This window comes from Microbacterium sp. CFBP 8801 (assembly GCF_014839455.1).
Lineage (GTDB): Bacteria > Actinomycetota > Actinomycetes > Actinomycetales > Microbacteriaceae > Microbacterium.
This window is the reverse complement of sequence record NZ_JACYNU010000001.1, coordinates 453,976-510,392: the sequence shown is the minus strand read 5'-3', so window position 1 is coordinate 510,392 and position 56,417 is coordinate 453,976. Positions and strand designations below refer to the sequence as shown.

49 protein-coding genes and 4 tRNA genes (2 of these 53 only partly in view) are annotated in these 56,417 nt (G+C 69.6%); 22 read left to right on the top strand and 31 right to left on the bottom strand.

Annotation, left to right across the window (positions count from 1 at the left end):
• Window positions 1–464, bottom strand: the start of a protein-coding gene (gene thrS, locus IFR11_RS02435) for a threonine--tRNA ligase (protein ID WP_191915095.1). Its footprint begins 1,522 nt before the window's first position; only the first 464 of its 1,986 coding nucleotides appear in the window; the start codon lies at window positions 462–464; its stop codon lies beyond the left edge, outside the window.
• 82 nt (window positions 465–546) lie between these two features.
• On the opposite strand from thrS, the gene IFR11_RS02430 reads away from it, so the two are divergent.
• The gene (locus IFR11_RS02430; RefSeq protein WP_191915094.1) at window positions 547–1,698 is read left to right on the top strand and encodes an SLC13 family permease; all 1,152 of its coding nucleotides are present in this window, start codon (window positions 547–549) and stop codon (window positions 1,696–1,698) included.
• Between the two features lie 3 nt (window positions 1,699–1,701).
• On the opposite strand, the gene IFR11_RS02425 is transcribed toward IFR11_RS02430, so the two are convergent.
• From IFR11_RS02425 to IFR11_RS02415, 3 genes are all read right to left on the bottom strand, one after another.
• Window positions 1,702–2,094 (bottom strand): TIGR03618 family F420-dependent PPOX class oxidoreductase, encoded by a 393-nt coding sequence (locus IFR11_RS02425; protein WP_055837276.1) that lies wholly within the window; start codon window positions 2,092–2,094, stop codon window positions 1,702–1,704.
• A gap of 39 nt (window positions 2,095–2,133) precedes the next feature.
• Entirely contained in the window at window positions 2,134–2,517 is a 384-nt protein-coding gene (locus tag IFR11_RS02420; RefSeq protein WP_055940258.1) for a DUF7882 family protein, read from the bottom strand.
• Between the two features lie 198 nt (window positions 2,518–2,715).
• Complete coding sequence (locus tag IFR11_RS02415; RefSeq protein WP_070409789.1) at window positions 2,716–3,123, bottom strand: PPOX class F420-dependent oxidoreductase; 408 nt, start codon at window positions 3,121–3,123, stop codon at window positions 2,716–2,718.
• Window positions 3,124–3,273: 150 nt separating this feature from the next.
• Between IFR11_RS02415 and IFR11_RS02410 the strand changes: the two genes are divergently transcribed.
• Entirely contained in the window at window positions 3,274–3,456 is a 183-nt protein-coding gene (locus IFR11_RS02410) for a hypothetical protein (RefSeq protein ID WP_156458880.1), read from the top strand.
• Window positions 3,457–3,879: 423 nt separating this feature from the next.
• Window positions 3,880–4,089, top strand: coding sequence for a hypothetical protein (locus IFR11_RS02405; protein ID WP_055940262.1), 210 nt, complete (start codon window positions 3,880–3,882; stop codon window positions 4,087–4,089).
• Window positions 4,090–4,239: 150 nt separating this feature from the next.
• Here the strand turns inward: IFR11_RS02405 and IFR11_RS02400 are convergent.
• From IFR11_RS02400 to IFR11_RS02390, 3 genes are all read right to left on the bottom strand, one after another.
• Window positions 4,240–4,311, bottom strand: a tRNA-Val gene (locus tag IFR11_RS02400).
• A 26-nt stretch (window positions 4,312–4,337) separates the two neighbouring features.
• Window positions 4,338–4,408, bottom strand: a tRNA-Cys gene (locus IFR11_RS02395).
• 65 nt (window positions 4,409–4,473) lie between these two features.
• Window positions 4,474–4,545, bottom strand: a tRNA-Gly gene (locus IFR11_RS02390).
• Window positions 4,546–4,708: 163 nt separating this feature from the next.
• On the opposite strand from IFR11_RS02390, the gene IFR11_RS02385 reads away from it, so the two are divergent.
• Window positions 4,709–4,781: transfer RNA gene (locus IFR11_RS02385), tRNA-Val, on the top strand.
• A gap of 177 nt (window positions 4,782–4,958) precedes the next feature.
• Here the strand turns inward: IFR11_RS02385 and IFR11_RS02380 are convergent.
• The 3 genes from IFR11_RS02380 to zapE all read right to left on the bottom strand — a co-directional run bounded on the left by IFR11_RS02380 (window position 4,959) and on the right by zapE (window position 8,052).
• Window positions 4,959–5,501 carry a type II toxin-antitoxin system PemK/MazF family toxin gene (locus IFR11_RS02380; protein WP_191915093.1) on the bottom strand — a complete coding sequence of 181 codons (543 nt, stop codon included), beginning with the start codon at window positions 5,499–5,501 and terminating at the stop codon, window positions 4,959–4,961.
• A gap of 72 nt (window positions 5,502–5,573) precedes the next feature.
• Entirely contained in the window at window positions 5,574–6,848 is a 1,275-nt protein-coding gene (locus tag IFR11_RS02375) for an ammonium transporter (protein WP_055837263.1), read from the bottom strand.
• 166 nt (window positions 6,849–7,014) lie between these two features.
• Complete coding sequence (gene zapE / locus IFR11_RS02370; protein WP_191915092.1) at window positions 7,015–8,052, bottom strand: cell division protein ZapE; 1,038 nt, start codon at window positions 8,050–8,052, stop codon at window positions 7,015–7,017.
• A gap of 120 nt (window positions 8,053–8,172) precedes the next feature.
• On the opposite strand from zapE, the gene IFR11_RS02365 reads away from it, so the two are divergent.
• On the top strand, window positions 8,173–9,075 hold the full coding sequence (locus IFR11_RS02365) for a sulfurtransferase (RefSeq protein ID WP_055837257.1): 903 nt from the start codon (window positions 8,173–8,175) through the stop codon (window positions 9,073–9,075).
• Between the two features lie 34 nt (window positions 9,076–9,109).
• On the top strand, window positions 9,110–9,550 hold the full coding sequence (locus IFR11_RS02360; RefSeq protein WP_181015961.1) for a SufE family protein: 441 nt from the start codon (window positions 9,110–9,112) through the stop codon (window positions 9,548–9,550).
• A gap of 42 nt (window positions 9,551–9,592) precedes the next feature.
• On the opposite strand, the gene IFR11_RS02355 is transcribed toward IFR11_RS02360, so the two are convergent.
• Entirely contained in the window at window positions 9,593–10,810 is a 1,218-nt protein-coding gene (locus tag IFR11_RS02355) for an alpha/beta hydrolase family protein (RefSeq protein ID WP_191915091.1), read from the bottom strand.
• A 25-nt stretch (window positions 10,811–10,835) separates the two neighbouring features.
• Here IFR11_RS02355 and IFR11_RS02350 point away from each other — a divergent pair, with 25 nt between their 5' ends.
• The 4 genes from IFR11_RS02350 to IFR11_RS02335 all read left to right on the top strand — a co-directional run bounded on the left by IFR11_RS02350 (window position 10,836) and on the right by IFR11_RS02335 (window position 16,031).
• Entirely contained in the window at window positions 10,836–11,426 is a 591-nt protein-coding gene (locus IFR11_RS02350) for a DUF3000 domain-containing protein (RefSeq protein WP_055837908.1), read from the top strand.
• Window positions 11,419–12,615 (top strand): HRDC domain-containing protein, encoded by a 1,197-nt coding sequence (locus IFR11_RS02345; RefSeq protein WP_191915090.1) that lies wholly within the window; start codon window positions 11,419–11,421, stop codon window positions 12,613–12,615. The genes IFR11_RS02350 and IFR11_RS02345 overlap by 8 nt, the downstream gene beginning before the upstream one ends.
• A 72-nt stretch (window positions 12,616–12,687) precedes the next feature.
• The gene (locus IFR11_RS02340) at window positions 12,688–13,896 is read left to right on the top strand and encodes an acetyl-CoA C-acyltransferase (RefSeq protein WP_191915089.1); all 1,209 of its coding nucleotides are present in this window, start codon (window positions 12,688–12,690) and stop codon (window positions 13,894–13,896) included.
• On the top strand, window positions 13,893–16,031 hold the full coding sequence (locus tag IFR11_RS02335) for a 3-hydroxyacyl-CoA dehydrogenase NAD-binding domain-containing protein (protein ID WP_191915088.1): 2,139 nt from the start codon (window positions 13,893–13,895) through the stop codon (window positions 16,029–16,031). The genes IFR11_RS02340 and IFR11_RS02335 overlap by 4 nt, the downstream gene beginning before the upstream one ends.
• A 176-nt stretch (window positions 16,032–16,207) precedes the next feature.
• Here the strand turns inward: IFR11_RS02335 and dxs are convergent, their stop codons facing one another.
• The 5 genes from dxs to dut form a co-directional block, all read right to left on the bottom strand.
• Complete coding sequence (dxs, locus tag IFR11_RS02330; RefSeq protein WP_191915087.1) at window positions 16,208–18,154, bottom strand: 1-deoxy-D-xylulose-5-phosphate synthase; 1,947 nt, start codon at window positions 18,152–18,154, stop codon at window positions 16,208–16,210.
• A gap of 166 nt (window positions 18,155–18,320) precedes the next feature.
• Window positions 18,321–21,161, bottom strand: a complete 2,841-nt coding sequence (acnA, locus tag IFR11_RS02325) for an aconitate hydratase AcnA (RefSeq protein ID WP_342030234.1) — start codon at window positions 21,159–21,161, stop codon at window positions 18,321–18,323.
• A gap of 133 nt (window positions 21,162–21,294) precedes the next feature.
• Window positions 21,295–22,050 carry a DUF3159 domain-containing protein gene (locus IFR11_RS02320; RefSeq protein ID WP_055837234.1) on the bottom strand — a complete coding sequence of 252 codons (756 nt, stop codon included), beginning with the start codon at window positions 22,048–22,050 and terminating at the stop codon, window positions 21,295–21,297.
• Entirely contained in the window at window positions 22,047–22,670 is a 624-nt protein-coding gene (locus IFR11_RS02315; protein WP_055940281.1) for a DUF3710 domain-containing protein, read from the bottom strand. The genes IFR11_RS02320 and IFR11_RS02315 overlap by 4 nt, the downstream gene beginning before the upstream one ends.
• Window positions 22,667–23,122 carry a dUTP diphosphatase gene (gene dut / locus IFR11_RS02310; protein WP_191915085.1) on the bottom strand — a complete coding sequence of 152 codons (456 nt, stop codon included), beginning with the start codon at window positions 23,120–23,122 and terminating at the stop codon, window positions 22,667–22,669. Before dut ends, IFR11_RS02315 begins: the two co-directional genes overlap by 4 nt.
• A 12-nt stretch (window positions 23,123–23,134) precedes the next feature.
• On the opposite strand from dut, the gene IFR11_RS02305 reads away from it, so the two are divergent.
• Window positions 23,135–23,626, top strand: coding sequence for a DUF3093 domain-containing protein (locus IFR11_RS02305; RefSeq protein ID WP_055837225.1), 492 nt, complete (start codon window positions 23,135–23,137; stop codon window positions 23,624–23,626).
• Here IFR11_RS02305 and IFR11_RS02300 read toward each other — a convergent pair.
• The gene (locus IFR11_RS02300; protein ID WP_055837222.1) at window positions 23,601–23,894 is read right to left on the bottom strand and encodes a DUF4193 domain-containing protein; all 294 of its coding nucleotides are present in this window, start codon (window positions 23,892–23,894) and stop codon (window positions 23,601–23,603) included. The genes IFR11_RS02305 and IFR11_RS02300 overlap by 26 nt on opposite strands.
• Window positions 23,895–24,116: 222 nt before the next feature.
• On the opposite strand from IFR11_RS02300, the gene sepH reads away from it, so the two are divergent.
• Complete coding sequence (gene sepH / locus IFR11_RS02295) at window positions 24,117–25,154, top strand: septation protein SepH (protein WP_191915084.1); 1,038 nt, start codon at window positions 24,117–24,119, stop codon at window positions 25,152–25,154.
• A 70-nt stretch (window positions 25,155–25,224) separates the two neighbouring features.
• Here the strand turns inward: sepH and IFR11_RS02290 are convergent, their stop codons facing one another.
• Window positions 25,225–26,352: an alkaline phosphatase family protein gene (locus tag IFR11_RS02290; RefSeq protein WP_191915083.1), complete on the bottom strand. Its 1,128-nt coding sequence runs from the start codon at window positions 26,350–26,352 to the stop codon at window positions 25,225–25,227.
• A 70-nt stretch (window positions 26,353–26,422) separates the two neighbouring features.
• Here IFR11_RS02290 and IFR11_RS02285 point away from each other — a divergent pair, with 70 nt between their 5' ends.
• Window positions 26,423–28,882, top strand: coding sequence for a DNA gyrase/topoisomerase IV subunit A (locus IFR11_RS02285; protein ID WP_191915082.1), 2,460 nt, complete (start codon window positions 26,423–26,425; stop codon window positions 28,880–28,882).
• Window positions 28,883–28,957: 75 nt separating this feature from the next.
• Here the strand turns inward: IFR11_RS02285 and IFR11_RS02280 are convergent, their stop codons facing one another.
• Complete coding sequence (locus IFR11_RS02280; RefSeq protein WP_191915165.1) at window positions 28,958–31,030, bottom strand: DNA gyrase subunit B; 2,073 nt, start codon at window positions 31,028–31,030, stop codon at window positions 28,958–28,960.
• 161 nt (window positions 31,031–31,191) lie between these two features.
• On the opposite strand from IFR11_RS02280, the gene IFR11_RS02275 reads away from it, so the two are divergent.
• Complete coding sequence (locus tag IFR11_RS02275; protein WP_055837203.1) at window positions 31,192–31,413, top strand: DUF7455 domain-containing protein; 222 nt, start codon at window positions 31,192–31,194, stop codon at window positions 31,411–31,413.
• A 90-nt stretch (window positions 31,414–31,503) separates the two neighbouring features.
• On the opposite strand, the gene IFR11_RS02270 is transcribed toward IFR11_RS02275, so the two are convergent.
• Together IFR11_RS02270 and IFR11_RS02265 are read right to left on the bottom strand one after the other, a co-directional pair.
• Entirely contained in the window at window positions 31,504–32,547 is a 1,044-nt protein-coding gene (locus IFR11_RS02270; RefSeq protein ID WP_055940288.1) for an alanine racemase, read from the bottom strand.
• Window positions 32,544–33,194 carry an alanine racemase C-terminal domain-containing protein gene (locus tag IFR11_RS02265; RefSeq protein WP_191915081.1) on the bottom strand — a complete coding sequence of 217 codons (651 nt, stop codon included), beginning with the start codon at window positions 33,192–33,194 and terminating at the stop codon, window positions 32,544–32,546. The genes IFR11_RS02270 and IFR11_RS02265 overlap by 4 nt, the downstream gene beginning before the upstream one ends.
• Window positions 33,195–33,239: 45 nt before the next feature.
• Here IFR11_RS02265 and IFR11_RS02260 point away from each other — a divergent pair, with 45 nt between their 5' ends.
• Window positions 33,240–34,262, top strand: a complete 1,023-nt coding sequence (locus tag IFR11_RS02260) for a sugar-transfer associated ATP-grasp domain-containing protein (RefSeq protein WP_191915080.1) — start codon at window positions 33,240–33,242, stop codon at window positions 34,260–34,262.
• A 137-nt stretch (window positions 34,263–34,399) separates the two neighbouring features.
• Here IFR11_RS02260 and IFR11_RS02255 read toward each other — a convergent pair whose 3' ends face one another.
• The 3 genes from IFR11_RS02255 to IFR11_RS02245 all read right to left on the bottom strand — a co-directional run bounded on the left by IFR11_RS02255 (window position 34,400) and on the right by IFR11_RS02245 (window position 37,669).
• Window positions 34,400–35,098 carry a coenzyme F420-0:L-glutamate ligase gene (locus tag IFR11_RS02255; RefSeq protein ID WP_055837189.1) on the bottom strand — a complete coding sequence of 233 codons (699 nt, stop codon included), beginning with the start codon at window positions 35,096–35,098 and terminating at the stop codon, window positions 34,400–34,402.
• Window positions 35,095–36,423 (bottom strand): RNA polymerase sigma factor, encoded by a 1,329-nt coding sequence (locus IFR11_RS02250; protein WP_055940294.1) that lies wholly within the window; start codon window positions 36,421–36,423, stop codon window positions 35,095–35,097. Before IFR11_RS02250 ends, IFR11_RS02255 begins: the two co-directional genes overlap by 4 nt.
• Before the next feature lie 319 nt (window positions 36,424–36,742).
• Entirely contained in the window at window positions 36,743–37,669 is a 927-nt protein-coding gene (locus IFR11_RS02245) for a PAC2 family protein (protein WP_191915079.1), read from the bottom strand.
• Window positions 37,670–37,755: 86 nt separating this feature from the next.
• On the opposite strand from IFR11_RS02245, the gene IFR11_RS02240 reads away from it, so the two are divergent.
• From IFR11_RS02240 to sucB, 3 genes are read left to right on the top strand one after another with little or no spacing between them, the layout of a single operon-like run.
• Window positions 37,756–39,222: a leucyl aminopeptidase gene (locus tag IFR11_RS02240; RefSeq protein WP_070407972.1), complete on the top strand. Its 1,467-nt coding sequence runs from the start codon at window positions 37,756–37,758 to the stop codon at window positions 39,220–39,222.
• Window positions 39,219–40,592, top strand: a complete 1,374-nt coding sequence (gene lpdA / locus IFR11_RS02235; protein WP_191915078.1) for a dihydrolipoyl dehydrogenase — start codon at window positions 39,219–39,221, stop codon at window positions 40,590–40,592. The genes IFR11_RS02240 and lpdA overlap by 4 nt, the downstream gene beginning before the upstream one ends.
• Before the next feature lie 54 nt (window positions 40,593–40,646).
• Window positions 40,647–42,368, top strand: a complete 1,722-nt coding sequence (gene sucB, locus IFR11_RS02230) for a 2-oxoglutarate dehydrogenase, E2 component, dihydrolipoamide succinyltransferase (protein ID WP_191915077.1) — start codon at window positions 40,647–40,649, stop codon at window positions 42,366–42,368.
• 17 nt (window positions 42,369–42,385) lie between these two features.
• On the opposite strand, the gene IFR11_RS02225 is transcribed toward sucB, so the two are convergent.
• A complete protein-coding gene (locus tag IFR11_RS02225) occupies window positions 42,386–43,390 on the bottom strand; it encodes a hypothetical protein (RefSeq protein WP_191915076.1) in 1,005 nt (334 codons plus the stop codon).
• A 122-nt stretch (window positions 43,391–43,512) separates the two neighbouring features.
• On the opposite strand from IFR11_RS02225, the gene IFR11_RS02220 reads away from it, so the two are divergent.
• The gene (locus IFR11_RS02220) at window positions 43,513–44,223 is read left to right on the top strand and encodes a DUF4191 domain-containing protein (protein ID WP_055837167.1); all 711 of its coding nucleotides are present in this window, start codon (window positions 43,513–43,515) and stop codon (window positions 44,221–44,223) included.
• Between the two features lie 44 nt (window positions 44,224–44,267).
• Here IFR11_RS02220 and IFR11_RS02215 read toward each other — a convergent pair whose 3' ends face one another.
• Window positions 44,268–44,726 (bottom strand): RDD family protein, encoded by a 459-nt coding sequence (locus IFR11_RS02215; protein ID WP_055837162.1) that lies wholly within the window; start codon window positions 44,724–44,726, stop codon window positions 44,268–44,270.
• A 101-nt stretch (window positions 44,727–44,827) separates the two neighbouring features.
• Between IFR11_RS02215 and glnA (IFR11_RS02210) the strand changes: the two genes are divergently transcribed.
• Window positions 44,828–46,252, top strand: coding sequence for a type I glutamate--ammonia ligase (gene glnA, locus IFR11_RS02210; protein ID WP_055837159.1), 1,425 nt, complete (start codon window positions 44,828–44,830; stop codon window positions 46,250–46,252).
• 93 nt (window positions 46,253–46,345) lie between these two features.
• Here the strand turns inward: glnA (IFR11_RS02210) and IFR11_RS02205 are convergent, their stop codons facing one another.
• Both IFR11_RS02205 and IFR11_RS02200 read right to left on the bottom strand, forming a co-directional pair.
• Window positions 46,346–47,248, bottom strand: coding sequence for a hypothetical protein (locus tag IFR11_RS02205; protein WP_206755287.1), 903 nt, complete (start codon window positions 47,246–47,248; stop codon window positions 46,346–46,348).
• A 145-nt stretch (window positions 47,249–47,393) separates the two neighbouring features.
• A complete protein-coding gene (locus IFR11_RS02200) occupies window positions 47,394–47,786 on the bottom strand; it encodes a hypothetical protein (RefSeq protein WP_055837153.1) in 393 nt (130 codons plus the stop codon).
• Window positions 47,787–47,948: 162 nt separating this feature from the next.
• Between IFR11_RS02200 and phoA the strand changes: the two genes are divergently transcribed.
• Window positions 47,949–49,850, top strand: coding sequence for an alkaline phosphatase (gene phoA / locus IFR11_RS02195; RefSeq protein WP_191915074.1), 1,902 nt, complete (start codon window positions 47,949–47,951; stop codon window positions 49,848–49,850).
• Between the two features lie 74 nt (window positions 49,851–49,924).
• On the opposite strand, the gene IFR11_RS02190 is transcribed toward phoA, so the two are convergent.
• On the bottom strand, window positions 49,925–50,236 hold the full coding sequence (locus IFR11_RS02190; RefSeq protein WP_191915073.1) for a DUF2277 domain-containing protein: 312 nt from the start codon (window positions 50,234–50,236) through the stop codon (window positions 49,925–49,927).
• 116 nt (window positions 50,237–50,352) lie between these two features.
• Between IFR11_RS02190 and IFR11_RS02185 the strand changes: the two genes are divergently transcribed.
• Window positions 50,353–52,047, top strand: a complete 1,695-nt coding sequence (locus IFR11_RS02185; RefSeq protein WP_191915072.1) for a long-chain-fatty-acid--CoA ligase — start codon at window positions 50,353–50,355, stop codon at window positions 52,045–52,047.
• A gap of 54 nt (window positions 52,048–52,101) precedes the next feature.
• Here IFR11_RS02185 and IFR11_RS02180 read toward each other — a convergent pair whose 3' ends face one another.
• Window positions 52,102–55,092: a bifunctional [glutamine synthetase] adenylyltransferase/[glutamine synthetase]-adenylyl-L-tyrosine phosphorylase gene (locus IFR11_RS02180; RefSeq protein ID WP_191915071.1), complete on the bottom strand. Its 2,991-nt coding sequence runs from the start codon at window positions 55,090–55,092 to the stop codon at window positions 52,102–52,104.
• 11 nt (window positions 55,093–55,103) lie between these two features.
• Window positions 55,104–56,417, bottom strand: the 3' portion of a protein-coding gene (gene glnA / locus IFR11_RS02175; RefSeq protein ID WP_055837906.1) for a type I glutamate--ammonia ligase. 27 nt of this gene lie beyond the right edge of the window; the window shows 1,314 of its 1,341 coding nt (coding positions 28–1,341); its start codon lies off the right edge, out of view; it ends in the stop codon at window positions 55,104–55,106.

Sequence of the window (56,417 nt, the reverse complement as noted above, 5' to 3'; positions counted from 1 at the left end):
ACCGAGGCGCCCTCTGCGGCTTCGGCGGAACCGCCCTTGAGTCCGATGAGCTCGAGCTTGAACGGCTCGTCGGCGAGTTCGGCCCGCGCCTCGTCGTCGGTGACGACGCGGCGCACGAACCGCTGGTTCTCGCGGACGATGCGCTCCATCTCTTTCTTGACGACCTTGAGGTCCTCGGGAGTGAAGGGCTCGTCGACCTGGAAGTCGTAGTAGAAGCCGTCGGTGACCGGGGGGCCGATACCGAGGTTGGCCTGGGGCTTGACACGCTGGACCGCCTGCGCGAGCACGTGCGCGGTGGAGTGGCGCAGGATCGAGAGTCCGTCGGCGCTGTCGATCGTGACCGGCTCCACCTGGTCGTCGGCCGTCACGGTCGTGGCCAGGTCTTTCAGTTCCCCGTTGACGCGCAGAGCGACGACCGAACGGTCGGGGAAGAGGGCGAAGCCATCGGCGGGGAAATCAGTCACAGAACATCTCCTGAAGGGGTCGTTTCCAGGCTACCCGGCGGGCGTGGTCTCGACCGCACCCGACGTGCCCCATAGTGGAGCGGTGACTCTGGCCATCATCGGCGGCGTGCTGTGGATCCTCGGGATCATCGCGTTGCTCACCGGCATCTTCCCCGCCGACGACGCCCTCGCCGTCGCCGATCGCGTGTGGCCGATCCTGCTCTTCGTCGTCGCGGTCACCGTCGTCGCCGAGCTGGCGTCGAAAGCGGGCCTGTTCGACGTCGTCGCCGCGCGCCTGGCCCGGATCGCCCGGGGACGCACGGCGCTGCTGTGGGTGCTGGTCATGGCCCTCGCGACGGTGGCGACGGCCTTCCTGTCGCTCGACACCACCGCGGTGCTGCTGACGCCGGTCGTGGTCTCGATGGCGGTGGCGCGCAAGCTCGATCCGCTGCCCTTCGCGTTCGTGACCGTGGTGCTGGCCAACACCGCCTCGCTGGTGCTGCCGGTGTCGAACCTCACCAACCTGCTGGCATCCGAGGCTCTCGGCGGTGGGCACGACCCGGTCGCGTTCCTCGCTCTGCTCGGACCCTCGGCGTTCATCGCCATCGCGGTGTCGGTCGTCGTGCTGACGCTGGTGTTCCTGCGTCGCCTGCCCAAGACGTACCCGGATGCCGCCTCCCCCACCGTCTCGGATCCCGTGCTGCTGCGCGTGTCGGGGGTGGTGACCCTCGCCCTGCTGCCGCTGCTCGTGATCGGTCTCGAGCCGTGGATGCCGGCCGTCGGCGCTGCCGTCGTGCTCATCGCAGTGTTCGCGTGGCGGGCGCCCCGGACTCTCGGCATCCGGCTGGTGCCGTGGTCGCTTCTCGTGTTCGCGGGCGGTCTGTTCCTGGCGGTGGGCGCGCTGGAAGCCCTGGGGATCGGGCGGATCACCTCGGTGCTCGCCGGAACGGGCGACGACCTCGTCTCGCTCTGGCAGCTCGCCGGGGTGGGGGCGCTGGCGGCGAACGGCATCAACAACCTGCCGGGCTACCTGGCGCTCGAGTCGGTCGCCGGGTCGCCCGTGCGGTTGGCGGCCCTGCTCGTGGGTGTCAACGCGGGACCGATCGTCACGCCCTGGGCGTCGCTGGCGACCCTTCTCTGGCACGACCGGTTGGTCGCAGCGGGCGTCGAGGTGCGCTGGAGCCGCTTCGTGCTCCTCGGCGCGGTGATCGCGCCGATCATCCTCGTCCTCGGCGTGCTGCCGCTGGCGTTCTGAACGTCAGCTCTCGTACGCGCGCGCCCACGACTTGCGGGGCTCGATGAACCACACCGCCAGTCCCTCGCGCATCTCATACGGTGCGCCCGTGTACAGCGTGGAGATGCGGTCGACGTACGGCAGGGCTGCGTCGCCGTCGATGCGTCCCCCCGCTTCACCGCGCACGAACGCCATCGCGTAGGCGTTGTCGGCGCCCGTCACCGAGATCGCCACGCGGGGGTCGCGGAGCAGGTTGCGGTCCTTCAGCGTGTCCACCTCGGTGAAGATCATGAGGCGATCGCCGTCGACGCCCACCCACAGCGGGACGGAGTGCGGGGACCCGTCGCGCATGAGGGTGGCGAGGTGCGCGATCGCGTCGGTTTCGAAGTAGGGCTTGGCGTCGGTCCAGTCGCTCATGCCCGTCTCAACCGTCGCCGTCGGGTGGGCTATTCCCGTTCAAGGTTTCGTGAACGCAGGATGCTGGTCGTTCGGCACCTCGCGGAAGACCATCTCATCGCGCGGAGCGCTGTCGCGCGGCGTGAACTCGTCGGGTTCGGGGATGACGTAGAGGCCGCGGCCGGAGTTGGCGTTGTGGGTCAGCGCGTGCAGCCAGGCCGAGCTCAGCTGCGGAGTGCGGCTGCCGTGATACTTGAACACCAGCGAGACGTTCGGGTGGATGTAGACCGTCGTCCGCCCGCCCCCGGTGCTGATGTCGTCCTTCCAGGTGAACGGAAAGCTTTCCCCGCGACGTACCTTGGCCATGATCACGGCCTGCAAGTGGGCGAGGAGACGGTCCTCGAAATCGACCTTGATGTTGCTGTCGTAAATGAACTTGCCCATGATGCCCTCGAGGATCGAAGCCCGGGGCCGCGCATTCCTCGGCGAGAATGTCGAACGCGGTGGCCGGGGGGTGTCGACCGGTTCTTCACCACTAACGTCTCGCGAATGCCCGGGAGTCGAAAACCCCCTTGCGTCGTCGTGCGGTTTCCGGCTAGGCCGTGACGTTGCGCGGCCTTCTCGCCGATCCGCGCTCCGTGCTCAGCGCGAGATGCGGATGATGACGCGGTCGCCGGGCTTGCGCTGGACCCGGCGCACGAGGGCTTCGAATCCGAGGATCAGCCGGTACTGCAGACGATACTTGCGGCGCAGGGCCGCGTCGGCGTGCGCGTCGTCGGTCGCGGCCGCAGCGATGCGGCCGTGCGCCTCGACCGTAATGGCATCCGGCTCCACCGCTCCCATCCGACTGCAGGGGCGCAGGGTCACCCGCTGGTCGTTGCGCAGGCGCTTCACCTTGCCCGTGTTGCGCTCGCTCGTCACGACGAGCTCGTCGCCGTCGCGGGCGACCCACACCGGAACCGCGACGAGGGCGCCGTTCTTGCGATAGGTGCCGAGGGAGACGAACGGGGATGCCGCGATCTCGCGCCAGAGGGTGTCGGGAACGGTCATGTCGCCCACGGTACTGCGCGGTCCCCGCGCACTCACCGGGGTTGCGCTCGTCGATGAGTGTTCCCGGACCGATCGCGCGCGCCCTGTGCACTTCGCGCACAGGTTATGGGAGCGCTTCCATGGCGTAGACGAACGCTCTACGGTGAGGACATGGGGAGCTATGTGGTGCCGCGCGTGGGGGCTGTCGTGGTGTCGCTGCACACCCATGAGTTCGGACTGTCGAACGACTCCGTGACCCTGCTGACGGCGGTGCGGCGCCCCGGCGGCCAATCGGTCGACACCGTCGCGCACGAACGCGTCGCGCAGTACCTGGAGAGCATCGGGGTGCTCTGATCCCGACGTCGAGCGACCGGGACGTGCAACCTCAAGGTCGGCTGAAGAGAACCTCAAGGTGGGCGCAAGTCTGCCCGCTACCCGTCCCCCACTTGGGGGACATGCCCTAGCGTCAGAACGTTCCCGCCGTCAGGCACTTCACCAGCCCCCCTTACTGGCGGCGGGAACTATTCCCCCCTCGCCCAGATCCGCCGTGCGCCCCGCGCGCCGTGTGTCATCGCGCGACACGCAGCGACGGAGCGAGAGGGGTCCGTGTCCCCCATTTGGGGGACAATCGTGTAGCCTCGTCAAGGCTCCCGCCCCGCCCCCTCGGCACCCCCCTGCCTGGGGCGGGAGTCTCCACCTCGGATTCCCGGGTGCGCCGGTGGGATATCCCCCTCCCGGCGGAGGTCGCCGTCGATGGCCCTGCCTATCGTGGGGCTCATGACGGACAAGAAGGACACTCCCCCGCAGATCGCCGGGTGGCTCTTCCTCGCGGCGATCCTCGCCTTCGCCTCGTCGTCTCTCTTCGACGGGGAGGGGCTGTGGCGGTGGAACGTGGTGGTGCTCGGTTTCGCGTTCATCATCATCGGTTGCGTGCGCCTCGGCGTCGAGCTGGGCGCCCGTCGTCGGCGCAAGCCGCCGGAGGCGTGAAACCGGCTCGAAGCGGGTCGCTCCCCCACGGCACGGTGCCGGCACTCGTCGACGGGATGCCGATCTCCGGCGAATCGCGATCGTCGAGTGCGCCGTGTCGTAACGCAAAAAACCCCCGGAAGTCCGGGGGTTTTCGACGATACTGAGCTGTGCGCGATACTGGGATCGAACCAGTGACCTCTTCCGTGTCAGGGAAGCGCGCTACCGCTGCGCCAATCGCGCCTATACAGGCTGTTCTGTTATGAGCGAGGTGGCGACGGGATTCGAACCCGTGTAAACGGCTTTGCAGGCCGGTGCCTAGCCGCTCGGCCACGCCACCGTGTGTGGTTCGACCCACGTGTCGTGATCTTCCGTCGGTTTCCCTGACGAAGACCTCTTCACTCGAGCGGATGACGAGATTCGAACTCGCGACCCTCACCTTGGCAAGGTGATGCGCTACCACTGCGCTACATCCGCATTTCGTTCCCGGGGCTTGCCCCGAGCACTCGTAAGACATTACCTGATCTGAGCGCCGGCGCAAAACGGGGCGCGCCCCGCGCGTGTCTCCTTCTGCTGCGCGGCCTATGGTTCGGAGCACTCCTCGGCATCCGGTACGATCGATGAGTCCCGTACGAGATGCGGGCGATTGGCGCAGTTGGTAGCGCGCTTCCTTCACACGGAAGAGGTCGTCGGTTCGAGTCCGGCATCGCCCACCGAAAGCCCCCGGTCCGCCGGGGGCTTCGTCGTTTCTCCGGCGATGTCGCGCATGGGCGGTGCCCGCGAGCACCGTCGGCGGTCCCCTGCGGCCACGGCCGGCGAACCGCTCCGGGTCTATCCCGTCGTGGGGTTCCTCACCTCGACGGCCCCGATGATCGGCGCCGAAGCGGGCGTCAGCCGCGCCGCCAGCCGTACCGCGTTGTCAGCGCCGCCGCGACCGTGTCGAACCGACGACGGTCTAGCGCCGCCTCGCGTCGCATGCCTGCGTCGGGCACCAGGTACACCTGCTCGATGTCGAGCCAGGAGGGCCGGCCCTGCGGGTCCCAGTCCCCCGTACCCAGCGCCAGGTACTGGCGGTCGCCGTCGTGCGGCTTGCTCGTCAGACGGACGGCGTAGGAGTGGGTGGCATCCGCGCGACCGATCACGAGGACGGGGCGGTCCTTGCCCCGACCGTCGCGTTCCTCGTAGGGCACCCACGTCCAGATGACCTCGCCACCGTCGGGGGCGTTGTCGAGTTCGGGGGCGTACGAGACCGTCAGACGCCGTGGCGGCTCGATCTCGACGGTCTGGGCGCCGGCGGGCGCAGACGACGTCGCAGCGGGCTGTGAAGGCCGTACGGGAGCGGTGCTGCGGCGATCGCCCCGCGACGTCGGCACGGTCGTCGACGGACGCAGGATGCCCAACAGGGCAGAGAGCAGGCGAGACGTGGTTCCCATACCCACACCCTAGGCACGCAGAACGGGGCGCCACCGACGAATCGGTGACGCCCCGTTCGGGGTGAGGCGGTATCAGCCGCGCACGTCCGAGAGCACGTAGCCCTCTTCACCGTGCACGACGGTGTCGATGCCGGCGATCTCGTCTTCGTTCTTCACGCGGAAGCCGATCGTCTTCTCGATCGCGAGACCGATGACGAAGGCGAGCACGAAGGAGTACACCAGCACCGCAAGGGCGGCGATCGCCTGAACGACCAGCTGGTTGAACGAGCCGCTGTAGATGAGGCCGGTGTTGTTGGCGAAGATGCCGAGGTACAGCGTTCCGATCAGACCACCGACGAGGTGGATGCCGACCACATCGAGCGAGTCGTCGAAGCCGAGCTTGAACTTCAGCTCGATCGCCAGGGCGCAGACGGCACCGGCGACAAGGCCGAGCACGATGGCCCAGACGGGCGTCAAAGCGGCACACGCCGGGGTGATGGCGACGAGACCCGCGACGGCACCCGAGGCGGCGCCGACCGAGGTGGGCTTGCCGTCCTTGATCTTCTCGACGATCAGCCAGGCGAGAAGAGCGGCGGCAGGGGCGGCGATCGTGTTGACGAAGGCCAGGGCGGCGGTGCCGTCAGCGGCGAGCTCGGAGCCCGCGTTGAAACCGAACCAGCCGAACCACAGCAGACCCGCGCCCAGCAGCACGAACGGCGGGTTGTGGGGGACGTGGGCGCCCTTCTGGAAGCCGACGCGCTTGCCGAGCACGATCGCCAGGGCGAGGGCTGCGGCACCGGCGTTGATGTGCACCGCGGTTCCACCGGCGAAGTCGATCGCCCCGACGCCGAACACGTCCTGAAGGCCCTTGGTGATCCAGCCGCCGTACGAGAACGAGCCGTCCTCGGCCAGGCCGAAGTTGAAGACCCAGCTGGCGACGGGGAAGTAGACGACCGTGGCCCAGATGCCGGCGAAGATCATCCACGCACCGAACTTGGCACGGTCGGCGATGGCGCCCGACACGAGCGCGACGGTGATGATCGCGAAGGTCGCCTGGAAGGCGACGAAGGCGAGCGGCGGGTAAGCGGCGCCCTCGGGGGTCTCGAGCACGCCCGTGAGGCCGAGTTCGTTGAAGTCGAGCATCCAGGGGAAGTTGGTGACCCCGGAGTCGGTTGCGGGGAACGCGATGGCGTATCCGTAGAGGACCCAGAGGACCCCCATCAGACCCATTGCGCCGAAGCTCATCATCATCATGCTGATGACGCTCTTGGCCTTGACGAGGCCGCCGTAGAAGAACGCGAGTCCTGGCGTCATCAGCAGCACGAGGGCGGCTGCTATCAGGATGAATGCGGTGTTGCCTTGATCCATCTCGGAGGGAACCTCTCTGCAGGGACGCAGGTGCAGCGTCGGGTCCCCTCAGTGTCGTCAGCCCGGGTTACCGTCGTCGTTCGCCTCGTGTTACCGGCGGGTTACAGCAGGCCCGCCCCGGTAAACATCACGTTTCGTCGGGCCGAGAGGCGGTGATGAGAGAGCCTCAGGAGTGCGTGAGCGCGACCAGGCGCGAGACGGCGCGCAGGTACTTCTTGCGGTAGCCGCCCCCGAGCATCTCTTCGCCGAACACCGTGTTGAGCGGCACGCCGGTGGCCCGGATGGGGATCTGCGCGTCGTACGCGCGGTCGATGAAGGCGACCAGTCTCAGCGCGGCCGACTGATCGTGCAGCACCTCGACGTCCCGCAGGCCGATGGTGTCGACACCGTCGATGAGGCGGATGAAGCGCGAGGGGTGCACGCGGGCGAGGTGGGCGACGAGGTCCGAGAACGCGTCGTCGGATGCCACTCCCCCGGCCGCCGCGGCATCGATCGCCGCACGGTAGTCGTCGTCCGACAGCACCTTGGCGGAGCCGTCGATGGCGCGCTGGCGGAAGTCGGTGCCGTCGATGCGGATCGTGCGGAAGCTGTCGGACATGGACTGGATCTCGCGCAAGAAGTCCTGGGCGGCGAACCGGCCCTCGCCCAGGGCGTTGGGCGGGGTGTTGGAGGTGGCGGCCAACCGGGTGCCGGATGCCACGAGCTCACCGAGAAGTCGCGTCATCACCATCGTGTCGCCCGGGTCGTCGAGCTCGAACTCGTCGATGCACAGCAGGTCGGATCCGCGGAACAGCTCGACGGCCTTGGCGTAGCCGAGCACGCCGACCAGGGCGGTGTACTCGATGAAGGAGCCGAAGTACTTCCGGCGCGCGGGCATGGCGTGGTAGATCGATGCGAGCAGGTGGGTCTTTCCGACGCCGAAGCCGCCGTCGACATAGACGCCGGGTTTGACGGCCGGAGCCTTCTCGGCGCGGCGGAAGAACCCGCCCTTCTTGGCCGGAGCCGACTGCTTGCCGGCGAACGCCTGCAGCAACTCCTTCGACTCCTGCTGCGACGGGTACGCGTCGTCTGCCCGGTACGACTCGAACGTCGCGCCGTCGAACTGCGGGGGCGGTACCAGGGCGTTCACCATCTCGGCACCCGTGACCGCGGGCTCGCGGTCGCCGAGGTGGATGAGGCCGGTCGTCGCGGGCGTAGAAGTCATGGTCGTCCTGTGTCCGAGTCTTACGAGAGGGGTGCTGGCCCCGACACAGCAGATCTAGGGTCGGAGGTGCGGTGTCCACCCTATGCCGCCGCATCCGACACCCCGACCGAGGAGACGCCCGTGACCGTCGAGTTCGACACCACCTCCCCCAAATTCGCCGACTACGCCGAGCCGGGCCGGCTCGTCACCGGCGATTGGCTTCAGGAACGCCTCGGTCAGCCGGGCCTGGTCGTCGTCGAATCCGATGAAGACGTGCTCCTCTACGAGGTCGGTCACATCCCGGGCGCGGTCAAGGTCGACTGGCACACCGAGCTGAACGACCCCGTCGTGCGCGACTACGTCGACGGAGAGGGCTTCGCGGAGCTGCTGAGCCGCAAGGGCATCTCGCGCGACGACACCGTCATCATCTACGGCGACAAGAACAACTGGTGGGCCGCGTACGCCCTGTGGGTGTTCTCGCTCTTCGGCCATGAAGACGTGCGCCTGCTCGACGGCGGACGCGACAAGTGGATCGGCGAGGGGCGTCCGGTCACGACCGACAAGACGGTCGTCGAGCCCACCGACTACCCCGTGGTCGAGCGCGACGACTCCCTCCTGCGCGCATACAAAGACGACGTGCTCGCGCACCTCGGCAACCCGCTCATCGATGTGCGCTCCCCCGAGGAGTACTCCGGCGAGCGCACCACCGCGCCCGCCTATCCCGAAGAGGGCGCGCTGCGCGCAGGACACATCCCGAGCGCCCAGAGCGTGCCGTGGAGCAAGGCGGTCGCCGAGGACGGCGGGTTCAAGTCGCGCGCGGAGCTGGATGCCATCTACCGCGACGGAGCCGGACTGGCCGACGGCGACAAGATCGTGGCGTACTGCCGCATCGGCGAGCGCTCGAGCCACACCTGGTTCGTGCTGAAGCACCTGCTCGGCTTCGAGGACGTGCGCAACTACGACGGATCGTGGACCGAGTGGGGCAGCGCCGTGCGCGTGCCGATCGTCGCGGGGTCGGAGCCGGGCGAGGTGCCCGCGCGCTGAGCGCGGTCGTCGCGGGCGTGGGAAGATGACGGAGATGTCCGACAACGCCCTCCCCGCCCGCCTCGCCGAGATCCGCGAGGAGTTCCTCGAGCTCGACGAGCCCGACCGGTTGCAGTTGCTGCTGGAGTTCTCGCAGGAGCTGCCGGCGGTGCCGGCCGAGTACGCCGACCACCCCGAGATGCGTGAACGCGTCGTCGAGTGCCAGTCGCCGGTGTACATCATCGTCACGGTCGACGCCGAGGATCGCGTCGCGATGCACGCGACCGCTCCCGCCGAGGCGCCGACCACGCGCGGGTTCGCGAGCATCCTGTCGCAGGGGCTCACCGGGCTGAGCGCCGACGAGATGCTGGCCGTGCCCGACGACTTCCCGCAGAGCATCGGGTTGACGCGCGCGGTGAGTCCGCTGCGCATCGCGGGGATGACGGGCATGCTCATGCGCGCGAAGCGTCAGGTGCGCGCGAAGCGCGCCGGCTGAGACCCGCCGCACGCGTGCGCTCGGCGAGGGCGCGGGAGGTGTTCAGCCCTCGGGATCGCCGACCGCGAGGCCCTGGGCGCGCACCCACGAGCGGATGGCATCCGTCCACCGCATCTCGTCGTAGTTCCACAGCTTCGTGTGGCGCGCCACCTCGAAGGTCTCCATGGTGACGAGGTCGGGCCGCGCGGCGGCCAGGGCGTGCGAGGCGTCGGCGGGGACGAACCCGTCGTCGTCGCTGTGCAGCAGGAGCACCGGATGCCGCAACTCGGCCGCCCGCGCGACTCCATCGAGGCGGTCGAGCGGAATGGGTTCGCCGCTGCCGAGCAGGGCGGCGCCCCAGGTCGACCCGATGAGGTGCTGGGCGAGGCCGAACACCGGTGCGGGCAGGCGCATCAGACGCCCCTGATAGGCGAGGACGGTGCGCCAGTCCACGACGGGCGAGTCGAGCACGAGACCGGCGATGATGTCGCCGTGCGGCGAGTCGAACGCCGCCTGCAGGGCCAGGGCTCCGCCCATCGACCAGCCCATCACGATGACGCGGCGCGCGCCGTGCGCGCGGGCGTACCCGATCGCGGCATCCAGGTCGTGCCACTCGGTCGCCCCCAGCGCGTACGTGCCGGTGGCGCTCGGCGCGGCCTCGCCGTCGTTGCGGTACGACACGACCAGGCTCGTGATGCCGAGGTCGTGGAAGACGGGGACGGCCCGCAGCGTCTCGGCGCGCGTCGTGCCGCGCCCGTGCACCTGGATGACCCACACGTCGGTGTCGGCGGGCGCCGGGAACTCCCAGGCGGGGCAGGCGCCGATCAGGGTGTCGATCGTCACGGAACGCACGGGGAGGTGCAGGTCTTCCGGCTGGTCGTAGTACCAGCCGCTGAACGCGGCCTCGGGCGCTAGGTCGCCGTCGGCGGGCACGTGCGTCAGCAGCTTGCGGGTGACGGTCGTCGCGTCGCTGCCGACGATGGACCCCACCCGCAGGTAGTCGACGCTCCCCACGGTGAAGAGGCCGTACCGGCCGGGCAATTCGGTGTCGGGGGTGCGGTCGAGGGTGATCGTCTGCGCCGCCGCGTCGACCGAGGCGATGCGCACGTTCGGAACCCGACCGGCGGGCGTGACCACGGTGCGGGCGACGCGCAGCGACACGGCGGCCAGGGCGGCAGAAGACACCCCGAGAGCGAGGGAGAGGGAGGACAGGGCGAGGCGCACACCGGCGACCGTGCGCCGCGATGCGCGCGGACGCGCGGCGCGCCTGGGAGCGTTCATCGTGGCCTCACTCTAGTCTGTGGCCGTGACTGACCAGCGCCCCGGGGACGCCGCCAGCCCCTTCGTGCGCGCGGGCGACGAGGTGCGCGCGACGATGTTCCGCGACGATCTGGTCGTGCGCGAGATCGCCTCCCCCGCGGGACTGGCGCCCTTCTCACTCGCGCTGGCCGGCGATGTGCGGCCCGAGGAGCACGCGACGGATTCGCCCTTCGGCACCGGGCGTTTCATCCTGTTGCACGACCCCGAGGAGCCCGAGCCGTGGGGTGGGGCGTGGCGCATCGTCTGCTTCGCGCAGGCACCGCTCGAGCCCGAGATCGGCATCGACCCGCTGCTCGCCGACGTCGCGTGGTCGTGGCTCATCGACGCCCTCGACTCGCGCGGCGCGGAGCGCCACTCGGAGTCGGGCACCGCTACCAAGACCCTCTCGACCGGCTTCGGCGCCCTCGCCGCGCAGGGCGAGGGGTCGCAGATCGAACTTCGCGCGTCATGGACGCCGCGCGGTCCCTTCCGCCCGCACCTCGAGGCGTGGGCGGAGCTTGTGTGCATGCTCGCCGGCCTCCCCCCGGGGTCGGAGGGTGTTGCCGTGTTCGGAGCCCGGAGGCCCACGCGTGGTTGAGTACATCGTCATCGAGGATGCCGCGGGGCTGAGCTCCGCGTGCGAGAGTCTGGCGGCGGGCACGGGTCCCGTGGCCGTCGACGTCGAACGGGCGTCGGGTTTCCGCTACTCGCAGCGGGCCTACCTGATCCAGGTGTTCCGCCGCGGCGCCGGAGTGTTCCTCTTCGACCCGTCCACCATCGACGACTTCGCGCCCCTGCAAGCGGCGATCGGCGATGCGGAGTGGGTGTTCCACGCGGCGAGCCAGGATCTCCCGTCGCTGCGGGAACGGGGTCTCGAGCCCCCGCACATCTTCGACACCGAGTTGGGCTCGCGCCTGTTGGGTCACGAGCGCGTCGGCCTCGGGGCCGTGGTGGAGCACACGCTCGGCATCACGCTGGCCAAGGCGCACTCGGCCGCCGACTGGTCGACGCGTCCGCTTCCGGCATCCTGGCTCGAGTACGCCGCTCTCGACGTCGAGCACCTGATCGACGTGCGCGACGTGCTGGTCGCCGAGCTCGAGGAGCAGCAGAAGACCGAGTTCGCCCGCCAGGAGTTCCAGGCGGTGCTCGAGCGTCTGCCCAAGCCCGCGCGTGAAGACCCGTGGCGCCGCCTCAGCGGCCTGCACTCGGTGCGCGGTCGACGATCGCTCGCCATCGCCCGCTCGCTCTGGCAGGCGCGCGAAGACTTCGCGCGGGAGCAGGACATCGCCCCCGGGCGACTCGTACCCGATCGCGCTCTGGTCGCCGCCGTGATGGCCGACCCGGCGACCAAGCAGGCCCTCGCGGGCATCAAGGAGTTCAACGGCCGAGCGAGCCGGACGCAGCTCGACCGGTGGTGGAACGCCATCGTCGCCGGGCGCGAGGCGACCGAGCTGCCCGCCGACCGGGTGCCGAGCGATACGCTTCCCCCTCCCCGCGCGTGGGTCGATCGCAACCCCGATGCCGACCGCCGTCTGAAGGCGGCGCGTCCCGCCGTCGAGGAGCGCGCCGAAGCGCTGCACATGCCGACCGAGAACCTGCTCACCCCCGAGACGTTGCGCCGCGTGGCGTGGGCTCCCCCCGCCGAGCTCACGGCCGACGCCGTCGGCGCGGCGCTGGCGGAGTGGGGTGCTCGACCCTGGCAGATTGATCAGACCGCACAGGTGATCGCCGATAGCTTTGTAGCTTCCCTCAACACGGAAGACGACGTCCCCGTCACGGATTCGTAGGTTCGGACAACCGATTCTCGGGCGCCGAACCGCCTTCCTAGGCTGGGGGTCATCCCAAACAATGGAGGCAGAGTGGCCGAGATGACGGACGTCTTCTTCGTCGACGGAATGCGTACCCCCTTCGGGCGCGCCGGCGAAAAAGGCATGTACTGGAACACGCGTGCCGACGATCTGGTGGTCAAGGCGATCATCGGGCTGATGGAGCGCAACGGCGACGTGCCGAAGGACCGGATCGACGACGTGGCCATCGCCGCCACCTCGCAGACCGGTGACCAGGGGCTGACCCTGGGACGCACGGCGGCGATCCTCGCGGGTCTGCCGATGACGGTGCCCGGCTTCGCGGTCGAGCGCATGTGTGCGGGAGCCATGACGAGCGTCACCACCATGGGTGCCTCGATCGGCGTCGGCATGTACGACCTCGCCCTCGCGGGCGGCGTGGAGCACATGGGCCGCCACCCCATCGGCGGAAACGTCGACCCCAACCCCCGCTTCGTCGCCGAGAAGCTCGTCGACCCGGGCGCACTCAACATGGGCGTGACGGCCGAGCGCATCCACGACCGCTTCCCGCACCTGACCAAGGACCGCGCCGACCGCTTCGGCGTCGCCAGCCAGCACAAGGTGCAGGCCGCCTACGAGGCCGGCAAGATCCAGCCCGACCTCGTCTCGGTCGCGGTGAAGAACGCCGAGGGCGCGTGGGGACTCGCGACCGAAGACGAGGGCCGCCGACCCGAGACGACCCTCGAGGGACTCGCGACGCTCAAGACACCGTTCCGCCCGCACGGACGGGTCACCGCGGCCACGTCGTCGCCGCTGACCGATGGCGCGACCATCAGCCTGCTCGCCGGTTCCGGTGCCGTGAAAGAACTCGGCCTCGCTCCGAAGATGCGCATGGTCTCGTTCGCCTTCGCCGGCGTCGAGCCCGAGATCATGGGCATCGGACCCATCCCCTCGACCGAGAAGGCACTGAAGAAGGCCGGACTCACGATCGACGACATCGGTCTGTTCGAGCTCAACGAAGCCTTCGCCATCCAGGTGATCTCGCTGCTCGATCACTTCGGCATCGCCGACGACGATCCGCGCGTGAACCCGTGGGGCGGCGCCATCGCCCTGGGCCACCCGCTCGCGGCATCCGGAGTCCGTCTCATGATCCAGCTGGCCGCTCAGTTCGCCGAGCGTCCGGACGTGCGCTACGGCCTCACCGCCATGTGCGTGGGACTCGGTCAGGGTGGCTCGGTCATCTGGGAGAACCCGTTCTTCGACGGAAAGAAGAAGCGCAAGTGACCGACTACGCCGCCATCGACTTTTCGCCGCTCGACGCTCTCACCGGCGACGAGGTCGTGACCCACTCCCCCGTCCGCGACGTGCGCCTGCCCTCGGGTAACGTGGTCGCCCTGATCACGCTCGACAACGGTCGCGACCACACCCGCCCCAACACCCTGGGGCCGGCGACGCTCGCCGAGCTCGGGCGCACGCTCGAGACGCTGAAGAGCCGGGCCGCGGCCGGCGAGATCCACGCCGTCGCCATCACGGGCAAGCAGTACATCCTCGCGGCCGGCGCCGATCTGTCCGACGTGGCGAAGCTGCCCTCGAAAGACGTCGCCCGATTGATCGCCCAGCGCGGACATCAGGTGATCGGCTCGCTCTCCGAGCTGGGCGTGCCCTCGTTCGCCTTCGTGAACGGCCTCGCACTCGGCGGCGGTCTCGAGATCGCGCTGAACTCGACGTATCGCACGGTCGACGCCTCGGCCGCGGCGGTGGCCCTGCCCGAGGTGTTCCTCGGCATCATCCCCGGCTGGGGCGGCGCCTACCTGCTGCCGAACCTGATCGGCATCGAGAACGCGCTCGAGGTCGTCATCTCGAACCCGCTCAAGCAGAACCGCATGCTCAAGCCGCAGCAGGCTTTCGACCTCGGGATCATGGATGCCATCTTCCCGGCGGCCTCGTACCTCGAGGACTCGCTGCGGTGGGCCGACGGCGTGCTCACCGGCCGGGTGAAGGTCGAGCGCAAGAACGAGCCGGGCAAGCTCGAGCGCCTGACCAAGTGGCCCATCGCGATCAAGATGGCCCGCGGCATGCTCGAGTCGAAGATCGGCACCGTCCCCCGCTCCCCCTACGTCGCGCTCGACCTGCTCGACAAGGCCAAGAGCGGCACGAGGGCCGAGGGCTTCGCCCGCGAAGACGAAGCTCTCGCCGATCTCATCACGGGCGACCAGTTCGCGGCATCCATGTACGCCTTCGACCTCGTGCAGAAGCGCGCGAAGCGTCCGGTCGGGGCCCCCGACAAGGCGCTCGCGAAGAAGGTCACCCAGGTCGGCGTGATCGGCGCCGGTCTCATGGCGTCGCAGTTCGCGCTGCTGTTCGTTCGCAAGCTCCGGGTTCCCGTGATCATCACCGACCTCGACCAGGGGCGCGTCGACAAGGGCGTGGCATCCATCCGCGAAGAGATCGGCAAGCTCGAAGCCAAGGGCCGCCTCGACGGCGACACCGCCAACCAGCTGCGCGCCCTCGTGCACGGCACGACCGACCGTTCGGAGTTCGCCGACTGCGACTTCGTCATCGAGGCGGTGTTCGAAGAGGTCGGGGTCAAGCAGGAGGTGTTCTCGGCCATCGAGAAGGTCGTCGCCGACGACGCGATCCTCGCCACGAACACCTCGTCGCTCTCGGTGGCCGAAATCGGCTCGGTGCTGCAGAACCCCGAGCGTCTCGTCGGCTTCCACTTCTTCAACCCCGTCGCGGTGATGCCGCTCATCGAGGTCGTGAAGACGGCTGCCACGAGCGACGCCGCCCTGTCGACGGCGTTCGTCGTCGCGAAGGGCCTGGGCAAGAACGCGGTGCTCACCGCCGATGCACCCGGCTTCGTCGTGAACCGTCTGCTGGCGAAGGTCATGGGCGAGGCGGCACGCGCGGTCTACGAGGGCACCCCGATCGCGACGGTCGAGAAGGCGTTCGCACCTCTCGGCCTGCCGATGGGGCCGTTCCAGCTCATCGACCTCGTGGGATGGAAGGTCGCCGCCCACGTGCAGGACACGATGGCGCACGCGTTCCCCGACCGCTTCTTCTCGTCGGAGAACTTCCACGAGCTCGCCGCGCTCCCGGAGGTCGCCGAGAAGGACAAGGGCGGTCGTGTGACCGGCTGGACGAAGGCCGCGCAGAGGGTTCTCGTCACCGGGAAGACGCCGGTCGCGCCCGAGACGATCCTCGCCCGCGTGCAGGACGGCCTCGCACAGGAGATCAAGATCATGCTCGACGAGGGCGTGGTGCCCGAGGTCGAAGACATCGACCTGTGCCTCATCCTCGGCGCCGGATGGCCCTTCATCGACGGCGGCGCCTCGCCGTACCTCGATCGCGAGGGAGCGTCGGATCGCGCCTTCGGCGACACGTTCCACCACCCGCCCATTCGCGGCATCGGAGCCTGACGCACCACAGCGGCGCCGTCCCCGAGGGGGCGGCGCCGCTGTCGTGCCCGCGGAGCGGGGCGCCGTCTCGGGGCGTGCAGCGTCGTGGGAACGACCCGCACGACGAGATCAGGCCGGAAACCGTGCGGTCCGGCCTGATCTCAGCCCGTCACGAGGCCAGCGTCACAGGGTCGGCGTCACGGGCGCGACTTCTCCCAGTCGAACGTGGGGATCGACCCGGTGGGCGTCTGTCGGGCCATGGGGATGCGGGTGCCGAGCACCTGGGCCACCACGTCGTGGGCGATCTTCGACGCCGTGAGCCCGGCATCCTCGAGGATCTGCTCGCGCGTCGCGTGGTCGATGAAGGCGTCGGGGATGCCGAGTTCGTCGACCGCCGTGTCGACGCCGGCCTCGCGGAGCACCTGACGCACACGGGTGCCGACTCCGCCGACTCGGATGCCGTCCTCGATCGTGATCACCAGACGGTGCGTACGGGCGAGTTCGACGATCGACGGCTGCACCGGGATGGCCCAGCGGGGATCGATCACCGTCGCGCCGATGCCCTGCGCGCGAAGCCGCTCGGCGACCTCCATCGCCAGGTGCACCATCGGGCCGATGCCGACGAGCAGCACATCTTCTGACGAGCCGCGTGCGAGCACGTCGACGCCGTCGGCGAGACGCTCGATCGCATCGAGGTCGTCGGGGATCTTGCCCTTCGGGTACCGCACGACGGTGGGGGCGTCTTCGACGGCGGTCGCCTCGCGGAACTCCTCGCGCAGACGGCTCGCGTCGCGCGGCGCGGCGATGCGGATGCCCGGGACGAGTTGCAGCATCGCGAGATCCCAGATGCCGTGGTGGCTGGGGCCGTCGGGACCCGTCACGCCGGCACGGTCGAGAACGAACGTCACCCCCGCCTTGTGCAGCGCGACGTCCATCATGACCTGGTCGAACGCACGGTTCATGAAGGTGGCGTAGATCGCCACGACGGGGTGCAGGCCGCCGAAGGCGAGGCCGGCGGCCGAGGCGACGGCGTGCTGTTCGGCGATGCCGACGTCGTAGACGCGCTCGGGGAACCGCTCGGCGAACTGCTGCAGCCCGGTCGGCCGCAGCATCGCGGCCGTCATGGCGATGACGTCGTCGCGCTCGGCACCGACGGCCACGAGTTCCTCGGCGAAGACGTCGGTCCACTGCGGGCCGCCGCCCGAGCCGACGGCCTCGCCGGTGATCGGGTCGATCTTGCCCACCGCGTGGAACTGGTCGGCGGTGTCGCTGAGTGCCGGGGCGTATCCGCTGCCCTTGTCGGTGATCGCGTGGACGATGACGGGAGCGCCGTACGACTTGGCCAGCTCGAGCGTCTCGATCAGCACGTCGAAGTCGTGCCCGTCGACCGGGCCCAGGTACTTGATGTCGAGGTTGCTGTACAGCGCCTCGTTGTTCGTGAAGCGCGAGAGGAACCCGTGCGTGCCGCCGCGGACGCCGCGGTACACGGCGCGAGCCGCGGGGCCTAAGCGCCGGAACAGCGTGTCGGAGCCGCGGTGCAGTGTGCGGTAGGCGTCGTTCGTACGGACACGGTTGAGGTAGCGCGCCATGCCGCCGATGGTCGGGGCGTACGAGCGCCCGTTGTCGTTGACGACGATGACGAGGTTGCGGTCGTTGTCGTCGCTGATGTTGTTCAGCGCCTCCCACGTCATGCCGCCCGTGAGCGCGCCGTCTCCGACGACGGCGACCACGTGACGATCGGTGCGTCCGGTGCGCGAGAACGCGCGCGAGACCCCGTCTGCCCAGCTCAGCGAGCTCGACGCGTGCGAGGACTCGACGACGTCGTGCTCGCTCTCGGAACGTTGCGGGTACCCGGCCAATCCCCCGCGCGAGCGGAGGTTGGCGAAGTCCTGACGCCCGGTGAGCATCTTGTGGACGTACGACTGGTGACCGGTGTCGAAGATGATGGGATCGGCGGGCGAGTCGAACACCTTGTGCAGGGCGATCGTCAGCTCGACGACGCCCAGGTTCGGACCGAGGTGGCCGCCGGTGCGCGAGACGTTCTCGACGAGGAACGACCGGACCTCAGCGGCCAGCTGACGCAGCTGCGCGGGGCCCAGGTCGTCGAGGTCACGGGGACCGTGAATGCCGGGTAGGAGAGCCATGCGACTCCTCTCGTGCGGTAGACGCAGTGGTGCGAATACCTGTCGATTCTAGTCTCGGGGGGCCGGTCGGGCCCGGCAACGCCTTGCGATCACGGTCGTTTCGTGGTCTCCGCAAACGCCGCGTGCCCCGGGAGCGAGGCTCCCGGGGCACGACGGTGCGGGTGTGTCAGACCAGCGAACGCAGCACGTACTGCAGGATGCCGCCGTTGCGGTAGTAGTCGGCCTCACCGGGGGTGTCGATGCGCACGACCGCGTCGAACTCGATCGGCTGCTTGCCCTCGGGAGAGAACTCGCTCGGGGTCGCGATGACCTTGACCGTCTTGGGCGTGACGCCCTCGTTGAGCTGCTCGAGGCCCTCGATAGAGACGATCTCGGTGCCGTCGAGACCCAGGGTCTTCCAGCTCTCGCCGGCGGGGAACTGCAGCGGGACGACGCCCATGCCGATGAGGTTCGAGCGGTGGATGCGCTCGAAGCTCTCGGTGATGACGGCCTTCACGCCGAGGAGGTTCGTGCCCTTGGCCGCCCAGTCACGCGACGAGCCGGAGCCGTACTCCTTGCCACCGAAGATGACGAGCGGGGTGCCCTGCTCCTGGTAGTTCATGCAGGCGTCGTAGATGAACGTCTGCGGGCCACCGGCCTGGGTGAAGTCGCGCGTGTAGCTGCCCTCGATGATCTGACCGTCGTTGACGGCGGCGACCAGTTCGTTCTTCAGGCGGATGTTCGCGAACGTGCCACGGATCATGATCTCGTGGTTGCCGCGGCGCGAGCCGTAGGAGTTGAAGTCCTTCTGTGCGACACCGTGGTCCATCAGGTACTGCGCGGCGGGCGTGCCCGCCTTGATGTTGCCGGCCGGGCTGATGTGGTCGGTGGTGACCGAGTCGCCGAGCGTCGCCATGACGCGCGCGCCACTGATGTCGCGCACGGCGTCGGGCTCCATGGTCATGCCCTCGAAATACGGAGCCTTGCGCACGTAGGTCGAGTCGGCGTCCCACTCGAAGGTCGGGCCGGTCGGGGTGGGCAGGTTCTTCCAGCGCTCGTCACCCTCGAAGACGGTGGCGTACTGGGTGATGAACTGCTCGCGCGAGATCGACGCGTCGATGATCGTCTGCACCTGGTCGGGAGCCGGCCAGATGTCCTTCAGGAAGACGTCTTCGCCGTTCTGGTCGGTGCCGAGCGCGTCGGTCTCGAAGTCGAAGTTCATCGAGCCGGCCAGCGCGTAGGCGACCACCAGCGGCGGCGAGGCCAGGTAGTTCATCTTCACGTCGGGGCTGATGCGACCCTCGAAGTTGCGGTTGCCCGAGAGCACCGCGGTGACGGCCAGGTCGTGCTCGTTGACGGCCGTGGAGACCTCTTCGATGAGCGGGCCCGAGTTGCCGATGCAGATCGTGCAGCCGTAGCCGACGGTGTAGAAGCCGAGGCCCTCGAGCGACTTGTCGAGGCCCGACTTCTCGTAGTAGTCGGTGACGACCTTCGAGCCCGGTCCGAGCGTCGTCTTGACCCACGGCTTGCGCTTGAGGCCCTTGTCGACGGCGTTCTTGGCGAGCAGGCCCGCCGCGATCATGACCGAGGGGTTCGAGGTGTTGGTGCACGACGTGATGGCGGCCAGGGTAACGGCGCCGTTGTCGAGCAGGTACGACTGCCCGTCGGGCGTCGTCACGCGCACCGGGTTCGAGGCGTTGACGGGGTGCCCCGACGAGATGAGCACCTCGCTGTCGGTGACGTCTTCCTCTTCTTCGCCGGGGACCGAACCGGGGTCGGAGGCGGGGAAGGTGCCGTCGACCTCGAGGTCGACGATCGAGTCCGAGACCGACGCGTCGGCGTAGTTCAGGATGTCCTTCTCGAACTGCGACTTCGCCTCGGACAGCAGGATGCGGTCCTGCGGGCGCTTCGGGCCCGCGATCGAGGGGACGACGGTCGAGAGGTCGAGCTCGATGAACTCGCTGAACGACAGTTCGCGCGACGGGTCGTGCCACAGCTTCTGCTCTTTGGCGTACGCCTCGACCAGGTCGACGGTCTGCTCGTCGCGGCCGGTGAGGCGAAGGTACTCGAGGGTGACGTCGTCGATGGGGAACATGGCGGCCGTCGAGCCGAACTCGGGGCTCATGTTGCCGATGGTGGCGCGGTTGGCCAGCGGCACCGAGGCGACGCCCTCGCCGTAGAACTCGACGAACTTGCCGACGACGCCGTGCTTGCGCAGCATGTCGGTGATGGTGAGCACGACATCGGTCGCGGTGACCCCGGCGGGGATCTCACCGGTGAGCTTGAAGCCGACGACGCGCGGGATGAGCATCGACACGGGCTGACCGAGCATGGCCGCCTCGGCCTCGATGCCGCCGACGCCCCAGCCGAGCACGCCCAGGCCGTTGACCATCGTGGTGTGCGAGTCGGTGCCGACGCAGGTGTCGGGGTACGCGCGCAGCACGCCGTCGACGGTGCGGTCGTAGACGACCTTGGCCAGGTGCTCGATGTTGACCTGGTGCACGATGCCGGTTCCCGGGGGGACGACCTTGAAGTCGTCGAAGGCCGTCTGGCCCCAGCGGAGGAACTGGTACCGCTCGCCGTTGCGCTCGTACTCGATCTCGACGTTGCGCTCGAGGGCGTTCTCGCTGCCGAACAGGTCGGCGATGACCGAGTGGTCGATGACCATCTCGGCGGGCGAGAGCGGGTTGATCTTGTTGGGGTCGCCGCCCAGGGCGGTGACGGCCTCGCGCATGGTGGCGAGGTCGACGATGCAGGGCACACCGGTGAAGTCCTGCATGACCACGCGGGCCGGCGTGAACTGGATCTCGGTGTCGGGGTCGGCCGTGGGGACCCACGAACCGAGCGCCTGGATCTGCTCCTTGGTGACGTTCGCGCCATCCTCGGTGCGGAGCAGGTTCTCGAGCAGCACCTTGAGGCTGAACGGGAGCTTCTCGTGACCGGCGACCGTGTCGATGCGGAAGATCTCGTAGTCGGTGCTGCCGACCGTCAGGGTGCTCTTGGCACCGAAGCTGTCAACCGTGGACACGATCGTCTCCTTCGTCGGCGAATGCGCAGGCGTAGACCCGCAGTTTCCCATCTTCCCCGCGCGGAGACGTCGATGCCAGGAAGGTCGACCTAACCGTCTGGGGCGACGGATTTATCTTGATGTCAAGATATTATCAGGACTCTCGGCGAGGAGTGAGAGCGCGCACCACGAGCCACGTCACGGCGAGCATCGGGGCGAACAGCGGCAGGCCCATGACGATCTTCAGCGTGCCGAGCGCGGTGACGTCGCCGGCGAAGTACAGCGGAAGCTGCACGATCAGGCGCGCCGCGAACAGTGCCGCCCAGGCGATCGAGAGCCAGGTGTAGGCCCGACGTTTGCGGCGGTCCGCCCGCCAGGCCGTGCCCTCGCCCAGCAGGTAGCCCGCCGCGAGGCCGATGAGCGGCCAGCCGATGAGGGCCGAGACCAGGAAGGCCGTGCCGTACGCGCCGTTCGTGAAGAACCCGAGCACGAAATTGTCCTGACCGCGGCCCGTCACCAGGGCCAGGATCGCGGCGCCCGCGGTGGCGAGCAGACCCCCGATGGCGGCGCTGGGCGGAGACTTCGCGATCAGGCGCGCCAGCGTGAAGACCACGGCGAGACCCACCGACACCCCGAGGCTCACCCAGAGGTTGCCCTGGCGCGTCTCGGGATCGATCGTGACCGTGAACAGCACGACGAACGCCAGCGACGGCAGCACCGATTCCAGGATGCCGCGCCACCCGCCCATCGCCGACCACACGGCAGCGCCGGTGGAGCTGTGCTTCGCGGGGTCGAGGCCCGCGCGACGCGCGGCGTTCCCCAGCGCGGCTCCGACGCTGTCTGCGGCCGAAGGCGGCTCGAGGGGGACGCGGGCGTCGTCGTGCGCCGGGCGCGGCGAGTCGTCGCTCATGCGGTGCCGGGGGTCGCCGGCATCCGGAGGGGGATCAGATCGCGCGGCGGCATGGGCGAGGTGCCCCGCACCACGACGATCGAGCGGAAGAGGTCTTCGACGGCGGCGGCGGCCGCGACGTCGGAGGTCGCGGCTCCCCCGATCACCCCGCGCAGGAACCAGCGCGGGCCGTCGACGCCGACGAAGCGGGCCAGACGCTTGGCCGAGCCGTCGGCGCCGGCCATGACGGGCACCTCGGCGAGCAGCTCGGGACCCAGCGGGCCCTCGCGCTCCTCGACGCGGCCGCCCTGCTGCTTGACCTGCTGTCGGATCTGCTCGCGCGTCTCTTCCCACAGGCCGCTGGTGCGCGGGGCCGCGAAGGGCTGCACCTGCAGGGTGGACTCGGAGTAGTCGAGGCCCACGGCCACGATGCGCTTGGTCTGCTCCTCGACCTCGAGGCGCAGGTTGAGTCCTTCGCGCGGGAGGATCTTGATGCCGCCCAGGTCGATGTAGGGGCGTACCGGGTTCGCTTCGGATTCGTCGAAGGGGCCGGCGCTGTCGCGATCGGCCGGGGCGCTCTTGGCCGCCGTGACGACCTCGGTTCCGGGCTGGTCTGTGCCGGGCTGGTCGTTGTCGGTCATCGTGTGCTCCCTTGAAGGCTCTGGTATCCGCTCGATCCGAAACCGCCGTCGCCGCGCACGCTGTCGGGAAGTTCGTCGACGGGGACGAAGCGCACGGGCGGGACGGGCATCACGATGAGCTGGGCGATGCGGTCTCCGACCGCGATGTCATAGGCCTCGTCGAGGTCGGTGTTCAGCAGGGCCACCTTGATCTCGCCGCGGTACCCGGCGTCGATCGTGCCCGGGGAGTTGAGGACGGTGATGCCGTGCTTCGCAGCGAGCCCGCTGCGGGGCACCACGAAGGCCGCGTGGCCCTCGGGGAGGGCGATGCGCACGCCGGTGGACACCAGCGCGCGGCGCCCGGGTTGCAGGCACACGGCCTCGGCGGCGATCAGGTCGGCACCGGCGTCGCCGGGGTGGGCGAAGACCGGGGGCTCGGATGCGACAATTGGGACGTCCACCGTTTCGGTCACCCCACGAGGGTAATGCAGAAGAGGGGGTGCGGCATCCGCACCGCAGCCGACTATCGAGAGCGTCTGAGCCCGTCGCTCTGGGCGCTCGTCGCCGCCGCCGTGTGCGGCCCCATGGCCGCCCTGGTGTTCTCGCCGCTCGACACCACGCTGGCCCTGTTCATCGGGCTCCTGGTGTCGGTGGCGATCGTGGTGGGTCTCGTCGCCATCTCCCCCGTCGTCGAGATCCGCGACGGCGAGTTGCGCGCGGGGCGCGGCCACATCCCGGTGGAGTTCTTGGGGACCCCCGTCGGCGTGGCCGCCGAAGAGGCGCGCACGGCCCGCGGGAGTGGTCTCGACCACCGGGCCTGGCACGTCATCCGGGGTGGTGTCGACGGTGTCGTCACGATTCCCGTGACCGACCCCGACGATCCGACCCCGTCGTGGGTGGTGTCCACCCGCACGCCGGATCGCCTGGTGGCGGCGATCCAGCGTGCTCAGGTCAGGCTGCGCACTCCAGGCAGATGAAGCCGGGGCCGCTCTCTTCTGCGATCTGGGAGCGGTGCTTCACGAGGAAGCAGTTCATGCAGGTGAACTCGTCTTCCTGAGCGGGGAGAACGACGACATCGAGCTCGATGTCGGAGAGGTCGGCGCCGGGCAGTTCGAAGCCCGAAGGGTTGTCGGCGTCCTCGTTGTCGATCGACCCCGACGCCTTGTCGGGCACGCGCTCCTTGAGGGCCTCGATCGACTCGCTGTCGTCCTCGGTCTTGCGCGGTGCGTCGTAATCCGTTGCCATGCGTGCAGGTCTCTACTTCCAGTGTTTTGTGGTGCTGTGCCCCATCGGGTGCCCGATCGGGCGGCCATAGTTTGCATGACCCGACCTCGATAAGCAAATGCTCGGGGGACGGGTTGCGTATTGGGCGAGGCGTGAAACTCGCGGCGCGCCCGCGATATTCCCGGAACCACGCGGCGAGCGTGTCAGCATGGGCCTCGACCGCAGATCGGAGGGGTGTTTCGCATGGAACAGCTCAAAGTCATCGGCACCGAGGACGACGTCCTCGTCGTCGCGACTCAGGCGGGCGAGCGCTTCGCGCTGCCGCTCGACGACGTGCTGCGCGCCGAGGCGCGCCGTGCCCGTCGTGATCGCAGCGACGACGACCGTGCCCCGCGCCCCAGCCCCCGCGAGATCCAGGCGCACATCCGCGCCGGGATGTCGGCCCGCGAGGTGGCCACCCTGCTGAACGCCCGCGTCGAAGACGTCGAGCGTTTCGAGCGCCCGGTCCTCGCCGAGCGCGAGCACGTCGTCGGTCAGGCCCTGGCCGTCCCGGTGCTGCTCGGCGGTGCCCTCGAGCACGACGCCCCCATCACCTTCGGTGCGGCCGTGCGCGCCAAGCTCGGCGAGGCCGGTGCCTCGGCCGAGCGCTGGACCAGCTGGAAAGAGGGTTCGAGCTGGCTGGTGAAGCTCGAGTTCACGGCCAACGGCATCGACCACGATGCGCGGTGGGGCTTCGACCCGCGCCGCAGCAGCCTGTCGCCGCAGAACGCCGACGCCATCCAGCTCTCGCGGCAGGGATCGCTCCCCGAGGGGCTCATCCCGCGCCTCCGCGCCCTCGACACCGTCTCGAAGGACGACTCGCGTTTCGACAGCGGGTCCTTCGGCCCCCGTCGCTTCGACATCGAGGACGAGCCGGGAGTCGAAGGCACCGGCCCCATCGCCCCCGCCGTGCAGGCCGCGGCCATCAATCGCGCTCCCGACGCCCCGGTCGCCTCGTCGGAGACGGCCGACCTGCTCGAGGCCCTGCGCCGTCGTCGTGGGCAGCGCGAACCGCTCCCCGGCATGACCGAGAGCGAGCCGTCGCCCGAGCGGCGTCCGTCGGGCCCCCCGGTGTCGCTGTTCGACGCGGTCGAGCCGACGCCGTCCACTGACGCGGACTCCCCCGCCGACCCGGATCGTTCGTCTTCGTCGTCGGCGGATTCCGCGCGGCGCACCAAGGGGCGCCCGTCGATGCCGTCGTGGGACGAGATCGTGTTCGGGGCGCGCACCGACGAGAGCTGACGCTCTCACCCCCGCCCCGCACGGGGATGGTGCGCGGGCGGATGCCGGGACCCCGCCCGCGCGAGACGGCTCAGGCGAAGGCGCCGAGGCGCAGCAGCGGCACCGTGCGTTCCTCTTCGGTCAGCGAGCCGTGCTGGCCGATCATACGCTGGGGTCGCTTGTCGGCCTCGCGGTCGTCGTAGTAGGCGAAGCGCCCGCGCGCCGCGACGACGACATCGCCGATCCGCTCCCGTACCTCGTCGTCGACCCGACCGAACAGGCCCGCCTCGATCGCCTCGTCGCGGGTCAGCACCCAGGCGCGCGACGCCTCGCGGGCCTTCCAGGCCGCAGCCACGGCATCCGCTCGCCCCTCGTCGGCGTAGAGGTGCAGCATGCGGGGTTCGCCCCCGAGCAGATCTACGCCGTCGAGCAGCTCGTCGCCGTCGCGCAGCAGCACGTGCTTGCGCGCGGGGACGTCCACCATGCCGTGGTCGGCGGTCACGAGCACGCCGGTGCCCGCGTCGATCGACTCGCCGAGGCGGCGGGCGGCGGCATCCACCGTCTCGAGTGCGTCGGTCCAGCGATCCGACTCCCAGCCGTCGCGGTGGCCCGCCGTGTCGAGTTCCGGGGCGTAGAGGTACACCAGGGCTCCGGCATGCCGGGCCGCCAGGTCGGCCGCGAGGCGCACGCGTTCGTCGATGTCGTTCGACGAGACGAGCTCGGCGCCGCGCAGCGTCGCTTCGGTGAAGCCGGTTCCGGCGTAGGCCGGGCGCGACACGACGAAGCACGGGTGCCCCGCGTCGACGCGCTGCTCGAGCAGGGGCCGGCTGCGCTGCCACGTGTGCGGATCGAGGCCGTCGGTCTCCCAGCCATGCAACTGGTTGGGGGCGGTGCGTGTGCCCGGGACGCGGGCGCGGTAGCCCACGATGCCGTGCACACCGGGGTCGGTGCCGGTCAGCAGACTCGTCAGGGCGGCGGCGGTGGTCGAGGGGAACACCGTGCGCGCGACGTCGCGACGCCCGCCCGCCGACGACAGGAAGCGCGCGTGTCCGCGACGCGCGGCGAGGTTGTGGCTGCCCAGGCCGTCGACGACGAACACGATCGCACTGCGTGCGGGGGCGAGCCAGTCGGACTCCCCCGACAACGCGGCGATGGTCTGCGTCACCACACCGGTGAGGCTCCGGGAGCGCGGCGGGTCCGCCGGTAGGCTGAGTGACATCGGAGCAAGTCTTCCACACGGCTCCGATCCCCGTCCGATCCGGACGCCCGCCCGACCCGAGGCCTCCTCTATGCCCGATTCCCGTTCCTCCGCCCCCGTGACCGAGCGCATCGAAGACGTCGATGTCTCCACCGAGATGCAGGGGTCCTTCCTCGAGTACGCCTACTCGGTCATCTACTCGCGCGCCCTTCCCGACGCGCGTGACGGGTTGAAGCCCGTGCAGCGGCGCATCCTGTACCAGATGGCCGAGATGGGGCTCCGGCCCGACCGCGGGCACGTGAAGAGCGCCCGCGTCGTGGGCGAGGTGATGGGAAAGCTGCACCCCCATGGCGACGCCCCGATCTACGACGCGCTCGTGCGCCTCGCGCAGGCGTTCTCGCTGCGCGTGCCGCTGGTCGACGGTCACGGCAACTTCGGTTCGCTCGACGACGGCCCCGCAGCCCCGCGATACACCGAGGCCCGTCTGGCCGCGGCCGCGCTGGCGCTGACCGAGAACCTCGACGAAGACGTCGTCGACTTCATCCCCAACTACGACGGCCAGTTCCAGCAGCCCGAGGTGCTGCCCGCCGCCTTCCCGAATCTGCTCGTGAACGGCGCGACCGGCATCGCGGTGGGCATGGCGACCAACATGGCGCCCCACAACCTCATCGAGGTCGTGGGGGCCGCCACGCACCTGCTGCAGAATCCGGATGCCACGGTCGAGGAGCTCATGGAGTTCGTCCCGGGCCCCGACCTCCCCTCGGGGGGGATCATCGTGGGCTTGGACGGCATCAAGGACGCCTACACGAACGGCCGCGGCAGCTTCCGCACCCGGGCGAAGGCGTCGATCGAGTCGCTCGGCCCGCGGCGTACGGGCATCGTCTTCACCGAGCTGCCCTACCTGGTCGGACCCGAGCGGGTCATCGAGAAGATCAAAGACGCCGTGCAGGCGAAGAAGCTCACCGGCATCGCCGATGTGACCGACCTCACCGACCGCAACCACGGTCTGCGCCTGGTCGTGGGCATCAAGACCGGTTTCGACCCGAAGGCCGTGCTCGAGCAGCTGTACCGGCTGACCCCCCTCGAGGACTCGTTCGGCATCAACAACGTCGCCCTCGTCGACGGTCAGCCGCAGACGCTGGGGCTGCGCGACATGCTGCGCGTGTACATCGAGCACCGCATCCGGGTGGTCACGCGCCGCAGCGAGTACCGCCTGGCGCGCAAGCGCGCACGCCTGCACCTGGTCGAGGGCCTGCTGATCGCGATCCTCGACATCGACGAGGTCATCCAGGTCATCCGCTCCTCGGACGACGGCGACCAGGCCCGAACCAAGCTGCGGGAGGTCTTCGACCTCTCACATCTGCAGGCCGAGTACATCCTCGAGCTGCGCCTGCGGCGCCTGACGAAGTTCTCGCGCATCGAGCTCGAGGCCGAGCGCGATCAGTTGCACGCCGAGATCGCCGCGCTGGTCGAACTGCTCGGCAGCGAGACGCTCCTGCGACAGTTGGTCGCGACCGAACTCGATGCCGCCGCCGAGGCGTACGGCACGCCCCGGCGCACGATGCTGCTCAACGGCGGGCCGGTGCAACCCCGGTCGGCCCGTGCTGCCGCAGCAGCCGCCGCCGACCTGCAGATCGCCGACGCCCCGTGCCGCGTCTACCTCTCGTCGACCGGTCGCATGGTGCGCGCCGAGCTCATCGCCGACGCGCCCGCCGGCGGGGTGGTGCCCCCGGCCCGTCGGTCCAAGCACGACGCGATCCGCTCGTCGGTCGACACGACCACGCGTGGCGACATCGGTGCCGTGACCTCGGCGGGGCGCCTGGTGCGTTTCTCTCCCGTCGACCTTCCCTCGGTCCCGGCCAACGCCGTGCAGGTGGCCGCCGGCACGAAGGTGGAGCAGTACCTCACCCTCGCCAAGGGCGAGACGGTGGTCGCACTCGTCCCCCTCGTCGGGGGCCCCATGATCGCACTGGGCACCGCGCAGGGCGTGGTCAAGCGCGTCGCCGCGAGCGAGCTGGGCACCAAGCCCGACATCGAGATCATCTCGCTGCGCGACGGTGACCGCGTCGTCGGCGCCGCACCCGCGGGAGACAACGCCGAGCTCGTCTTCGTCGCGAGCGACGCGCAGTTGCTGCGTTTCGAAGCCTCGTCGGTGCGCCCGCAGGGCCGTTCCGCGGGGGGCATGGCCGGCATCCGGCTCGCGGACGGCGCTCACGTCATCGCCTTCGCGGTTGTGGGGGCGTCGGCGTTCGACGCGGTCGTGGTCACCGTCGCGGGTTCTTCGGCCGCCCTCCCCGGCACCGATGCGGGCAGCGCGAAGGTCTCGGCGTTCACCGAGTACCCGGCGAAGGGCCGTGCCACCGGTGGCGTGCGCGCGCAGCGCCTGCTGCGCGGCGAAGACGCCCTCGTTCTGGCCTGGGTCGGTACCGATCCCCGCGCCGTCGGCGCCGATGGTGCCGTGCGGGCTCTGCCCGAGGCGGGCGCGAAGCGCGACGCGTCGGGTCAGCCGCTCGACGCCGTCATCGGTGCGATCGGCACCGCCATCCGTTGACGCGCGCCGACGGCGCCGCGCCGCACGGCGCGCGCCGTCTGGTCCACGACGGGCCGACGAAGCGTCGTCCGAGACTCAGACGTCGATGCGCTCCCGTGCCAGGCGGTCGCTCGACTCGATGATGAACTCCCGGCGCGGAGCGACGTCGCTGCCCATGAGCAGGTCGAAGACCTCGGCTGCCTGCTCGATGTGCTCGGCGTGTACACGGCGCAGCATGCGGCCCGCCCGGTCCATGGTCGTGGTCGCGAGCTGGTCGGCATCCATCTCGCCGAGGCCCTTGTACCGCTGCACGGGCTCCTGCCAGCGCTTGTTGCTGCGCTTGAGCTTCGTCAGCAGGGCGTGGAGCTCCTGCTCGCTGTAGGTGTAGATCGTCTCGTTGGGCTTGGTACCCGGATTCATGACGACGACGCGGTGCAGGGGCGGCACCGCGGCGTAGACGCGGCCCTCTTCGACGAGCGGTCGCATGTACCGGAAGAAGAGCGTCAGCAGCAGGGTGCGGATGTGCGCCCCGTCGACGTCGGCGTCGCTCATGAGGATGATCTTGCCGTAGCGCGCGGCGCTCAGGTCGAACGAGCGCCCGGAGCCCGCGCCGATCACCTGGATGATCGAGGCGCACTCGGCGTTCGACAGCATGTCGCTGATCGATGCCTTCTGCGTGTTCAGGATCTTGCCGCGGATCGGCAGCAGCGCCTGGTATTCGCTGTTGCGGGCGAGCTTCGCCGTTCCCAGGGCCGAGTCGCCCTCGACGATGAAGAGCTCGGAATCGTTGACGTCGTTCGATCGGCAGTCGACGAGCTTCGCGGGCAGCGACGACGATTCGAGGGCGTTCTTGCGGCGCTGGGTCTCTTTGTGCGTGCGCGCCGAGATGCGCGCCTTCATCTCGGAGACGATCTTCTCGAGCAGCTGGGCCGTCTGCGCCTTGTCGTCGCGCTTGGGCGAGGAGAAGAGCGCCGTGAGCTCCTGGGTGACGACGGATGCCACGATCTGTCGCACCGCGGGGGTGCCGAGCACCTCTTTGGTCTGGCCCTCGAACTGCGGCTCGGGCAGGCGCACCGTGAGCACGGCCGTGAGACCGGCGAGCAGGTCGTCTTTCTCGACCTTGTCGTTGCCCACCTTGAGCTTGCGCGCATTCTGTTCTACCTGTGCGCGCAGCACCTTCATCAGGCCCTGCTCGAAGCCCTGCTGGTGCGTGCCACCCTTGGGCGTCGAGATGATGTTCACGAAGGAACGGCTGGTGGTGTCGTAACCGGTGCCCCAGCGCACGGCGATGTCGACCTCGCACGCGCGCTCGACCTCGGTGGGCACCATGGAGCCGCCGGGCTGCAGCACGGGGACGGTCTCGGTGAACGATCCGGTCCCCGTCAGCCGCCAGATGTCGGTGACCGCGGCGTCGGGGGCGAGGAACTCGGCGAACTCCGAGATGCCGCCGTCGAAGCGGTAACTGGTCTCGACGCGTTCTTCGGCACGATCGTCGAGCACCACGATCTCGAGGCCCGGCACGAGGAAGGCCGTCTGGCGCACGCGCTGCACGAGATCATCGAGGCTGAAGGCCGCGTCTTTGGTGAAGATCTGCCGATCCGCCCAGTACCGGATGCGGGTTCCGGTCACCCCGCGCGGGGCTTTGCCGATGACCCTCAGCTCGCTGCTGCGCTCGAACGGAGTGAAGGCCGAGTCGGGAGTGTCGCCCGCGAACCGGCCCGGTTCGCCGCGGTGGAACGACATCGCGTAGGTCTTGCCGGCGCGGTCGACCTCGACGTCGAGTCGTTCCGACAGCGCGTTCACGACCGAGGCGCCGACGCCGTGGAGTCCCCCCGAGGCCGCGTACGAGCCGCCGCCGAACTTTCCTCCGGCGTGCAGCTTGGTGAAGACCACCTCGACGCCCGTGAGACCGGTGCGCGGTTCGACGTCGACGGGGATGCCACGGGCCCGGTCGCGCACCTCGACGCTGCCGTCGGCGTGCAGCACGATGTCGATGCGCGTGCCGTGGCCGGCGAGGGCTTCGTCGACGGAGTTGTCGATGATCTCCCACAGGCAGTGCATGAGGCCCCGGGAGTCGGTCGAGCCGATGTACATACCCGGGCGCTTGCGCACGGCTTCGAGGCCCTCGAGGACCTGCAGATGATGGGCGGAGTACTCGGACGTCACGATCTCCCAGCGTAATCGGGGCCGCCGACATCGCTTGCAGACACACAGCGAGGTCGGGTCGTCGTACGCGCACAGCGAAATGTGATCACGCCGCGGCATAGGGGAAACATCCGCGTGGTTGTATATGGGGACTCGCCCAACGACCACTGAGGAGGGCACCCGAGATGACCACTACGACTGCACCCGAAGCGTCAGCCGTCCTCGACCACCGCCTGACGGCGGCTGATCGCTGCGACTCGTGCGGAGCGCAGGCCTACATCGCCGCCGAGGTGAACGGCAGCGAGCTGCTGTTCTGCGCGCACCACGGCCGCAAGTACGAAGAGAAGCTCCGCAGCATCGCCACCTCGTGGCACGACGAGACCGCGCGTCTCACCGCCGCCGACTGAGCCGGTACGTCGAAACGGGCCCCGCACCACTCCTCCGGGAGTGGGACGGGGCCCGTTTCGCGTTCGCGGTCCCTGGCGTCGGTCGCGAGTTCAGCGCCCGTCGGCGTCGTAGACCCGGGGAAGGCTCGGCGAGACGCGGAGGGCGATCTCTTCGCCGATCGTGTCGATGAGCTCGGCGAGGTCGGTCGCGCTGCTGCGGGCTCCCCGACCGAAGATCACGATCTCGTCGCCGGGTGCCGCGTCATCCCACGGCGCGAGGACGGTCTCGGTCGCGCGGATCGCCTCGACCCGGCGGGGGCCCCCGGGGGTGTCGACGTCGAAGCGGGCGGCCAGGGTGCAGGGAAGGCCGTGGAGACTGCCGACGTCGAGGTGGACGCCCGCCGTGTCGACGGTCGTCACGGTCGCCGTGAGACGGGCGATGGGCTCGATACCGAGGTCCGTCTCGCTCGGGCCGCCGGCGGGACGGATGCCGTACGAGAACGCCCCCACCCGCACGAGGTCTTCGCGGAACTCCCCGCGTGCGAATCCGGCCGCGCTGGCAGCGAGGTGCGAGAAGCGCGGGTCGAGGCCGACGGAGCGGGCCTGATCGCGCGCGGCGAGGAACAGGGCACGGGCGTCGTCGTCGTCGGCATCCGAGGCCTCGGAGATGTGCGACCAGATCCCCTCGAGCACGGCGCGTCCGGAGTCGACCAGCGCGGCGGTGCGCGCGAGGGCTCCCTGCCACCGCTCGGGTCGGATGCCGTTGCGATGCAGCCCCGTGTCGATCTTGAGGTGCACGCGCGCCGGGCGGTCCGCCGCAAGACGCGCGAGGTCGTCGAGCAGGGCCTCGTCGCCGAGGCCGAGGTCGAGGTCGGCCGCGATGCCCGCGGCCAGGTCGTCGGCTCCCCCGATGAGCCAGACGAAGATGCGCGCGTCCGGGCCGGCGATCGCGCGCACCGCGGCGCCGGTGACGACGTCGAACGCACCGAACCAGCGGACGCCCTCCTCGCCCGCGCGCCGGACGATCCGGTCGAGCCCGTGGGCGTAGGCATCGTCCTTCACGACGAGCATGGGGACGGCGGGGGCGACGGCCTCGCGCACGCGGCGCAGGTTGCGGGCGAAGGCGTCGAGGTCGACGCGGTAGACGGCACTCACGCGGCCACCCTGCGGTCTGCCCGGGCGCCGACGATCGCGACGATCTCCGCGGCGGTGAGGCCGGTGGCATCCGTCCACTCCGCGAGCGACGGGTGGCCGTCGGCCGGGTCGCCGAAGAAGACCACCTCGGCCCCCCGGGCGACGGGCGCGTCTTCGACGTCGACGACGCAGACGTCCATGGCGACGCGGCCGACGATGCGGTGACGGCGCCCGTCGATGGCGACGGTCACCGCATTGCCGAGCGAGCGCACGACGCCCTGGGCATAGCCGCCGGTGACCAGAGCGATGGTCGTGTCGTGGGGGGCGCGGTGCGTGTACCCGTACGAGACGCCCTCCCCGCGCAACAGGGGCTTGGAGCCGAGGGATCGTCCGCGCAGCGACAGCACCGGGCGCGCGTGCGAGCCGGGCAGGCCGAACAGGATCGCGGCGTCGAGGGCGGCGGCATCCATGTCGAGATCGGACAGCACGGATGCCACCCACGCCGCGCCGTGCCCCCAGCCGTCGGCCGTGAGGACGTCGTCGGCGCCGGAAGCCGCACCGGCCGCGAGGGCGAGGGGCGCGTTGGCGCGCAGAGCGGACTCCGATACGAGGGCCACGGGCGCGACTCCCCCCGCCGCGGGCGGGCGGGCAGGGAGCGTGGAGGTCACACATCTAGACTAACGGGGTCCTTCTCCCCCGATCCCGGAGCGTGCATGCCTACCCAGGGCTTCTCCCCCGTCACCCGCCTCCGCTACCTCGCCGGACGCGCCCGTCGCATCGACGTCGGCTCGGTGATCGAGCGTGCCAAAGAAGCCGCGGAGCAGCACGGCAAGTCGCTGCCGCTCGTGGTCGCCGACATGCTCTTCCAGGCCGGTGTGAAGAACGTCGGCTTCCAGGACTACATCGATTACGACTTCGCGATCCTGACGCCCGCCGAGCGCGAGACGTACATGACGCACCCCGTGTCGAATCAGATCTCGCAGAAGTACGACCACCCCGACTACCGCGGGATCTTCCAGGACAAGGTCGAGTTCGACCGTCGCTTCAGCGAGTTCCTGCGCCGCGAGTGGATGGTCGTGGATGCCGACAACGCCGACGCCCTGAAGTCGTTCACCGAGCGTCTGGGCACCATCGTCACCAAGGAGCCGGTCGGCCAGGCCGGGACCGGCGTGCACCGCTATCACGCGGCCGAGGTCGAGGACTGGAGCGCTTTCCACCGGGGCCTGCTCGAGCGCGGGGAGATCCTCGTCGAAGAGGTCATCCGCCAGCACGACGATCTCGCCGCGGTCTGCCCCGGAACGGTGAACACCACCCGGGTCACGGCGTTCTTCGACGGCTCGACCACGCACATCCTCGCGATGGCGCAGAAGTTCGGCCGGGGAGCCGTGAGCGACCAGATGACCTTCGGCGGCTTCTACACGATGCTGGATGAGAACGGCCACGCGCTCGGCGCCGGCTACGACTCGCACGGGCACGTGCACGAACTGCACCCCGACTCGGGCGCCCGCATCGCCGACTTCCAGCTGCCGATGATCGACGAGGTGAAGGCGTTCGTCGACCAGGTCGCACGCGTCGTGCCGCAGGTGCAGTACGTGGGCTGGGACATCGTCGTCGGTCCCGACGGCCCCGTGCTCGTCGAGGGCAACTGGGGTGCCGGCGTGTACGAGAACAAGCCGAGCGTCACCGGGATCCGCACCGGTCACAAGCCGCGCTACCGCGCCGCGATCGGTTTCTGACGCAGGACCTTGAGAAGGCCCGCTCCCGTAGGGGGCGGGCCTTCGGTTTCTGATCGCGCGCCGGTGACGCAGGAGTTGTGCCGCACGGACGACGAAAAGCCCGCTCCGAGACCGGAGCGGGCTTTCGACGGGTGGTGTCAGCTGTGGCGCACGATGCCGAGCGGGGTGGACTCGTGTCCCTGGCCCAGCGGGTTGTCCTTGAGGATCGCGACGAGACGCTTCTCGCCGGCCTTGTCCATCGTCGAGCCGAGGATGTTGCCCCCCAGGTCGTTGATGTCGACCACGGCGACCTGCAGGTCGACGCCGAGCAGCGACTTCAGGTGAGCGGCGACCTCGCGCGGGCGCTCCGGACCGAGCACCACGGCCTGGTTGTACGGCGGGATCGTTCCCTTGGTGGGGCCGTCGATCGCGCGGGCCTTGTCGCCGGCGATGCGGTAGAAGTCGCCCTTCCGGCCGAACGCCTTGGTCACGGCCGAGACGGCCGCGGCGAACAGGATGCGCGGGGTACCGCACTCGCGCAGCGCCATCTCCATGGTCTCGGGCATGCCGAGACCGATGCCGTAGGGCGTGCGGGTGACGTACTTCGACAGGAACAGCGCGAGCTTGCGCGGCGTGATCGTGTCGAGCTTGTACGACCGGCCCTGCGTGATCGCGACGATCTTCTCGGTGACGAACAGCAGGTCGCCCGGCTGCACGGCATCCTTCGCGTACTCCAGGACGAAGGCGTCGAGGTCGTCTCCCGGCATGACGACCCGCGTGCGGATCGGGATGCGGGCGTACGAGGTGCCCTCGACGGTGACGGTGAGCGCCTTGCCGGCGTTGGCCTCGCCGCTCATTCGAGGTAGTCCCGAAGCGACTGCGAGCGGCTCGGGTGACGCAGCTTGGCCATCGTCTTCGACTCGATCTGGCGGATGCGCTCGCGCGTGACGCCGAACGTGTCGCCGATCTGGTCGAGCGTCTTGGGCTGACCGTCGCCGAGGCCGAAGCGCATGCGGATGACACCCGCTTCACGCTCGCTGAGCGAGTCGAGGAGGGACTCGAGCTGACGCTGCAGCATGGTGAAGCCCACGGCGTCGGCGGGGACGACGGCCTCGGTGTCCTCGATGAGGTCACCGAACTCGCTGTCGCCGTCTTCACCCAGGGGCGTGTGCAGCGAGATCGGCTCGCGGCCGTACTTCTGCACCTCGATGACCTTCTCGGGGGTCATGTCGAGCTCACGGCTGAGTTCTTCGGGCGTGGGTTCGCGACCGAGGTCCTGCAGCATCTGACGCTGAACACGCGCGAGCTTGTTGATGACCTCGACCATGTGCACCGGGATGCGGATGGTGCGGGCCTGGTCGGCCATGGCGCGCGTGATGGCCTGACGGATCCACCAGGTGGCGTAGGTCGAGAACTTGAAGCCCTTGGTGTAGTCGAACTTCTCGACCGCACGGATCAGGCCCAGGTTGCCCTCCTGGATGAGGTCGAGGAACTGCATGCCGCGACCGGTGTAGCGCTTGGCGAGCGACACGACCAGGCGCAGGTTGGCGCCCAGCAGGTGGCTCTTGGCGCGCTGACCGTCACGAGCGACCCACTGCAGGTCGAGTCCGACCTGGTTGGTCTTCTCGGCGGCCGACATGTTCGACAGCTTCTCTTCGGCGAAGAGACCCGCCTCGATGCGCATCGCGAGCTCGACCTCTTCGGCCGCGTTCAGCAGTGGGACTTTACCGATCTGCTTCAGGTAGTCCTTGACGGGGTCGGCGGTGGCGCCGGTGATCTGCGCGGAGTAGACGGGGACGTCGTCTTCGTCGCTCGACGAGATGACGATGGCGCCGGTCGGCAGCGCTTCGGCGGGAGCCTTCGGGCTCTCGTCGTCGTCGTCGGTGTCGTCGTCGGACTTCTTCGTCGCGGTCTTGGCCGCGTCGGTGTCGGTGTCGTCGCTGTCGTCGACCTCGACCTCGACATCGCCCTCGTCTTCGACCTCTTCGTCTTCTTCGAGGTCGTCGTCTTTCTTCGCCTTGGTCTTGGCCTTCGCGGGCGTCGCCTTGGCCTTGGCGGGGGCCTTCTTGGCGGGAGCCTTCTTCGCGGTCGTCGTCGTCGACGCCGTCACGGTCTCCTCGGAGTTCGCGAGCTCGGCGTCCTTCACACTCTTGGAGCGGGTCTTGGTCGTCGTGACTGCCACGTTTCGCCTTTCACCGGGAACGTACGCTGCACGGCCGCCGGTCGTTCTCGGACACTAGTAAGACCCTTGTCAAGTCCCGAACCGAGGAGCGGGGGCTCCTGGTCCGGTTGACAACGGGTCAGGTTCTTCATTGTCTCACATCCCCCGCCCGGGACTTGACGTGGGCCGGGGATCTATGCGTAGACAACGCCACGCACGCGGCGATCATTCCCCGGGTGCCCAGTCGTGGGCGCGTACGGACCGGCGACGCGTCGATCGTCAGGGAACCCGACCGCAGGCCGGGCGGCTGCGGCGCCGCCTGGACGACCGCGTCGGCGGGTCAGCCCAGGCGACCCCGGCGGTCGTCGTCTCCGGGGCGGGTGGCCAAGAATCGTTCGAGCTCGGCCGCCAGCTCGTCGGCGCTCGGCAGATCACCGGTGTGGATGATCGGCGTGGCCGACGTCGATCCGGCCATGTAGGCGTCGTAGCGCTCTTCGAGGTTCTCGAGCATGCGGGTGAGCTCGTCGCTCCCCTCGACCTGCTCGGAGACCTTGCCGAGGAACTCACGGTTCTCTTCGCGCAGCACCTCTCCCGAGAAGACGAGCCCGGTCGCGACCGTCAGGCTGTCGAGGGCCGCGAGGGCTGCCGCGGGGTACTCGGTGTCGCCGAGATAGTGCGGAACCAGAAGGGCGAAGCCGGCGACCTTGGCGCCGGCCTCGGCGAAGCGGAATTCGAGCAGGTGACCGACGGTCGAGGGAACCTGGGTGTGCGGACGCCAGACCGAGTGCGCCTCGGCCAGGTCTGAGCGGGTGCCGCTGACCGTCGTGCCGATCGGGCGCGTGTGCGGAACCGGCATGGGGATGGCGTGCACCCAGGTGATCGACGAGACCTGGAGGCCGGCGGAGAGCTCGAGGATCGTCTCGGAGAACGACTCCCAGAGGAAGTCGGGCTCGTATCCGGCCAGCAGCAGGAACGGGTGCCCCAGCGAGTCGTGGGCCAGCGACAACTCGAGCTTCGACGGGCGGTAGTCGGTGAGGTGGTCCTCGACGAAGGTGATGAGGGGGCGCCGCGCACGGTAATCGAGCAGCATGTCGTTGTCGAAGACGTAGAGCGGGTTGGGCTGGAGGTCGGCGCGGAAGTACTCGACGAGCCGGGTCACGGCCCCGCCGGCGTCGGTGAAGCCGGTCAGGGCGATCACCAGCGGCAGGCCCGACGGCACGGGCGGCGCGGCGGGGGCGCGGTCGTACAGCGGGGCGATGTGGGGCATGGATCCACTCTACGAGCCGTCTCGGATGCGCCGGGCGACGGAGCGTCCCGCTGCTAGCGAACACGCGCGAACCTAGGATGGAGCCCATGCCCTTTCCCTCCGTGGCGCATACCGACGCCCCCGTCCGTGACATCCCCTCCGACGCGATTCTGCTGATCGCCGCCACCGTTTCGGAGGGATCCCCCGATCCCGACGGGTGGGACGGCCTCGGTGCCGCTCTCTCGGCCGTGGGTTTCACCGGCGCCGTCGGATCGTTCCAGCGCGTGCACGTCCCCGGTGTGACGACGCCGATCGCGGTCGTCGGCGCCGGTGCCACGCCGGATGCCGCTGCGCTCCGCGACGCGGCCGGTACGGGCCTTCGTCAGCTCACGGGCTTCGAACACGTCGCGGTCGCATCGCTGGTGCCCGCGCCCTGGCGGGCCCTCGCCGAGGGCGCGGCGCTCGGCGGTTACCGGTTCGCCGCGTACAAGAAGAAGGCGCCGAAGCCGCGCGCCTCGCGCGTGACGGTCTCGACGGCCGAGGCTCCCTCCGAGGCCGACACGGCCGCGGTGTCCGCCATCTCCGGCGCCGTGGCGCTGGTCAAAGACCTGGTCACCACGCCCGCCGAATGGCTCGGGCCCGCCGACTTCGCGGACGCCGCCGTCGAGGCCGTCGCCGGCCTCCCGGTCGAGGTCGAGGTGCTCGACGAGGTGGCTCTGCGCGAGGGCGGCTTCGGCGGCATCCTGGGCGTCGGCCAGGGTTCCGACCGGCCGCCCCGCATGGTGCGCCTCGATTACTCCCCCGCCGGCGCCGAGCGTCATGTCGCGCTCGTCGGCAAGGGGATCACCTTCGACACCGGTGGACTGTCGCTGAAGCCTCCGGCATCGATGGTGGGCATGAAGTACGACATGTGCGGAGCCGCGACCGTTCTGGCCGTCCTCAAGGCCGCGGCCGAGATGCAGCTGCCCGTTCGCGTGAGTGCGTGGTTGTGCATCGCCGACAACATGCCGTCGGGTCGCGCGATCCGCCCCGGTGACGTGCTGCGCACTCTCGACGGCACGACGGTCGAGGTGCTGAACACCGACGCCGAGGGCCGTCTGGTCCTCGCCGACGGTCTGGCTGCTGCCAGCCGCGAGAACCCCGATCTCATCGTCGACGTCGCGACCTTGACGGGGGCCATCACCGTGGCCCTCGGCAACCGGCACACCGGCGTGATGGGCGACGACGAGGCCGTGGCCACGTACCTCGCCGCCGCGGGCCGCGTGGCCGAGCTCGCGTGGCAGCTTCCGCTGCCCGACCACATGGTCGACGACCTGGACTCCCCCATCGCCGATCTGCAGAACGCGAAGATCGGCGATCCCGCCGGTGGGTCGCTGTTCGCCGGCCTCTTCTTGCGCCACTTCGTCGGTCGCGTCTCGGACGCCGCCGACGCCGCCCGCATCCCCTGGGTGCACCTCGACATCGCCGGTGTGGGCATGAACAAGTCGGCGCCGTTCGGGTTCACCGACAAGGGCGTCACGGGCGCCACGGTCCGTTCGCTGGTCGAGATGCTCGCCTCGGACGCCGCACGATGACCGAGGTCACCGCCGACGTCGTCGTGCTGGGTGGAGGCAGTGGCGGTTACGCCGCGGCCCTGCGCCTCGCCGAGCTCGGCAAGGACGTCGTGCTCGTCGAGAAGGACAAGCTCGGCGGAACGTGCCTGCACCGCGGGTGCATTCCGACGAAGGCGCTCCTGCACGCCGCGGAGGTCGCCGACGCGGCGCGCGGCGCGGCATCCATCGGTGTCGAGGTCACCCTCGCGGGCATCGATCCGCTGCGCGTGCGCGCGTATCGCGAAGGCATCGTCGCGAAGAAGTTCAAGGGCCTCGAGGGGCTCGTCTCGGCGCGCGGGATCCGGGTCGTCCACGGTGAGGGCACGCTCGTCGAGGGTCCGGCCGTCCGCGTCGGCGACGACGTGTACCGCGGAACCGACGTCATTCTCGCGACGGGCTCGTACAGCCGAAGCCTGCCGGGGCTCGAGATCGGCGGACGCGTGCTCACGAGCGAGCAGGCTCTCGACCTCGACGTGATCCCCGAGCGGGTCGTCGTGCTCGGCGGGGGCGTCATCGGCGTCGAGTTCGCGAGCGTGTGGCGCTCGTTCGGCGTCGAGGTGACGATCGTCGAGGCGCTCGATCACCTGCTCCCCGCTGAAGACGTGGCCTCGAGCAAAGCCCTGGAGCGCGCGTTCCGCAAACGCGGCATCGCCTTCCATCTCGGTCGGCGTTTCACCTCGCTCGCCTCGACCTCCGACGCGGTCACCGTCACGCTCGACGACGGTTCCGACCTCGTTGCGGACTACGTGCTGGTCGCCGTGGGTCGCGGGCCCGTCACAGCGGACCTCGGCTACGAGGAGGCCGGCGTCGTGCTGGACCGCGGGTTCGTCACGACCGATGAGCGCCTTCGCACGGCGGCTGCGCACGTGTGGGCGGTCGGCGACATCGTCCCCGGCCTCCAGCTGGCCCATCGCGGGTTCCAGCAGGGCATCTTCGTCGCGGAGGAGATCGCGGGCCTCTCGCCGGTTCTCGTCCCCGACGTCGACGTGCCGCGGGTCGCCTATTCGCACCCCGAGGTGGCCTCGGTCGGCCTCACCGAAGCGCAGGCGCAGGATCGTTACGGATCCGAGGCCGTCCGTGCCTACGAGTACAACCTCGCCGGCAACGGGCGCAGTGAGATCATCGGCACGTCGGGCATCGTGAAGATCGTCCGACGCGTGGACGGGCCCGTCGTCGGCGCCCATCTGGTGGGCGACCGCGTCGGTGAATTGATCTCCGAAGCGCAGCTCGCCGTCGGCTGGGAAGCGCATCCCGAAGACATCGCACCGTTCATCCACGCCCACCCCACCCAGAGCGAGGCGCTCGGCGAGGCCTTCCTGGCCCTCGCCGGCAAGCCCCTGCACGCACTCTGACCACAAACCGGTCACTAAGCTAGGTACCGCATCCGGTACGAAGGAGACATATCCATGAGCACTTCCGTCGTCCTCCCCGCTCTCGGCGAGAGCGTCACCGAGGGAACGGTCACCCGCTGGCTCAAGCAGGTCGGTGACACCGTCCAGGAGGACGAGGGTCTGCTGGAGATCTCGACCGACAAGGTCGACACCGAGATCCCGTCGCCCGTCTCGGGCGTCATCGAGGAGATCCTGGTCCAGGAAGACGAGACCGTCGAGGTCGGCGCCATCCTCGCCAAGATCGGCGACGGTTCCGGCTCCGCGTCGTCGGACGACGCTCCCGAGGCCGCCCCCGCCGAGCCTGAGCAGGCCCCCGTCGAAGAGGCCGCGCCGGCCGCGGCACCCGCCGCCGAGCAGCCCGCCGCAGAGGCGGCGCCCGCCGCATCCGCAGACTCGACCGAGGTGAAGCTCCCCGAACTGGGCGAGAGCGTCACCGAGGGCACCGTCACCCGTTGGCTGAAGGCGGTCGGCGATGACGTCGCCGTCGACGAGCCGCTGCTCGAGATCTCGACCGACAAGGTCGACACCGAGATCCCCTCCCCCGTCGCCGGCACGCTGCAGGAAATCCTGGTGCAGGAAGACGAGACGGTGAACGTCGGCGCGGCGCTCGCCCGCATCGGCAGCGGCGCCGCCCCGGCCGCGGAGCCCGAGGCCCCCGCGCAGCCCGCTGCCGAAAAGAAGCCCGCCGCCGAAGAGAAGCCCGCCGAGCAGCCGGCTCCCGCCGCGCCCGAGAAGCCCGCTCCCGCCGCGGAGAAGCCGGCCGAGAAGCCCGCTCCGGCCGCGGAGAAGCCTGCCCCGCAGGCCTCGGCCTCGTCGAACGACGACGTCACGTACGTGACGCCGCTCGTGCGTCGCCTCGCCCAGCAGCAGGGCGTCGACCTGACCTCGGTCAAGGGCAGCGGTGTCGGTGGACGAATCCGCAAGGAAGACGTCCTCAAGGCTGCCGAGGCAGCCAAGGCCGCTCCCGCGGCAGCTCCCGCCGCCGCGCCTGCTGCCGCTCCGGCTCCCGTCGAGGCCTCGCCGCTGCGCGGAACCACCCAGAAGATGTCGCGTCTGCGCAAGGTCATCGCCGAGCGTGCCGTGGCGTCGATGCAGGCGACCGCGCAGCTCACGACCGTGGTCGAGGTGGACGTCACCAAGCTGTCGTCGCTCCGCGACCGCATGAAGGGCGAGTTCCAGCAGAAGACGGGAGACAAGCTGTCGTTCCTGCCGTTCTTCGCGATCGCTGCGGTCGAGGCGCTCAAGGCGTTCCCGATCATCAACTCCACCGTCGAGGGCGACGAGATCGTCTACCCGGCGCACGAGAACGTGTCGATCGCGGTCGACACCGAGCGCGGACTGCTCACGCCCGTCATCAAGGACGCCGGTGAGAAGAACATCGCCGAGCTCGCTCGCGAGATCGCCGACCTGGCTGCCCGCACGCGCGACAACAAGCTGAAGCCCGACGAGCTCGCCGGCGGCACGTTCACGCTGACCAACACCGGTTCGCGTGGCGCGCTGTTCGACACGCCCATCGTGTTCCTGCCGCAGTCGGCGATCCTCGGCCTCGGTGCCGTCGTGAAGAAGCCCGGCGTGGTGTCGGTCGACGGCAAGGACGCCTTCGCGGTGCGCTCCTACGTCTACCTCGCGCTGTCGTACGACCACCGCATCATCGACGGTGCCGACGCCGCCCGCTTCCTCGGCGCCGTCAAGGCGCGCCTCGAGGCTGCGCAGTTCGAGGGCGACCTCGGCATCTGACACCGCTGAACACCAGCTCATGATGGCTGGTCCGTGATCGTCTTGACGGTCCGGACCAGCCATCTGTCGTTTCTGCGCACGAGGGTGACGTACTGGGCGCTGCTGCTGTCGGAGACGCGCACGACGCTCACCCCTCCGAAGTCGTCCACCATCTGCACGGCGGTCGCATCCGTCACGGGGATCAGCGCGTCGCCCCGCGGGCTGCCGTGTTCCCACGTCTCGCTCTCGCAGTCCGTGTCGGCCTGACACTGCGCCGCGCGCTCGAGGGTGATGCGGGCGTTCTCTGCCACGTCGTCCGACAGGGGCACGCGGGAATCGACGGGGGGCGCCGCGTCCGCGGCGGGTGTCGCGGCGGCGCTGACGGCGGCGCCGGGGACGACGGAGGTCGATCCCGATCCGCCGTCTCCGGAGGGCATCAGCATGGAGACGCCGAGGACCAGCGCAGCGGCACACACCCCCACGACGGTGAGGCGCAGCGGCCGAGAACTCCGCCACCGTTGCGCGAGATCGCGCACGGCCGCCCACACGGCATCCGAGACGTCTGCGTCGACGAGGGCGAGGATGCCTCCGGCCTTCGTCGGGAGCGTGGTCTCGGCCTCTACGGGCCGGTCCACGGGAGCCAGAGGGCCCAGGATCAGCGGCAACGGCGACGCGTGGCGGAACAACCGTCGTTCCACCGCCTCCCACTCGCGGGGCGGTCGGGTGAGCACGCTCTCGCGAGCGGACTGCACGAGCTGACGAGTCGGAGCGTCGGGGATCACCGCAGCCAGCTCGGACAGGCTCTCGGCCGTGGCGGCGATCGGATCGGCTCCGCCGTCGTCGAAGACCGCCGAGGGCCGCCCGGTGGCGCTCAGCCACCACCGCACGAGGTGCGCGGGGGGCTCCACCCGGCGGCATCCGCGGAGGAGTCCCACGGCGGCGGTGACCGCCTCACCCGGCGAGACGTCGACGGAGCTGCGGGCACGCCGCTGCAGGTAGGCGCCGAACGGTTCGACGAGGACGGATGCGGCGGAGCTGCTCATGCCCCGATGGTGCTCGACCAGGCGGGCGCGGGGAGCAGGAAGAACGCCGAATCGGGGACGATCCGACGAATCAGGCCCCTGGGGAGGAAGGGCGAGCCGAAGGCGAAGATAAGATCGTTCCTATGGCCGCTCGCACTTCCACGCCCGAGAAGCGTCCGGGATTCTTCTCGCAGCTCCGCACCCTGTACACCTTCACGCAGAAGGAGTACCGCTGGCTGCCGTTCCTGCTGGCCGGCATCGTTCTGGTGGGCATCGCCCTCGGCGTCGTCATCGGATTCCTCATCCCGCCGCTCGCGGTGTGGAGCGTCATCCTGTGGGGCTTCACCGGTCTGCTCGCCGGCGTCCTGGCATCCATGATCACGATGACCCGCCTGTCGACGACGGCCATGTACAAGAAGATCGACGGCATGCCCGGTGCCACCGGTCACGTGCTGTCGTCGTCGCTCGGACGCCACTGGCAGGCCTCGGACACCCCGGTCGGCGTGAACCCCCGCACCCAGGAGGCGCTGTACCGCGCCGTGGGACGCGGCGGAGTGGTTCTCATCGGTGAGGGTGCGCGCAGCCGTCTCACGCGCCTGGTCGGCGAGGAGCGCGGCCGCGTGCAGCGCGTCGCCTCCGGCGTTCCCGTGACGGTGTTCTATGTCGGACACGGTGAAGACGAGGTCGAGATCGCCAAGCTCGCCTCCGCCATCAAGGGTCTGCCCAAGAAGGTCGACCGCGCCACGATGGCGGCCGTCATCAAGCGCATCTCGTCGGTCTCGCCGGGATTGACGTCGCTTCCGATCCCGAAGGGTGTCGACCCGACGAAGATGCGCTCCCCGCGTCCGCGCTGACCCTCATGAGAAAGGCCCCCGCCACGGCGGGGGCCTTTCTCATGTCAGCTGCGGACGAGGATCGTGCCGACGGCCTTGTCGTGCAGGCCGCGCTGGTCGGAATCCCACACGACGGCCGGGATGATCAGCGCCAGCAGCACCGTGCGCACGATCGGGCGCCAGAGGCCCACCCATCCCCCGGATGCCAATTCCAGACGCATTCCCAGGAGTCTGTGCCCGGGGCTGCCGCCGATCAGCGGAATGAAGAGGATCTGCGCGACGAAGAAGATGAGGTTCGACGCGACCGGGTTCGCGAACGGTACGCCGGTGACGGCGTCGGGCGTCGAGAAGAAGGCGAATCCGATCAGCCCCGCGGTGGCCACATCGATCAGCAGCGCCGCGATCCGGCGCCCCGGACGGGCGATCGAACCGCGACCCTCGCGGGGAAGGCCGAGCCGCTGGCCCGGATAGTCGTTCTCGGCAGGGACGCTCACGGACCCAGCGTAATCGGCACCGCGTAACATGCTCGAAACATGCGAGATATGACCGGGACACCGGTTCTGGGTATGGTCGAGGAGGCTGGGCGAAGCCCGCCGATCCCGAATGTTCTACCTCTGGAGTCTTCATGTTCAAAGATTCGTCCGAGGTGCTCACCTTCATCCAGGACGAGGACGTCAAGTTCCTCGACATCCGTTTCACGGATCTTCCTGGTGTGCAGCAGCACTTCAACATCCCCGCCTCGACCGTCGACGAGGAGTTCTTCACCGTCGGACAGCTGTTCGATGGCTCGTCGATCCGCGGGTTCGCGAACATCCACGAGTCCGACATGCAGCTCATCCCGGACGTGACGACGGCATACCTCGACCCGTTCCGCGAGGCGAAGACCCTCATCATGGTCTTCGACATCTACAACCCGCGTAACGGCGAGATCTACGGCAAGGACCCCCGTCAGGTCGCCAAGAAGGCCGAGAAGTACCTCGCCTCCACCGGCATCGCCGACACCGCGTTCTTCGCCCCCGAGGCCGAGTTCTACATCTTCGACGACGTCCGCTTCGAGGTGAAGCAGAACTCGAGCTTCTACTCGGTGGACTCCGAGGAAGGCGCCTGGAACACCGGTCGCGTCGAAGAGGGCGGCAACCTCGCCAACAAGACCCCGTACAAGGGCGGCTACTTCCCGGTTTCGCCGGTCGACAAGACCGCCGATCTGCGCGATGACATCACCCTCAAGCTGATCGACGCGGGCTTCGTGCTCGAGCGCTCGCACCACGAGGTCGGCACGGGCGGTCAGCAGGAGATCAACTATCGCTTCGACACGATGGTCCACTCCGCCGACGACATCCTGAAGTTCAAGTACATCGTCAAGAACACCGCCGAAGAGTGGGGCAAGGTCGCCACCTTCATGCCGAAGCCGCTGTTCGGCGACAACGGCTCGGGCATGCACACGCACCAGTCGCTCTGGCTCGACGGCAAGCCGCTGTTCTACGACGAGGCCGGCTACGGCGGCCTGTCCGACGTCGCTCGTTGGTACATCGGCGGTCTGCTGGCGCACGCCCCCGCAGTGCTCGCGTTCACCAACCCGACCCTCAACAGCTACCACCGTCTGGTGAAGGGCTTCGAGGCGCCGGTCAACCTGGTGTACTCGGCCGGTAACCGCTCCGCGGCCATCCGCATCCCGATCACGGGCACCAACCCCAAGGCCAAGCGCATCGAGTTCCGTGCGCCCGACGCCTCGGGCAACCCGTACCTCGCCTTCGCGGCGCAGCTCATGGCGGGCCTCGACGGCATCAAGAACCGCATCGAGCCGCACGAGCCCGTCGACAAGGACCTGTACGAGCTTCCCGCCGAAGAGGCGAAGAACATCCCGCAGGTTCCGAACTCGCTGCTCGACTCGCTCGAGGCCCTCCGTGCCGACCACGAGTTCCTGCTCGCCGGTGGCGTCTTCACCGAGGAGCTCATCGAGACCTGGATCGAGTACAAGATCGAGAACGAGATCCAGCCGATGGCCCAGCGTCCGCACCCCTTCGAGTACGAGCTGTACTTCGGGGTCTGATCGCCCACATCACGTCGATGCCCGTCCCCGCCGCTGCGCGGGGGCGGGCGTCGTCGTTTGCACTCCTCCGCTCGACCCGTCGCCTGCCGACCCTCAGGCCGCGCCCCGGCGACGCAACGTGTCTCGGCTCACCCCGGTCATCGCGCTGACGGCGCGCTGACTGAGATCCCCGAGGCGAAGGAGCGCGAGGGCGGCATCGCTCCGCCGCCGCGGCGACCACGTCCAGAATCTCTCCAGCGTCACGGCGCGCAGCGCCTCGGGGACGCTGACCTCGGTCATCGACGAGAAGCGCCGCGCTCGTTCGATTCCACGCATGATCGACGCCGGGGTCTCCCCCAGGCTCAGGGCCGCGAGAACGCGAGCCGCCTTCGCATCGACGTTGCACACGTCGGTTCGCAGAAGCGCTTCGATGGCGGCGATGCCGGGGAGCTCGAGCGTGATGACCTGATCGACGAGGTGGGCGGCATCCGGAGTCTCCGAAGCCACCACCGTCGCACAGGGCTCGGGGGCCACGCCGACGAGGAGCGAGAGCGCGGCCGGCCCGCGGAGATGGGCGTTGTCGATGAAGAGGGTCATCCCGGCGGTGGTCCCCCGTCGGATCTCATCGGCGAGGGACGCGGCCGAACGGTCCCCCGTGGTCGCGAGGTCGAGCGTCGCGAGCGGCCGACCACGGCGGTGGGCCAGCCACCGCGCGAGCGTCGTCTTGCCCCGACCGGCCCCGCCCACGAGCAGCAGCGAGGTGGTCTGGGCGCCGAGCAGGCGGGCGCGCAGATCGTCGTCCACGACGGGGAGACGATCGATCTCGACGGTCTGCTCGATCCGGATGCCGTGCGGGCGGGCCCGCGCCGGAGCGGCGGTCCGCTCGAGCAGGACCGTGACCACCTCCGCCGCGCCCCCACCGTCGGCGTGGCGTCCGACCGTGACCCGGGCGGCGGGCCCGTGGGCGGGCGCGGCGCGCTCGACGAGGTGGGCGACATCATCGGCGACCGCTCTCACGTGGCGGCGACCCCGCGACGTCGAGCGGGCGCTGCGATGGGTGTGGGCGGCAGCTGACACGGTGAATCTCCCGATCCTGGTTTCCGACACGATCGGTCGTCGGCGGACGACCTCGACCCGCCGGCGAGCGGCGGGGTGTCGGGACTCAGGTGCGGGAGATGGTGTGGAGAAGGAGCGGATGCCGCGGCGGCGGCGGATCGAGAGACGGTTCCGCCCTCGTGTCGGCGTTCACCGTCGAGACCGTCGCGCGGGCGACGGCGTCGACGGCAGCGAGCACGACTGCCGTCGTGCCGTCCACGGCCATGACGCTCGTCGCGTCGGCCTCGACGGGAGGAACGACTCCGGCGGTCGGCGCGTCGTCGACGTTCATCAGGGAGCCGACCGTGAAGGCCGTATGAGCGGTGCCCTCGTGATCGCCGACGCCGTCGTCGACGTGCGTCGTCGCCCACGCGCTGAACACGAGGAACAGCGCGAGCATCAGCCGCATGCCGCGCCCGACGGCGCGTCGGCCGGGGGGAGGCGAGACGGCGATGGTCATCGTGCCCGAGCCTAGGCGGGCGCACCCCTCCGATCGGGGTCGGTGGACGAGTGACTACCGTCTGGACACCCGATCTTCATCTGAGCATGGTGCGGAGGTGTCTTCACACCGGTGGGCTGAATGCGCGATCGACGACCGCACCGACACGACGAAGGATCCCCCATGCACTCACGTACCTCCCGGCGTCTCCGAACGGCCGTCGCGGCCGTTGCGGTGGCGCTGACCGCCTCGACCTCCGTGGCGCTCGTGGCCGTTCCGGCCCTCGCCTCCACCCCCGGCGACATCACCGAGCACGGCGGCGCCGCTCGGAACGACGGTGACATGACCGAGGCGCTTCGTGCGTCGCTCGTCGACGGGCCGGCCAAGAACGTCATCCTGCTCATCGGCGATGGGATGGGTGATTCCGAGATCACCGTGGCGCACAACTACGCGGAAGGCGCGGGCGGACGCTTCGCCGGGATCGACGCCCTCCCGCTGACTGGGCAGTACACGACCTACTCGGTCAACGAGGAGGGGCAGCCGAACTACGCGTCGGAGTCGGCGTCGACGGCCAGCGCCTGGGCGACCGGGACGAAGACGGTCAACGGTCGGCTGAGCGTCGACTACCAGAACACGGCGCAGTCGACCCTGCTCGAGATCGCGAAGGCGAACGGTCTGAAGACCGGCAACGTCTCGACGGCGGAGATCCAGGATGCCACCCCCGGCGCGCAGATCTCGCACATCTCGGCACGCGGATGCTACGGCCCCGACCAGACCTCGGAGAACTGTGCGACGGAAGCGTTGGAGAACGGCGGGCTCGGCTCGATCAGCGAGCAGCTGCTGAACGTGCGCCCCGATGTCACCCTCGGTGGAGGCTCGGCGAGCTTCGCGCAGACCGCGAAAGCCGGCCCGTGGGAGGGCGAGACGCTCTTCGCCCAGGCGGAGGACCGCGGGTACACGCTCGTCGACGACGCGGCGGCTCTCGACGCCGTCACCGTCGCGGACGCCGACCAGCCGCTGCTGGGCCTGTTCACCGAGGGGAACTTCCCGGTGCGCTGGTCGGGACCGGAGGCGACCGACCTCACCGCGGGTGGAGAGCTGCCCGCCCCGACGTCGTGCGCCGAGAACCCCGAGCGTCTGGCGACCGGCCTGTCGCTGGCATCCCTGACCTCTAAGGCGATCGACCTGCTCGACGGCGACGACGGCTTCTTCCTGCAGGTGGAGGGCGCGAGCATCGACAAGCAGGATCACGCCGCGAACGCGTGCGGTCAGATCGGCGAGACCGTCGACCTCGACGAGGCCGTTCAGGTCGCGCTGGACTTCGCCCGCACCCAGGGTGACACCCTGGTCGTGGTGACCGCCGACCACGCGCACACGAGCCAGATCGTCGGTTCGACGATCCCCGGCCTGAACACCCACCTGCTGACGGCCGACGGCCAGCCGATGATCGTGGCGTACGGCACGTCGGCGCTCGGCGAGTCGCAGCAGCACACCGGCGCTCAGGTGCGCATCGCGGGCTACGGCCCCGGGGCGGCGAACGTCGTGGGCCTGACCGACCAGACCGACCTGTTCTTCACCGCGGCGAACGGTCTCGCCCTCTCGTCCGACCTCGCCTCGCTCAGTGCGAACGCGTCGATCTCGGTCCCGGCCGAGGTGCGCCCCGGAGACACGATCTCGGTGGCCGCCGAGGGCTTCTCGGCTGACTGGCAACTGGTCGGCTCCGCCGGGGACTCCACGGCTCTCGGCCAGCGCGACGCCCTGCGCGGTGCGGCGCGCTTCGAGATGACCGCCCCGACCACCGAGGGCGCGTTCGAGATCGCCGTGCGCGGTGCGCAGACGGGCGTGACGAAGACCGCGACGGTGACCGTCTCGGCCGCTGCCGCCCCGGTTCCCCCGATCGCCCCGAGCCCGACCCCGTCGTCGTCGGCCGGTGCCGGCGGTGGTGGCGGAGCAGCGGGCAACGGTGGTCCGCTCGCGTCGACCGGCGCGGCACTCCCCCTCGGCGCAGCGGTCCTCGCGGTGGGCCTGCTCGCCACCGGTGCGTACCTGCGCGCGCGTCGTCGCCGTCACACCGAGTTCGTCTGAGCCTGATTCGTCGACGCCCGTCCCCACCGCTTCGCGGGGGCGGGCGTCGTCGCGTTCCGCCGACAGGCGGGGGCTCAGCCGGCCCGCTCGCTGCGCTTCTGCGCCTGGAACACCCGGATCGCCTCGTAGCGCTCCGCCGAGCGTGCCTGCCGTTTGGCGGCCTCGTCCTCGCGCACTTTCGGCGGGGCGTTCGTCACGAGTTCGTCGAGCAGGTGGCGAACGGATGCCGCGACCTCGCCCACCACGCGATCGAACACGTCCTGATTGGCCCGCGACGGTTTCGTCGTGCCCACGATCTTGCGCACGAACTGCAGCGCGGCGTCGTGGCACTCGTCGTCGGTGGCGGGTGGGGTGAAGTTGTGCAGGGGAACGATGTTGCGGCACATGCCCGAAAGGGTAGGCCGCGACGCCGGTGGGGGGAAGATTCGCGTCGGTCGAGTTCCCGGCATCCCCCCAGGTCAAGGTGCGCGGCCATATTGGTGGGGCACGGAAGGATGGAAACATGTCGACCTTCCCCTACGCCTCGCGTCCGTGGTTGAGCTCCTACGCCGAGGGTGTGCCGCACGAGATCGACGAACCGTCGCAGACCCTGTCCGAGATGCTGGCCGCCGCGGTGACGCGGTACGGCGCGCAGACGGCGCTGGAGTTCTTCGGAGCGACGACCACGTACCGAGACCTGGGCGCGCAGGTCGAACGGGCGGCCGAGGGCCTGCGTCGTCTCGGTGTGCGCGCCGGCGACCGGGTGGCCCTGGTCTTGCCGAACTGTCCGCAGCACGTGGTGGCTTTCTACGCCGCGCTGCGGCTGGGGGCCATCGTGATCGAGCACAACCCGATCTACACCCCGCGCGAGCTGCGTCACCAGTTCGAGGATCACGGTGCGCGCTTCGCGATCGTGTGGGACAAGCTCGTCGACACGGTCGCCGAGTTCCCCTCCGACCTGGCTCTCGAGCACATCGTGAGCGTCGACATCACCTCGGCGTTCCCCCTCGGCAAGCGGGTGGCTCTGCGCCTGCCGGTCGCCAAGGCCCGTGCCGCGCGGGCGCAGCTCACCGCCACGCCGCAGTCGAAGCGCGCCGTCGCGTGGGAGAAGGTGCTCACGCACGGCACGCTGTCGCGCAAGCACCGCGGCCCCGTCCTCGACGACATCGCGCTGCTGCAGTACACCAGCGGGACGACCGGTACTCCGAAGGGCGCGGTGCTCACGCACCGCAATCTGCGCGCCAACGCCATGCAGGGTCGGGCGTGGGTGCCCGGTCTGCGCGACGGCGAAGAGACCTTCTACGGCGTCCTCCCCCTCTTCCACGCGTACGGTCTGACGCTCTGCCTGACGTTCGCGATGAGCATCGGCGCGAAGCTGGTGCTGTTCCCGAAGTACGACCTCGAGCTCGTGGCATCCGCGGCGAAGAAGAGCCCGCCGACCTTCCTGCCGGCGGTGCCGCCGATCTACGACCAGCTCGCGCGAGCCGGAGCGCGCGGCACCATCGACCTCTCGACCGTGCGCTTCGCGATCTCGGGGGCGATGAGCCTGCCCGTCGCCACCGTCGACCGCTGGGAGGCGACCACCGGCGGTCTGCTCGTCGAGGGGTACGGGATGACGGAGTCCTCACCGGTCGCGCTCGGCAACCCGATCGGTCCCTCACGGCGGCCGGGAACGGTGGGCGTGCCGTTCCCCAGCACCGACATCCGCGTGGTCGACCCCGAGAACCCGTCGCACGATCTGCCGCTCGGCGAGACGGGCGAGCTGCTGCTCCGCGGCCCGCAGGTGTTCCAGGGGTACTGGAACCGCCCCACCGACTCCGCGGCGACGCTGCTCGACGGGGGGTGGCTGCGCACGGGTGACATCGCCTCGGTCTCGCCCGACGGGTTCGTCACGATCGTCGATCGCCTGAAAGAGATCATCATCACCGGTGGCTTCAACGTCGCCCCCAGCGAGGTCGAAGACGTACTCACTTCGCACCCCGACATCGAGGGGGCCGCGGTCGTCGGCCTGCCCAAGGCGCGCGGCGGCGAAGACGTGGCGGCGGCGATCGTCGTGCGCGACGGGGTCGAGATCGCTCCCGACGCCGTGCGCGACTACTGCAAGACGCGACTGGCCGACTACAAGGTGCCGCGTCGGATCGTCGTCGTCGACGACCTGCCACGTTCGCTCATCGGCAAGGTGCAGCGGCGAGAGGTGCGCGAGCGCCTGATGGCCTGACGGCCGGAGGGATGCCACGGCGTCGAGCCGTCGGCATCCCCCACGCCCCTCGCGTCAGCCGTAGAACAGCTTGTCGAACACGCGGCGGGCGCGTCGCGTGGCGCCGAGGTAGTCCTCTTCGACCTGCGTCGCGGAGCGCGGGGCGTACTCGAGGATGCGTCCGATCCCGTCGAGTCGCAGGCGATCCGTGGGAAGCACATTGCTGGTCTGTCCCGACAGCAGGGTGTTGGCCGAGCGCAGGCGACTGGCGAGATGCCACGCGGCCGCGAGCTTCTCGGCGGCGTCGGGCTCGACGATCCCTGCCTCGACGGCGGCGTCGAGAGCCCCCAGCGTCGAGGTGGTGCGCATTCCCGGAACGGTGCGCGCGTGCTGCAGCTGCAGCAGTTGCACGAGCCACTCGACGTCGCTCAGCGAACCCGGACCGAGCTTGAGATGGCGCGCGGGATCGGCGCCCTGCGGGAGGCGCTCGTTCTCGACGCGGGCTTTGATGCGCCGGATCTCGCGCAGGCCGTTCTCATCGGCGGTGACGGGGTAACGCACCTCATCGGCCAGCTCCATGAACGCGTTGATGAGCTTGACGCTGCCCGCGACGCCGCGGGCCCGCAGCAGCGCTTGGGCCTCCCACGAGAGTGACCAGCGCCGGTAGTACTCGGCGTAGGACTCGATCGAGCGGACCAGCGGTCCGCTCCGCCCCTCGGGACGCAGCTCGGCGTCGAGGTCGAGCGGCAGTCTGTGGTCTTCGGAGTGCTCGCGCAGGCCCGCGACGAGCTTGAGAGCCAGGGTGCCGGCCCGCTGCGGATCGACGCCGTTCGAACGGTAGACGTACATCACGTCGGCGTCGGAGCCGAAGCCGATCTCGCGCCCGCCGAAGCGCCCCATGGCGATGACCGCGAAATCGAGGTCGTCGTCTTCGGGGGGAACGACCACGCGCCGCACGGCCCGCAGGGTCGCCTGGATCGTGACCTCGGTGATCGTCGACAGCGCGTCGGACAACTCCTCGAGCGAGACCGTGCCGAGCACGGCCGCCATCGCCACGCGCAGCATCTCGCGGCGTCGGAGCGCACGCACCGAGCGCATCGCGTCGTCGATGTTCTGCCAGCGCGTCTGAATCGCCCGCGCTTCTTCTTCGAGAGCCTTGCCGGAACGTGGCCGCAGCAACGCGTCGTCGTCGAGCCATGCGACCGACTCGGGAATCCACTCCATCAACTCGCCGATGTATCGCGAGCCCGAGAGCACGCGAGTGAGGCTCTCGGCGGCGCCGGCGGAGTCGCGCAGCATGCGCAGGAACCAGGGCGTGTTGCCGAGGCGTTCGCTGATGCGGCGGAAGACGAGGAGGCCGTAGTCGGGATCCACGCCGTCGGCGAACCACCGGATCATGATCGGCATGAGGTGCCGCTGGATGGTCGACTTGCGGCTCAGTCCGCTGGTGAGGGCGGCGATGTGACGCAGGGCGCCGGCCGGGTCGCGGAAGCCGATGGCCGCGAGACGATCACGCGCCTGCTCGGTCGACAGGGTGCGCTCGCCCTCGGGCAGCGCCGCCACCGCCGACAGCAGCGGGCGGTAGAACAGGCGCACGTGGATGTCGCGCACCTCGCGCTTGATGCCCTCCCACACCGTCTGTACCCCGGAGGCCGAGTCGGCCAGCCGAGACGCGCGCGCGAGGACCCGCAGGTCGTCGTCCTTCTCGGGCAGCAGAGCGGTACGGCGCAGGCCGCGCAACTGCAAGCGGTGCTCGAGTAGACGCAGCAGGCGATAGTCGCGGCCGAACGCCTCGGCCTCGGAGCGGCCGATGTACCCCTCGGCGACTAGGGCGTCGAGGGCGTCGAGCGTGCCGCGCTGACGGATGCGCTCGTCGGTCAGGCCGTGCACGAGCTGCAGCAGCTGCACGGTGAACTCCACGTCGCGGATGCCGCCGGGACCGAGCTTGAGCTGGCGGTTCACCTCGCTGGCCGGGATGTGGTCGGTCACCCGCTCGCGCATGCGCTGCACGCCCTCGACGAAGTTCTCTCGCGCGGCGCTGTGCCAGACGAGCGGCTGCACCGCGGCGACGTACTCGGCGCCGAGGGTGGCATCGCCCGCCAGCGGGCGCGCCTTCAGCAGCGCCTGGAACTCCCAGCTCTTGGCCCAGCGGGCGTAGTACTGCTCGTGAGAGGCGAGGCTGCGCACCAGAGCGCCCTGCTTGCCCTCGGGGCGCAGGTTGGGGTCGACCTCCCACAGGGGCGGTTCGATCTCGGGCCCCGAGATACCCCGCATCGTCTGCACGGCGAGGCGCGTGCCGATGTCGATGGCGCGCGCTTCGGTGACGATGTCTTCGTCGGCGGAGCCGCCGACGAAGATCACGTCGACATCGCTGACGTAGTTGAGTTCACGGGCGCCGGTCTTGCCCATCGCGATGATCGCGAACCGGGTGGCCTCGACCTGCGCCCTCGGGAACGCCGCCGGGCCCGTACCGCTCACGCGGCCGCGCGCCACGCTCAACGACGCCTCGAGGGCCGCGCCGGCCAAGTCGGCGAGCGAGGCCGAGACGATGTCGATCGCGCCGGCGGGATCGTCTTGACCGAGGTCGTAGGCGGCGATGCGCGCCAGAAGACGCCGGTATCGCACGCGGAGCGCGACCCAGGCGGCATCCGAGGTATCCGTCGCGAAACCCTCGACGTCGCCGACGGATGCCAGCAGCTCGGCCCGCATGGTCGGCTCGTCGGGCAGGGTCAGACCCGCACCCGAGAGGTGACGCAGTTCGTCGGGGTGACGCAGGTAGAACTCCGCGAACCCGTCGGAGGCGCCGACGATGTCCCAGAGTGCCCGCCACGCGCCCGGATCGCCCGCCGCACCGCGCACCGCGTCGGCGTCGCGGCGCGCCACCTGCACGATCGCCCACAGGGCGCGATCGGGATCGGCCACGCGCTGGGCGAGCTGCATGGCGCCGGCCCGCTCCACGCCCACCAGCTCCGCGAGCTCGCCGAGCAGGGTGTCTGCTTCGGCGAGCTGCGAGAATCCGGTGCGGGCGAGTGCGGTGAGCGCGGTCGTGCGGTCACCTGAGGTCATGGCGGCTTCCGTCAGAGCGCTTCGAGGTTGCTCTCGAGCTCGAACGGCGTGACCTGGGCGCGGTACTGCTGCCACTCGCGTCGCTTGTTGAGCAGCACGTACTTGAAGACCTGCTCCCCCAGCGTCTCGGCCACGAGCTCGGACTCCTCGAGGTACTCGAGAGCGTGGTCGAGGCTCGCCGGCAGCGGCGCGTATCCCAGGGCGCGGCGTTCCGCGTCGGTGAGCGACCACACGTTGTCTTCGGCCTCGGCCGGCAGCTCGTACTCCTGCTCGATGCCCTTGAGCCCGGCCGCGAGCATGAGCGCGTACGACAGGTACGGGTTCGCCGCGGAGTCGAGCGCGCGGTACTCGACGCGCGTGGACTGCCCCTTGTTGGGCTTGTACAGCGGAACGCGCACGAGGGCCGAACGGTTGTTGTGACCCCAGCAGATGAAGCTCGGAGCCTCGTCGCCGCCCCAGAGGCGCTTGTACGAGTTGACGAACTGGTTGGTGACGGCCGAGATCTCGTTGGCGTGGCGCAGCAGGCCGGCGATGAAGTGACGGCCGACCTTCGACAGCTGGTACTGCGAGCCCTCTTCGTAGAAGGCGTTCATGTCGCCCTCGAACAGCGACAGGTGGGTGTGCATGCCGCTGCCGGGCTGGCCGCTGATGGGCTTCGGCATGAAGGTCGCGTACACGCCCTGCTCGATGGCGACCTCTTTCACCACCGTGCGGAACGTCATGATGTTGTCGGCCGTGGTGAGGGCGTCGGCGTACCGCAGATCGATCTCGTTCTGCCCGGGACCACCCTCGTGGTGGCTGAACTCGACCGAGATGCCGAGGTCTTCGAGCATGCGCACCGAGCGACGACGGAAGTCGTGCGCCGTCCCACCCGGGACGTTGTCGAAGTAGCCGGCCGAATCGACCGGCTGCGGGCGCCCATCCGCACCGAGCTGCGACGACTTGAGCAGGTAGAACTCGATCTCGGGGTGCGTGTAGAACGTGAACCCCGCGTCGGCGGCCTTCGCCAGCGTGCGCTTGAGCACGTGGCGGGGGTCGGCGACGGCCGGTTGTCCGTCGGGCGTGGTGATGTCGCAGAACATGCGTGCCGTCGGGTCGATCTCGCCGCGCCACGGCAGGATCTGGAAGGTCGTGGGATCGGGGTGCGCGAGCAGGTCGGACTCGTAGGAACGCGTCAGTCCCTCGATCGCCGATCCGTCGAAGCCCAGGCCCTCGGTGAAGGCCCCCTCCACCTCAGCGGGGGCGATCGCCACCGACTTGAGCGTTCCCACCACGTCGGTGAACCAGAGGCGGACGAACTTCACGCCCCGTTCTTCGATCGTCCG

Bases quoted from the DNA above. Each gene is read 5' to 3' on its own strand.
- IFR11_RS02425 (WP_055837276.1), bottom strand. From the start codon at position 2,094: ATGAGCGACTGGACCGACGCCAAGCCCTACTTCGAAACCGACGCGATC.
- IFR11_RS02420 (WP_055940258.1), bottom strand. From the start codon at position 2,517: ATGGGCAAGTTCATTTACGACAGCAACATCAAGGTCGATTTCGAGGAC.
- IFR11_RS02415 (WP_070409789.1), bottom strand. From the start codon at position 3,123: ATGACCGTTCCCGACACCCTCTGGCGCGAGATCGCGGCATCCCCGTTC.
- IFR11_RS02410 (WP_156458880.1), top strand. From the start codon at position 3,274: ATGGGGAGCTATGTGGTGCCGCGCGTGGGGGCTGTCGTGGTGTCGCTG.
- IFR11_RS02405 (WP_055940262.1), top strand. From the start codon at position 3,880: ATGACGGACAAGAAGGACACTCCCCCGCAGATCGCCGGGTGGCTCTTC.
- IFR11_RS02380 (WP_191915093.1), bottom strand. From the start codon at position 5,501: ATGGGAACCACGTCTCGCCTGCTCTCTGCCCTGTTGGGCATCCTGCGT.
- IFR11_RS02375 (WP_055837263.1), bottom strand. From the start codon at position 6,848: ATGGATCAAGGCAACACCGCATTCATCCTGATAGCAGCCGCCCTCGTG.
- zapE (WP_191915092.1), bottom strand. From the start codon at position 8,052: ATGACTTCTACGCCCGCGACGACCGGCCTCATCCACCTCGGCGACCGC.
- IFR11_RS02360 (WP_181015961.1), top strand. From the start codon at position 9,110: ATGTCCGACAACGCCCTCCCCGCCCGCCTCGCCGAGATCCGCGAGGAG.
- IFR11_RS02355 (WP_191915091.1), bottom strand. From the start codon at position 10,810: ATGAACGCTCCCAGGCGCGCCGCGCGTCCGCGCGCATCGCGGCGCACG.
- dxs (WP_191915087.1), bottom strand. From the start codon at position 18,154: ATGGCTCTCCTACCCGGCATTCACGGTCCCCGTGACCTCGACGACCTG.
- IFR11_RS02320 (WP_055837234.1), bottom strand. From the start codon at position 22,050: ATGAGCGACGACTCGCCGCGCCCGGCGCACGACGACGCCCGCGTCCCC.
- IFR11_RS02315 (WP_055940281.1), bottom strand. From the start codon at position 22,670: ATGACCGACAACGACCAGCCCGGCACAGACCAGCCCGGAACCGAGGTC.
- IFR11_RS02305 (WP_055837225.1), top strand. From the start codon at position 23,135: ATGCAGAAGAGGGGGTGCGGCATCCGCACCGCAGCCGACTATCGAGAG.
- IFR11_RS02300 (WP_055837222.1), bottom strand. From the start codon at position 23,894: ATGGCAACGGATTACGACGCACCGCGCAAGACCGAGGACGACAGCGAG.
- sepH (WP_191915084.1), top strand. From the start codon at position 24,117: ATGGAACAGCTCAAAGTCATCGGCACCGAGGACGACGTCCTCGTCGTC.
- IFR11_RS02290 (WP_191915083.1), bottom strand. From the start codon at position 26,352: ATGTCACTCAGCCTACCGGCGGACCCGCCGCGCTCCCGGAGCCTCACC.
- IFR11_RS02285 (WP_191915082.1), top strand. From the start codon at position 26,423: ATGCCCGATTCCCGTTCCTCCGCCCCCGTGACCGAGCGCATCGAAGAC.
- IFR11_RS02275 (WP_055837203.1), top strand. From the start codon at position 31,192: ATGACCACTACGACTGCACCCGAAGCGTCAGCCGTCCTCGACCACCGC.
- IFR11_RS02260 (WP_191915080.1), top strand. From the start codon at position 33,240: ATGCCTACCCAGGGCTTCTCCCCCGTCACCCGCCTCCGCTACCTCGCC.
- IFR11_RS02255 (WP_055837189.1), bottom strand. From the start codon at position 35,098: ATGAGCGGCGAGGCCAACGCCGGCAAGGCGCTCACCGTCACCGTCGAG.
- IFR11_RS02245 (WP_191915079.1), bottom strand. From the start codon at position 37,669: ATGCCCCACATCGCCCCGCTGTACGACCGCGCCCCCGCCGCGCCGCCC.
- IFR11_RS02240 (WP_070407972.1), top strand. From the start codon at position 37,756: ATGCCCTTTCCCTCCGTGGCGCATACCGACGCCCCCGTCCGTGACATC.
- lpdA (WP_191915078.1), top strand. From the start codon at position 39,219: ATGACCGAGGTCACCGCCGACGTCGTCGTGCTGGGTGGAGGCAGTGGC.
- sucB (WP_191915077.1), top strand. From the start codon at position 40,647: ATGAGCACTTCCGTCGTCCTCCCCGCTCTCGGCGAGAGCGTCACCGAG.
- IFR11_RS02225 (WP_191915076.1), bottom strand. From the start codon at position 43,390: ATGAGCAGCTCCGCCGCATCCGTCCTCGTCGAACCGTTCGGCGCCTAC.
- IFR11_RS02220 (WP_055837167.1), top strand. From the start codon at position 43,513: ATGGCCGCTCGCACTTCCACGCCCGAGAAGCGTCCGGGATTCTTCTCG.
- IFR11_RS02215 (WP_055837162.1), bottom strand. From the start codon at position 44,726: ATGTTACGCGGTGCCGATTACGCTGGGTCCGTGAGCGTCCCTGCCGAG.
- glnA (WP_055837159.1), top strand. From the start codon at position 44,828: ATGTTCAAAGATTCGTCCGAGGTGCTCACCTTCATCCAGGACGAGGAC.
- IFR11_RS02200 (WP_055837153.1), bottom strand. From the start codon at position 47,786: ATGACCATCGCCGTCTCGCCTCCCCCCGGCCGACGCGCCGTCGGGCGC.
- phoA (WP_191915074.1), top strand. From the start codon at position 47,949: ATGCACTCACGTACCTCCCGGCGTCTCCGAACGGCCGTCGCGGCCGTT.
- IFR11_RS02190 (WP_191915073.1), bottom strand. From the start codon at position 50,236: ATGTGCCGCAACATCGTTCCCCTGCACAACTTCACCCCACCCGCCACC.
- IFR11_RS02185 (WP_191915072.1), top strand. From the start codon at position 50,353: ATGTCGACCTTCCCCTACGCCTCGCGTCCGTGGTTGAGCTCCTACGCC.
- IFR11_RS02180 (WP_191915071.1), bottom strand. From the start codon at position 55,092: ATGACCTCAGGTGACCGCACGACCGCGCTCACCGCACTCGCCCGCACC.